50 protein-coding genes, 1 tRNA gene and 1 pseudogene (1 of these 52 running past the window's edge) are annotated in these 57,671 nt (G+C 62.0%); 36 read left to right on the forward strand and 16 right to left on the reverse strand.

Features of this window, described 5'->3' with window-relative positions:
• Positions 1-169 (reverse strand): annotated as a pseudogene (locus KP701_RS07440) (IS5/IS1182 family transposase); the annotation flags it as partial.
• Between the two features lie 231 nt (positions 170-400).
• Between KP701_RS07440 and KP701_RS07445 the strand changes: the two are divergent.
• On the forward strand, positions 401-1,705 hold the full coding sequence (locus KP701_RS07445) for an XRE family transcriptional regulator (RefSeq protein ID WP_215746575.1): 1,305 nt from the start codon (positions 401-403) through the stop codon (positions 1,703-1,705).
• Positions 1,706-1,870: 165 nt separating this feature from the next.
• Here the strand turns inward: KP701_RS07445 and KP701_RS07450 are convergent.
• Both KP701_RS07450 and KP701_RS07455 read right to left on the reverse strand, forming a co-directional pair.
• Positions 1,871-1,947: transfer RNA gene (locus KP701_RS07450), tRNA-Arg, on the reverse strand.
• 87 nt (positions 1,948-2,034) lie between these two features.
• The gene (locus KP701_RS07455; RefSeq protein ID WP_252345477.1) at positions 2,035-3,003 is read right to left on the reverse strand and encodes an alpha/beta hydrolase; all 969 of its coding nucleotides are present in this window, start codon (positions 3,001-3,003) and stop codon (positions 2,035-2,037) included.
• Between the two features lie 117 nt (positions 3,004-3,120).
• Between KP701_RS07455 and polA the strand changes: the two genes are divergently transcribed.
• The 5 genes from polA to KP701_RS07480 are packed head-to-tail and all read left to right on the forward strand — an operon-like array spanning position 3,121 to position 9,285.
• Positions 3,121-5,955 carry a DNA polymerase I gene (polA, locus tag KP701_RS07460; protein WP_371818912.1) on the forward strand — a complete coding sequence of 945 codons (2,835 nt, stop codon included), beginning with the start codon at positions 3,121-3,123 and terminating at the stop codon, positions 5,953-5,955.
• Positions 5,956-5,968: 13 nt separating this feature from the next.
• A complete protein-coding gene (locus KP701_RS07465; RefSeq protein WP_215746576.1) occupies positions 5,969-6,577 on the forward strand; it encodes an SCO family protein in 609 nt (202 codons plus the stop codon).
• Positions 6,578-8,233, forward strand: a complete 1,656-nt coding sequence (locus KP701_RS07470) for an ABC transporter substrate-binding protein (protein WP_215746577.1) — start codon at positions 6,578-6,580, stop codon at positions 8,231-8,233.
• 58 nt (positions 8,234-8,291) lie between these two features.
• Positions 8,292-8,507 carry a hypothetical protein gene (locus KP701_RS07475; protein WP_215746578.1) on the forward strand — a complete coding sequence of 72 codons (216 nt, stop codon included), beginning with the start codon at positions 8,292-8,294 and terminating at the stop codon, positions 8,505-8,507.
• A 43-nt stretch (positions 8,508-8,550) separates the two neighbouring features.
• Positions 8,551-9,285 (forward strand): hypothetical protein, encoded by a 735-nt coding sequence (locus KP701_RS07480; RefSeq protein ID WP_215746579.1) that lies wholly within the window; start codon positions 8,551-8,553, stop codon positions 9,283-9,285.
• A gap of 15 nt (positions 9,286-9,300) precedes the next feature.
• Here KP701_RS07480 and purD read toward each other — a convergent pair whose 3' ends face one another.
• Positions 9,301-10,530, reverse strand: coding sequence for a phosphoribosylamine--glycine ligase (gene purD / locus KP701_RS07485; protein WP_215746581.1), 1,230 nt, complete (start codon positions 10,528-10,530; stop codon positions 9,301-9,303).
• 66 nt (positions 10,531-10,596) lie between these two features.
• On the opposite strand from purD, the gene xseA reads away from it, so the two are divergent.
• Positions 10,597-12,150 carry an exodeoxyribonuclease VII large subunit gene (xseA, locus tag KP701_RS07490; RefSeq protein ID WP_215746582.1) on the forward strand — a complete coding sequence of 518 codons (1,554 nt, stop codon included), beginning with the start codon at positions 10,597-10,599 and terminating at the stop codon, positions 12,148-12,150.
• A 36-nt stretch (positions 12,151-12,186) separates the two neighbouring features.
• Entirely contained in the window at positions 12,187-12,549 is a 363-nt protein-coding gene (locus KP701_RS07495) for a hypothetical protein (protein WP_215746583.1), read from the forward strand.
• 93 nt (positions 12,550-12,642) lie between these two features.
• On the opposite strand, the gene KP701_RS07500 is transcribed toward KP701_RS07495, so the two are convergent.
• Entirely contained in the window at positions 12,643-15,444 is a 2,802-nt protein-coding gene (locus tag KP701_RS07500) for an Rne/Rng family ribonuclease (protein ID WP_215746584.1), read from the reverse strand.
• Between the two features lie 556 nt (positions 15,445-16,000).
• Between KP701_RS07500 and KP701_RS07505 the strand changes: the two genes are divergently transcribed.
• The 3 genes from KP701_RS07505 to KP701_RS07515 all read left to right on the forward strand — a co-directional run bounded on the left by KP701_RS07505 (position 16,001) and on the right by KP701_RS07515 (position 19,536).
• The gene (locus KP701_RS07505) at positions 16,001-16,825 is read left to right on the forward strand and encodes an N-acetylmuramoyl-L-alanine amidase (RefSeq protein ID WP_215746586.1); all 825 of its coding nucleotides are present in this window, start codon (positions 16,001-16,003) and stop codon (positions 16,823-16,825) included.
• A gap of 208 nt (positions 16,826-17,033) precedes the next feature.
• The gene (locus KP701_RS07510; protein WP_215746588.1) at positions 17,034-18,605 is read left to right on the forward strand and encodes a 2-isopropylmalate synthase; all 1,572 of its coding nucleotides are present in this window, start codon (positions 17,034-17,036) and stop codon (positions 18,603-18,605) included.
• Positions 18,606-18,768: 163 nt separating this feature from the next.
• Positions 18,769-19,536 (forward strand): sulfite exporter TauE/SafE family protein, encoded by a 768-nt coding sequence (locus KP701_RS07515; protein WP_215746589.1) that lies wholly within the window; start codon positions 18,769-18,771, stop codon positions 19,534-19,536.
• A 25-nt stretch (positions 19,537-19,561) separates the two neighbouring features.
• Here KP701_RS07515 and KP701_RS07520 read toward each other — a convergent pair whose 3' ends face one another.
• Both KP701_RS07520 and KP701_RS07525 read right to left on the reverse strand, forming a co-directional pair.
• Complete coding sequence (locus KP701_RS07520; protein WP_041112021.1) at positions 19,562-20,068, reverse strand: hypothetical protein; 507 nt, start codon at positions 20,066-20,068, stop codon at positions 19,562-19,564.
• Positions 20,069-20,116: 48 nt separating this feature from the next.
• Positions 20,117-20,371 (reverse strand): hypothetical protein, encoded by a 255-nt coding sequence (locus KP701_RS07525; protein ID WP_041112022.1) that lies wholly within the window; start codon positions 20,369-20,371, stop codon positions 20,117-20,119.
• Between the two features lie 295 nt (positions 20,372-20,666).
• Here KP701_RS07525 and KP701_RS07530 point away from each other — a divergent pair, with 295 nt between their 5' ends.
• The 5 genes from KP701_RS07530 (at position 20,667) to rodA (ending at position 26,516) form a co-directional block, all read left to right on the forward strand.
• Entirely contained in the window at positions 20,667-21,716 is a 1,050-nt protein-coding gene (locus KP701_RS07530) for a rod shape-determining protein (RefSeq protein ID WP_011253257.1), read from the forward strand.
• Positions 21,717-21,734: 18 nt separating this feature from the next.
• Positions 21,735-22,664, forward strand: a complete 930-nt coding sequence (gene mreC / locus KP701_RS07535) for a rod shape-determining protein MreC (RefSeq protein ID WP_041112023.1) — start codon at positions 21,735-21,737, stop codon at positions 22,662-22,664.
• A 5-nt stretch (positions 22,665-22,669) separates the two neighbouring features.
• Positions 22,670-23,236, forward strand: a complete 567-nt coding sequence (locus tag KP701_RS07540; protein WP_011253259.1) for a hypothetical protein — start codon at positions 22,670-22,672, stop codon at positions 23,234-23,236.
• Positions 23,237-23,313: 77 nt separating this feature from the next.
• The gene (gene mrdA, locus KP701_RS07545; RefSeq protein ID WP_215746590.1) at positions 23,314-25,329 is read left to right on the forward strand and encodes a penicillin-binding protein 2; all 2,016 of its coding nucleotides are present in this window, start codon (positions 23,314-23,316) and stop codon (positions 25,327-25,329) included.
• Between the two features lie 11 nt (positions 25,330-25,340).
• Positions 25,341-26,516, forward strand: a complete 1,176-nt coding sequence (gene rodA, locus KP701_RS07550) for a rod shape-determining protein RodA (RefSeq protein WP_371818920.1) — start codon at positions 25,341-25,343, stop codon at positions 26,514-26,516.
• A 4-nt stretch (positions 26,517-26,520) separates the two neighbouring features.
• On the opposite strand, the gene KP701_RS07555 is transcribed toward rodA, so the two are convergent.
• The 3 genes from KP701_RS07555 to KP701_RS07565 all read right to left on the reverse strand — a co-directional run bounded on the left by KP701_RS07555 (position 26,521) and on the right by KP701_RS07565 (position 30,685).
• The gene (locus KP701_RS07555) at positions 26,521-27,561 is read right to left on the reverse strand and encodes an L-idonate 5-dehydrogenase (protein WP_215746592.1); all 1,041 of its coding nucleotides are present in this window, start codon (positions 27,559-27,561) and stop codon (positions 26,521-26,523) included.
• A gap of 198 nt (positions 27,562-27,759) precedes the next feature.
• Entirely contained in the window at positions 27,760-29,814 is a 2,055-nt protein-coding gene (gene glyS / locus KP701_RS07560) for a glycine--tRNA ligase subunit beta (RefSeq protein ID WP_215746593.1), read from the reverse strand.
• Positions 29,807-30,685 carry a glycine--tRNA ligase subunit alpha gene (locus tag KP701_RS07565; RefSeq protein ID WP_215746595.1) on the reverse strand — a complete coding sequence of 293 codons (879 nt, stop codon included), beginning with the start codon at positions 30,683-30,685 and terminating at the stop codon, positions 29,807-29,809. The genes glyS and KP701_RS07565 overlap by 8 nt, the downstream gene beginning before the upstream one ends.
• A 154-nt stretch (positions 30,686-30,839) precedes the next feature.
• On the opposite strand from KP701_RS07565, the gene KP701_RS07570 reads away from it, so the two are divergent.
• The 4 genes from KP701_RS07570 to KP701_RS07585 all read left to right on the forward strand — a co-directional run bounded on the left by KP701_RS07570 (position 30,840) and on the right by KP701_RS07585 (position 35,912).
• Positions 30,840-31,607, forward strand: a complete 768-nt coding sequence (locus KP701_RS07570; protein ID WP_215746596.1) for a DUF2076 domain-containing protein — start codon at positions 30,840-30,842, stop codon at positions 31,605-31,607.
• 143 nt (positions 31,608-31,750) lie between these two features.
• On the forward strand, positions 31,751-33,322 hold the full coding sequence (locus KP701_RS07575) for an FAD-dependent oxidoreductase (RefSeq protein WP_215746597.1): 1,572 nt from the start codon (positions 31,751-31,753) through the stop codon (positions 33,320-33,322).
• A 93-nt stretch (positions 33,323-33,415) separates the two neighbouring features.
• The gene (gene aspS / locus KP701_RS07580; protein ID WP_215746598.1) at positions 33,416-35,212 is read left to right on the forward strand and encodes an aspartate--tRNA ligase; all 1,797 of its coding nucleotides are present in this window, start codon (positions 33,416-33,418) and stop codon (positions 35,210-35,212) included.
• 136 nt (positions 35,213-35,348) lie between these two features.
• The gene (locus KP701_RS07585; RefSeq protein ID WP_215746599.1) at positions 35,349-35,912 is read left to right on the forward strand and encodes a bacterioferritin; all 564 of its coding nucleotides are present in this window, start codon (positions 35,349-35,351) and stop codon (positions 35,910-35,912) included.
• Between the two features lie 69 nt (positions 35,913-35,981).
• Here the strand turns inward: KP701_RS07585 and KP701_RS16255 are convergent, their stop codons facing one another.
• The gene (locus KP701_RS16255) at positions 35,982-36,455 is read right to left on the reverse strand and encodes a hypothetical protein (protein ID WP_252345478.1); all 474 of its coding nucleotides are present in this window, start codon (positions 36,453-36,455) and stop codon (positions 35,982-35,984) included.
• A 391-nt stretch (positions 36,456-36,846) separates the two neighbouring features.
• Here KP701_RS16255 and KP701_RS07595 point away from each other — a divergent pair, with 391 nt between their 5' ends.
• Positions 36,847-37,119, forward strand: a complete 273-nt coding sequence (locus KP701_RS07595) for a YXWGXW repeat-containing protein (RefSeq protein ID WP_024716818.1) — start codon at positions 36,847-36,849, stop codon at positions 37,117-37,119.
• 43 nt (positions 37,120-37,162) lie between these two features.
• On the opposite strand, the gene xth is transcribed toward KP701_RS07595, so the two are convergent.
• Both xth and KP701_RS07605 read right to left on the reverse strand, forming a co-directional pair.
• Positions 37,163-37,939 (reverse strand): exodeoxyribonuclease III, encoded by a 777-nt coding sequence (gene xth / locus KP701_RS07600; RefSeq protein ID WP_215746600.1) that lies wholly within the window; start codon positions 37,937-37,939, stop codon positions 37,163-37,165.
• 4 nt (positions 37,940-37,943) lie between these two features.
• Positions 37,944-38,288, reverse strand: a complete 345-nt coding sequence (locus KP701_RS07605; protein WP_215746601.1) for an iron-sulfur cluster assembly accessory protein — start codon at positions 38,286-38,288, stop codon at positions 37,944-37,946.
• A gap of 233 nt (positions 38,289-38,521) precedes the next feature.
• On the opposite strand from KP701_RS07605, the gene KP701_RS07610 reads away from it, so the two are divergent.
• The 10 genes from KP701_RS07610 to KP701_RS07655 all read left to right on the forward strand — a co-directional run bounded on the left by KP701_RS07610 (position 38,522) and on the right by KP701_RS07655 (position 48,309).
• The gene (locus KP701_RS07610) at positions 38,522-39,685 is read left to right on the forward strand and encodes a deoxyguanosinetriphosphate triphosphohydrolase (protein ID WP_215746602.1); all 1,164 of its coding nucleotides are present in this window, start codon (positions 38,522-38,524) and stop codon (positions 39,683-39,685) included.
• A gap of 43 nt (positions 39,686-39,728) precedes the next feature.
• Complete coding sequence (gene argS, locus KP701_RS07615) at positions 39,729-41,537, forward strand: arginine--tRNA ligase (RefSeq protein ID WP_215746603.1); 1,809 nt, start codon at positions 39,729-39,731, stop codon at positions 41,535-41,537.
• Positions 41,534-42,646, forward strand: a complete 1,113-nt coding sequence (locus KP701_RS07620) for an SPOR domain-containing protein (protein WP_215746604.1) — start codon at positions 41,534-41,536, stop codon at positions 42,644-42,646. The genes argS and KP701_RS07620 overlap by 4 nt, the downstream gene beginning before the upstream one ends.
• A 10-nt stretch (positions 42,647-42,656) precedes the next feature.
• Entirely contained in the window at positions 42,657-43,421 is a 765-nt protein-coding gene (locus KP701_RS07625; protein WP_215746605.1) for a ScpA family protein, read from the forward strand.
• Entirely contained in the window at positions 43,397-44,008 is a 612-nt protein-coding gene (gene scpB / locus KP701_RS07630) for an SMC-Scp complex subunit ScpB (protein ID WP_215746606.1), read from the forward strand. Before KP701_RS07625 ends, scpB begins: the two co-directional genes overlap by 25 nt.
• A gap of 9 nt (positions 44,009-44,017) precedes the next feature.
• Positions 44,018-44,620, forward strand: a complete 603-nt coding sequence (locus KP701_RS07635; protein WP_215746607.1) for a twin-arginine translocase subunit TatB — start codon at positions 44,018-44,020, stop codon at positions 44,618-44,620.
• Positions 44,617-45,402, forward strand: a complete 786-nt coding sequence (tatC, locus tag KP701_RS07640) for a twin-arginine translocase subunit TatC (protein WP_215746608.1) — start codon at positions 44,617-44,619, stop codon at positions 45,400-45,402. The genes KP701_RS07635 and tatC overlap by 4 nt, the downstream gene beginning before the upstream one ends.
• A 27-nt stretch (positions 45,403-45,429) precedes the next feature.
• Entirely contained in the window at positions 45,430-46,692 is a 1,263-nt protein-coding gene (serS, locus tag KP701_RS07645; RefSeq protein WP_215746609.1) for a serine--tRNA ligase, read from the forward strand.
• A 12-nt stretch (positions 46,693-46,704) separates the two neighbouring features.
• On the forward strand, positions 46,705-47,445 hold the full coding sequence (locus KP701_RS07650; RefSeq protein WP_215746611.1) for an META domain-containing protein: 741 nt from the start codon (positions 46,705-46,707) through the stop codon (positions 47,443-47,445).
• A 252-nt stretch (positions 47,446-47,697) separates the two neighbouring features.
• Positions 47,698-48,309, forward strand: a complete 612-nt coding sequence (locus KP701_RS07655; protein WP_215746612.1) for a helix-turn-helix domain-containing protein — start codon at positions 47,698-47,700, stop codon at positions 48,307-48,309.
• Between the two features lie 36 nt (positions 48,310-48,345).
• Here KP701_RS07655 and KP701_RS07660 read toward each other — a convergent pair whose 3' ends face one another.
• Positions 48,346-50,847, reverse strand: a complete 2,502-nt coding sequence (locus tag KP701_RS07660; protein WP_215746712.1) for a helicase-related protein — start codon at positions 50,845-50,847, stop codon at positions 48,346-48,348.
• A 135-nt stretch (positions 50,848-50,982) separates the two neighbouring features.
• Here KP701_RS07660 and KP701_RS07665 point away from each other — a divergent pair, with 135 nt between their 5' ends.
• The 3 genes from KP701_RS07665 (at position 50,983) to KP701_RS07675 (ending at position 55,411) form a co-directional block, all read left to right on the forward strand.
• Complete coding sequence (locus tag KP701_RS07665) at positions 50,983-51,870, forward strand: ferredoxin--NADP reductase (protein ID WP_062456300.1); 888 nt, start codon at positions 50,983-50,985, stop codon at positions 51,868-51,870.
• A 26-nt stretch (positions 51,871-51,896) separates the two neighbouring features.
• Positions 51,897-53,291 (forward strand): glutathione-disulfide reductase, encoded by a 1,395-nt coding sequence (gene gorA, locus KP701_RS07670; protein WP_215746613.1) that lies wholly within the window; start codon positions 51,897-51,899, stop codon positions 53,289-53,291.
• Positions 53,292-53,371: 80 nt separating this feature from the next.
• Entirely contained in the window at positions 53,372-55,411 is a 2,040-nt protein-coding gene (locus tag KP701_RS07675) for an FUSC family protein (RefSeq protein WP_215746614.1), read from the forward strand.
• Between the two features lie 6 nt (positions 55,412-55,417).
• Here the strand turns inward: KP701_RS07675 and KP701_RS07680 are convergent, their stop codons facing one another.
• Positions 55,418-56,242, reverse strand: coding sequence for an alpha/beta fold hydrolase (locus tag KP701_RS07680; RefSeq protein ID WP_215746615.1), 825 nt, complete (start codon positions 56,240-56,242; stop codon positions 55,418-55,420).
• 64 nt (positions 56,243-56,306) lie between these two features.
• The gene (locus KP701_RS07685) at positions 56,307-56,714 is read right to left on the reverse strand and encodes a hypothetical protein (protein ID WP_215746616.1); all 408 of its coding nucleotides are present in this window, start codon (positions 56,712-56,714) and stop codon (positions 56,307-56,309) included.
• A gap of 219 nt (positions 56,715-56,933) precedes the next feature.
• Between KP701_RS07685 and alkB the strand changes: the two genes are divergently transcribed.
• Positions 56,934-57,587: a DNA oxidative demethylase AlkB gene (alkB, locus tag KP701_RS07690; protein WP_215746618.1), complete on the forward strand. Its 654-nt coding sequence runs from the start codon at positions 56,934-56,936 to the stop codon at positions 57,585-57,587.
• Between the two features lie 47 nt (positions 57,588-57,634).
• Positions 57,635-57,671: the 5' portion of a class II 3-deoxy-7-phosphoheptulonate synthase gene (locus KP701_RS07695; protein WP_215746714.1), read on the forward strand. It continues 1,355 nt past the right edge of the window; 37 of the gene's 1,392 nt are visible here — the first part of the coding sequence; the start codon lies at positions 57,635-57,637; its stop codon lies beyond the right edge, outside the window.

The raw sequence follows: 57,671 nt of genomic DNA on the forward strand, positions 1-57,671 counted from the left end.
CAAACGGCGGTCGTCCACCTTTGCTCCCATCTGAATAGGCCAGAGCCTTCTCCAGATCGGGGCGGAACACCTCAAAATCCACAGTCCGGGAAAATGCCTCAAGCTGATCGCCAAGCCCGCTTAACCGGGCCAGCCGCTCTTCAACATCAAAGAAACTCGGCTGCTTCATCTGCCATCATCCCCAATCAACGCAGGAGAGATGGAATCACAGAGGAACCCTCAAATCCAGAAGGTTTTTCGAACCCTCCACCTGCCCATGCTCATGTCCTAGCTTTTTTTGTCGCTGAGTTTTCGAAGGACCAATCAGAAGCTCCAATTGCTATAAAAATAGCTGTGCCTGACCGGCACATGGCCGGGTGGCTTTTTCGTGAGGAAATTGAAAGCTTCCTCAGCAGATATAATGAAGTCCCAGCAACCCAAGAAGATCTGGCTCTGCCTCGCCTCAAGGCAGCTCTCAGAAAAAAGAATGACAACGGGGAATAATATGAGTCGCGGAGGTGTGCATGGATTTCAGGCAGAGCGTCTTAGTCAAATTTTGGCTGTTCGTCGCCTTACCCAAGCACAATTAGCATCGCTGGTGGGTGTTTCGCCTGGAACAATCAGCAAGTGGAAAGGAGGCATCCAAGCCCCCGAACGTGAGGCATTAGAACGATTGGCATTGGTGGTTAATGTCGCTGCTGATTGGTTTCTAAGGCCTTATCTTCCGACCTTGTCGATGCCGCTTTTCCGAAGCAATGCTGCTGCGCATGCTGCAGCTCGGACAATGCTTGGTGCTCGGCTGGAGTGGGCCGAGGAGGTTGCTTGGGGCTTCGCAGATTTTGTGGATTTCCCAGAGCTTAATCTTCCAATGTACCCATTTCGCGATCCTGAAGAGATTACTGCTGAGGACATCGAAGGCGCGGCCGATGAATGTCGCAAGTTGTGGCGTCTTGGTCGCGGCCCGGTGCAAGATTTAGCTCTGGCTGTCGAAAGTGCGGGGATCGTGCTTATCCGGGAAGAGACTGGAATTCCGCAAATTGAAGGGCTCTCAGGGTGGAGTTCAAAACTGTCTAGGCCATGTATTTTGTTATCAGCAGACAAAAACAATGGTTTTCGCAGTCGTTTCGATTTGGCTCACGAGGTGGGGCATTGTGTCTTACATAAAGGCATCGAAAGAACGAATAATCCAGGTCGTCATAATTTAATGGAAAAGCAAGCTCATGCTTTTGCTGGAGCATTTCTATTGCCTTCCGAAAGTATCAGCGGAGAAGCTCATCTACACCCAACTTTGGATGATTTGCTAATTTTGAAACGTAGATGGGGAGTTTCTGCTGCTGCAATTTTGATGCGCCTTAAAGCGCTTGGAATAGTTAGTGAGGATGAAGCTACCAATCTGTTTAAGAGACGTTCTGCCAGATGGGGAGCAAAGGCTGAGCCGGGAGATGATGAGCGGTCACCCGAAATTCCACGTTTGTTGCGTAGAACAGTGGAGCTTCTTGTAGATGAAAAGGTTATGCCACTAGAGAGCATACCTAATCATTTTGGGATGTCGCCACATGATTTGGAGACATTGGTTTCTTTGCCATCAGGTTATTTTTCCGCCCCAGAAAGAGTGATTGAATTGGCGCGTTTACGGAGGCCGTCTCTTAGTCCAGCTAAAAGAACTGATAGTAAGGATAATTTCAAAGAGTCTGAAATTATCCCCTTTCACGCTCGCACCTCTTGAGATTTTGTCTGCAGACCACCGGGAGTGGTCGCTTACGGCTCTCCTCTCGAGGGCCTGAGTGACTGCACCCAGGAGCAGTCAAGACTGAAGCCGAATGTCAAACCTGTCCCGGAAGGTGTCAAACCTGCCGAAAAACTGGCGGAAGATAACGATTTTTGAAATTGATGGTGGACCTGACGCGATTCGAACGCGTGACCTTTGCCTTCGGAGGGCAACGCTCTATCCAGCTGAGCTACAGGTCCATGCGCCCTCAGATAACTGCTTCGGCGACAGATTGCCAGCCCTCTTTTTTGAAAGTTCTGCCGTCCGGGCATACGGCCGGCAGAAGGTCATGGAAAAGTCTGTGTCTGGGCGGTGGCCTGCCATGCGGCGGCGGCGATATCGCCGCCTGAGGGAAGCAGGCGGTCCGGCTGTGTCAGCCACGAGACGGCATCCTGTGCCGCGCCCCGATGGTCCCGGCTGAGAAGATGATGGGCGCCGGGCAGTTCGTCGATCCGTGTGTCGGGGGGCAGCTGGCGGAGCAGGCGTGCAGTGAAAGGGGGCAGGACGAACTGGTCACGGCCCCCAAAAATAATGAGCAGCGGGGTCCGGGCGTGGGGGGCGGCCTTGTAGGCAGCCTGCATCAGCAGGGTCAGACCATAGAGCGGATGGATCGTCGAACTGTGCAGGGTAAGGGGATCGAAATACATCCGCCGCAGGGCCTTGAGGTTGTCGCTTGCAACCCGGTGACCGGGAACCGCCGATCCGTCGAGCTCCCAGTGTGGGGTCAGGAAATCAAGGCCGCCCAGAATGCTCTCCCAGGGCTGACCGATATCGAGCGCCGCTGGGGCAAGCAGGATCGTGCTGCTGATATGGGGCGTGTCTGTCGCGGCCAGAAGCAGGGCTATGGCGCCCCCCATGCTTTCTCCCATGACGTGAATGGGTGTGCCGGGATAGCGGGTGTGCAGCCAGAGCACCTGTTCACGGGCGTCCTGCACCAGTCTTGCCGTGCTGCTCCATCCACCCCGGTCGGCAGTTCCGCCAAAGCCCCGGATGTCCGGCGCGACGAGCGTAAAGCCTTGGGCCGTGAAGACCGGTGCGGCGAACTCCCAGGCATCCCGGCTGTCGCCGTAACCGTGCAGGGCCAGGATGATACCGCGGGGATCGGGCGCGCGGGCCGGATACACGCGCAGGGGAATATGTGTGCCATCCGACATGTCGAGTGTGAGCGTCGGAGGGATGAAGGCCGTTTCCTGTGCTGTCGGATGCAGGTCCGGAATATGGGGTGCCATGCAGCCCTGTAGCGCCAGTAGGGTCATCAGGCAGAGCAGTCCGAAGGAAAGACGTCCGGGGCGGTTTGAAACGGAAGGGAATGAGCCTATCATCACGGATGATTTTAGAACGTCCGCTCCTTCGGGGCGAGAAGGGAGACATTCGTGCCGCCAGAAAAACCTGATCTGGGAAAAGCCGATCTGGAAAAGCCTCATCTGGTACTGATCGACGGGTCCGGTTTCATCTTCCGCGCGTTCCACGCCCTGCCGCCGATGAGCAGTCCCCAGGGCGTGCCGGTCAATGCGGTCTATGGCTTTACGAATATGCTGGCGCGTCTGCTGCGGGACCATGTGGGAACGCATCTCGCCGTGATTTTCGATGCAGGCCGTACGACGTTCCGCAACGAGATCTATCCGCAGTACAAGGCACACCGGCCGGAAGCTCCGGAAGACCTGCGCCCGCAGTTCGGCCTGATCCGCGATGCCACGGCGGCTTTTAACGTGCCGTCAATCGAGCTTGCCGGATGGGAAGCGGATGACCTTCTCGCGGCCTATGCAAAAGCGGCCGTGGAAGCGGGTGGCTGCTGCACCATCATTTCGTCCGACAAGGATCTGATGCAGCTCGTGCGTCCCGGCGTGGAGCTGATGGACCCGATGAAGCAGAAGCCGATCCGCGAGGCGGAGGTCGAGGCCAAGTTCGGTGTTCGGCCCGATCAGGTCGTGGATGTGCAGGCGCTGATGGGGGATTCGACGGATAATGTTCCCGGCGTTCCCGGCATCGGTCCAAAAGGTGCGGCGCAGCTCGTGAACGAGTACGGCACGCTGGAGCAGATCCTTGAAGCCGCACCGGGCATGAAGGCGTCCAAGCGGCGGGACAACCTGATCGAGCATGCCGATGCCGCGCGCATGTCGCGCAGACTGGTGCTGCTGGACGACAACGCGCCGATGCCGCAGCCGATCAGCGAACTCGGCTGCCGCAAGCCTGTCCGCGAAACCCTGCGGGACTGGCTGGAAGAAATGGGATTCCATTCCACCATCCAGCGCATGGGGCTGGGGCTGGCTGCAAAGCCGCGCCCGTTCACACGCCAGATTGTCCGGCCCGAGGACAAGGCAGCCGCACGGGATGAGGTCGCGGCCGTCACGATCCCCGATGCGCCTTATGGTCCCTACGAGACCGTGACGGACATGGACGCGCTGGACCGCTGGATTGCGGATGCCCGGACCGCAGGCGTGGTGGCCGTCGATACCGAAACGGACAGCCTCAATGCACGGCAGGCTAACATGGTCGGGCTGTCGCTGTCGGTTGCGCCGGGGAAGGCCTGCTATGTGCCATTCCTGCACGAAACCATACGCGACCTTCTGGAAGAAGACTCGACCGGGGAAGCTTTCGTTCGTCAGCTGGATCGTACCGAGGCGCTGGAGCGTCTGAAGCCCCTGTTGCAGGATGCGTCCGTCCTGAAGGTCTTCCAGAACGCGAAATATGACCTGACCGTCTTTCGTGGCGCAGGCATTCCCGAGATCTCGCCCATCGACGATACGATGCTGATTTCCTACGCCCAGTCCGCCGGTGAGCACGGGCAGGGCATGGATGAGCTGTCGGAGCTGCATCTGGGGCACACGCCTGTCACCTATGATTCGGTGACGGGAACGGGGCGCAAGCGCATCCCGTTCGCGCAGGTGGCGATTGATACTGCGACCGCCTATGCCGCCGAGGACGCGGATGTCACGCTGCGTCTGTGGCAGGTGTTGCGTCCGCAGTTGCGGACCCGTCATGCGCTCGCCCTGTATGAGGAAATCGAACGTCCGTTGATCCAGATCCTGACGGATATGGAAGAAGTCGGCATCAAGGTGGATGCCACTGAACTGCGCCGCATGTCCGCCGATTTTGCCGAACGCATGGCAACGATCGAGCAGGAAATCCACGAGCAGGTGGGGCGGAGCTTCAATGTCGGTTCGCCCAAGCAGCTTGGCGAGATCCTGTTTGATGAAATGGGTCTGCCCGGCGGCAAGCGGACGAAAAGCGGAAGCTGGGGCACGGATTCCGGCGTTCTGGAATCGCTGGCCGAGCAGGGGCATGAACTTCCGCAGAAGATCCTGTCCTGGCGCCAGCTTGCCAAGCTGAAATCCACCTATGCTGATGCATTGGTCCAGCAGATGGATCAGGATACGCAGCGGGTTCACACGTCCTTTCAGATGGCCATCACCACGACGGGACGGCTGTCTTCGAACGAGCCGAACCTTCAGAACATCCCCATCCGGACGGAAGAAGGCGCGCGCATCCGCAAGGCCTTCGTCGCCGCTCCGGGCTGCGTTCTGCTGTCCGCGGATTACAGCCAGATCGAGCTGCGTCTTCTGGCGCATGTCGCGAAGATCGAGCCGCTGCTTGAGGCGTTCCGTCTGGGGCAGGACATTCATGCCCGCACGGCATCCGAAGTGTTCGGTATTCCGCTTGAGGGCATGGACCCGCTGACCCGCCGTCGGGCCAAGGCCATCAATTTCGGCATCATCTACGGCATCTCGGCCTTCGGTCTGGCGCAGCAGCTCCAGATTCCACCGGGCGAAGCGCGGTCTTATATTGACGCCTATTTTGCCCGCTATCCCGGCATCCGCGCCTATATGGAGCGGACCAAAGAAGAGGCGAAGAAGCACGGCTATGTCACGACGCCGTTCGGTCGCCGCTGCTATGTGCCGGGCATCACCGAAAAGAACGGTGCCCGTCGTGCCTATGCGGAACGTCAGGCCATCAACGCACCGCTTCAGGGGGGGGCGGCCGACATCATCAAGCGCGCCATGGTCCACCTGGCACGGCGTCTGCCAGCAACGGGTCTGAAAGCGCGGATGGTATTGCAGGTGCATGACGAACTGCTCTTCGAAGTCGAGGAGCAGGACGCAAAGGCGCTGGCAGAGTTCGTTCGCACGGAAATGGAAGGGGCGGCGACACTCGATGTGGCCCTTGAAGTAGAAACCGGTATCGGCCCAAGCTGGGCTGACGCACATTAAAGACAGGAAGGTCATGCAGACCAATCACGAACGCCGCAAGCGGGTCGGCAATCGCATCATCTGGGGCGTTCTCGCCGTGGCGGCCGTTCTGGGATATGTTGGCTTCCATCTGGCGTCCAATGGTGGTCCGGGCCTTCTGGTCCAGTCCAACGGCAATGAGGTCGGCGGCAGCTTCCGTCTGGACTCGCTGGGCGAAAGCACCGTCACCGAAGGCGATTTCCACAATACCTGGATGCTCGTCTGGTTCTTCGATGCCAACTGCCCCGAGGAAAAGTGCAAGCCCGTGCTGAAGAGCATGGAACAGGCGTTGGTCACACTCCGGGCCGAGGGTATCCGCGTCTCGCCGCTCGCCGTGTCTCTCAATCCGTTCGACGAGGCTGACCCGCTCAAGGAATATGTTCTTCCCGTCGCGCCGCATGTCATGCCGTTCACGGCCACGCCGAACATGATCAAGGCCATGACGGCCGAATATCATGCGCCGCTTCAGAAGGAAGGGGACCATTTCGTTCCCGCGCCGCAGATCGTCATCATGGACCCGAATGCGCGTTATGCCGGCACCATTCCGGCTGACGGTAATGCCGATGCGCTGATCGCGCGTCTGCGTGAACTGGCGAAGCGCTGAATGAAGCGGGGGTCTGCGCTTCTTGCGATGGGAATGGTTCTGGGGCTGGGGATTTCTCAGGCCCGCGCCGGGGAGCAGACCCCGCCTGACTGGAACGGCATTACGCTCGGCAGTCCCCATCGTGGCGGCACGCTGCACCTGACGGCGGATGGTCCTGGTGGAACACTGGACCCGCAGATCAACTACGGAACACAGTACATTCAGGTGTTCCTCAATATGTACGATCCGCTGCTGACGTTCCGCATGGTTACGGGAACGACGGGGCTGGAGGTCGTGCCGGACCTCGCCGATGCCATGCCGCAGATCAGTCCGGATGGTCTGACATGGCGCATGCATCTGCGCCCGGGCCTGCGGTTTTCAGACGGTTCTCCCGTGCGGATTGAGGATGTGGTGGCATCTTTCCGCCGCATCTATCGCGCGGGAAGCCCGACAGCAGCTTCCTTCTATGGCGGGATTGAAGGCGCGAAAGAATGTCTGGAAAAGCCTGACCTCTGTACGCTCCCAGGTGTCGAAGGGCATCCTGACACCGGCGAAATCGTTTTTCATCTGACAAAACCGGATGGCGAGTTTCTGTACAAACTCGCATTCCCCCATGCCGTGATCCTGCCGGCAGGCACTCCGCCGCATGATCTGGGTGGGACAACCGCTCCGGGGACCGGGCCGTACCGCATCACGGAATACGATCCGGGCCACGGCATGGTGCTGGAGCGCAATCCGCATTTCCATGTCTGGAACCCGCAGGCCCAGACGGATGGCTTCGTGGACCGGATCGAATATGATTTCGGCCTTTCGGATGAAGCGCAGGTCACGGCCGTCGAACAGGGACGCTATGACTGGATGCTGGACGCCAAGCCAGCGGACCGTCTGGGTGAACTGGGCGCGCAATATCCGTCCCAGGTGCACATCAATACGCTTCTGGGTCTGTATTATCTGGCAATGAACATCCATGAAAAGCCTTTCACGGATGTCCGCGTGCGCCGGGCCGTCAGTATGGCCGTCAACCGCCATGCCATGACGATCCTGTTTGGTGGTGACGCGATTTCCGAGCCACTGTGCCAGATGGTGCCGCACGGTATTCCCGGTGCTGATCTGGGGATGAGCTGCCCGCAGGATGTGGAGGGGGCACGCCGCCTGATCCATGAAGCCGGTGCGGAGGGGGCCTCCGTCACGCTGGTGGTCCCCAACCGAGCCATGGAACTCGGAATGGGCACCTATCTGCGCAATGCCCTTCAGTCCATAGGCCTGAATGCGCAGCTGCGTCCGATCACGGCCGGCCTTGCGGAGTCCTACGAGCAGAACACCGCCAACCACGTCCAGATCGCACTGGCCTACTGGTTCGCGGATTATCCGTCGGCCTCAACCTTCCTCGATGACCTGTTCGGCTGCGACAATTACCACCCGAACTCGGCGGTCTCCCCGAACTTTACCGGCTTCTGCGACCAGCACGTCCAGTCCCTGTTCGGTCAGGCCATGGCACAGACCGATCCAGAAAAAGCGGCCCCGATCTGGCAGGAGGCCGGGCGCGCCGTCATGGAACAGATGCCCGGCGCTCCCATGATCCAGATGAAGACGGTCGATTTCGTCTCCAAACGGCTTGGGAATTATTATTCGACACTTCTCAACCACATGGTGTTTTCCCATGTGTGGGTGCAATAAACTCTAAGAGAACAACGGTATTGTGTGCTCTCCTGTCTTCTGAAAGGGACGTGGAGACATGAAAACCATTTTGCGGATAGTGATTCTGGCTCTTCTGTCTTGGCCTGTTCAGGTTCTGGCTCAGGACGAGGATGTCTCAGACTGCATACTGGCGTCTATCGTGCTGCCGCTTCTTGGCGGGCAGGGTGATTCCCCAATCGTTGGCGTCCGCGTTAACGGCGAAAAAGCCGCTTTCTATATCAAGCCCGGCCTTTTCCCGCATTCTCGTGCATGACACGGCGGACCTCTGGTTCCCACGAGGCGGGGATGCGCCCCTGATGGCGCAGAATGGTGAGCTGACCATAACATCCCGAACCGGACTGGAAGAGCTTCAGCTCGGAGCACTCGATCTTCACGGCGTGCCGGCCAATCTTCTGGAAGGGCCCGCCCGACACCAGATCAACGGCCTGCCGATCATCGGAATGCTGGGGCTGGGTGGAGACGTGTTTGAAAAAACATCAGTTCTGCTGGACGTCCCGCACCGGAAAATCGCGTTACTGCGCTTCAGACGCACGGCAGCCTGTCGCACGGCTCCGGCTAGTCTCATGGGCCCGGATGCCTATGGAAGCGATCTGTCTGCGGCTGGTCGGCTGGCGGTGACGATCGGCCATCGCAGCCGGGAGATGACTCTGGACCCGGATCTTTCGGAAACTGTCATGCCGGAATCCTGGGTCAGTGACGCTGGTGTGACGTCCGCTGATCTGCGTCATGATCCCATCGTGACGACGCGTTATGTCGGCATCTCAGTGGGGCATCGACATTCTGTAACGGATGTGAACGTTGGCAGCCACGTTCTGCCCACCTTGAATGTTCTGTTTCAGTCGTCTCTTGAAAACGGAGCTTTCGGCCTGCCTTTTTTCGAGCATTCCGCCGTTCTGATCGACCGGCAGAATGCTCAGGTTTTTGTCCTGCCTGAAGATGCCAAACCTCTGGAAGCAGGACACCATTTGCATTTTGATGAAAGTCATCAGGGGCAAACGGCCATCACCCAGAAATCCGGGACGATAAACTGACGGCCCGCGCGTTCCTTACAGCCCGATATCGCTGCGGAAGATCTTGTCCTCCCACTGGATCGCAGAGGCACCTTCATAGGCCAGCTTGCGGGCCTCTTCCGGTGTCGCAGCTTTCGCGCAGACGGTCAGAACGCGGCCGCCATCTGCTACCAGAACGCCATCGACCAGCTTCGTTCCGGCATGGAAGACCGAGACGCCCGGAACGGCTTCGGCGCGTTCGATTCCGCTGATCCGGCCGCCCTTTTTCGGCGCGTCGGGATAGCCGTTTGCCGCCAGAACCAGCGAGATTGAGTGCTCGTCGGAAAACTCTGCCGCCGCATGTTCGAGATTGCCCTGTGCCAGTGCGGCGAGGATCGGGAGCAGGTCCGATTTCAGACGGATCAGCAGGGCCTGTGCTTCCGGGTCGCCAAAGCGGACATTGTATTCGATCAGCTTCGGCCCCTCGGTCGTCAGCATCAGCCCGGCGAAGATCACGCCCCGGAACGGCGTGCCACGACGGACCATTTCGGCCAGCATCGGGCGGACCATGATGTCGAGCGCCTTTTCCTGCATCTCGCGACCGAAAGCGGGGGGCGGGGAAATCGCCCCCATGCCGCCAGTGTTCGGACCGGTATCGCCGTCGCCGAGACGCTTGTGATCGCGTGCCGCACCGATGAGCACGGCCTTGTCGTCCGAGCAGAACGCGAAGAGCGAGACTTCCTCGCCCACCAGACATTCCTCGATCACGAGCGGCATGCCGAGCCTGCGGATGGCGTCTTCGGCTTCTTCCACGCTCTGAGCAACGACGACGCCCTTGCCGCCCGCCAGACCGTCCGCCTTGATGACGATCGGAGCACCACGACGACGGACGAACTCGATGGCCGGCGCTTCCTCTTCAAAGCGTTCCCAGCGTGCCGTCGGAATGCCAGCGGCGTCCGCCACGTCCTTCGTGAACGCCTTGCTGCCTTCCAGCAGGGCCGCGGCCTTCGTCGGACCAGCGCACGGAATACCCGCTTCGGCGCAGGCATCCGCCAGACCGGCCACCAGCGGCGCTTCCGGGCCGGGGACGATCAGGTCGATCTTCTGCTCCTGTGCGAAACGCACCAGTCCTGCGACGTCATCGGCCTTGAGCGGAACGAGCGTTGCGACAGGCGCCATGCCGGGATTGCCCGGCGCCGCATACAGGGCGGTCAGGCCCGGTGAGCGCGCAAGACATGTAGCCAGGGCATGTTCACGCCCTCCGGACCCGACCAGCAAAACGCGCATTCCGCTTATCCTTTATTATGCAATCGTGGGCTTCGTTTGACGGCGTGCGTAGCATAGACTGGCGGTATGATGGAGAGTGATGGCGCATCGATCCGCGGGAATGTTCCGCAATATTCGGTTTCCGAGATTTCCGGGGCGATCAAACGCACGCTGGAGAGCGGATTCGGCCGCGTGCGCGTGCGCGGTGAGGTCACGGAACTCAAGCGCTATCCGTCCGGGCATGTCTATCTGTCGCTCAAGGATGAAGGCGGCAAGATCGCCGGTGTGATCTGGCGCGGGAGTGTCTCGCGTCTCGGCATGGCGCCGGAGAACGGCAACGAGGTCATCGCGACCGGCCGTGTCTCGGCCTATGGCGAGCGCTCCAGCTATCAACTCGTCATCGATCGCATGGAGTTCGCGGGAGAGGGGGCTCTGCTCGCCAATATCGAGCGCCTGCGCCGCAAACTGCTCGAAGAGGGCCTGTTCGAGCCTGAGCGCAAGAAAGCCATTCCGTTTCTGCCGTCTCTGGTCGGTGTCATCACGTCGCGCTCGGGCGCGGTGCTGCACGACATCATCACGACGATCAGCCGACGCTTCCCGCGTGACGTGCTGCTCTGGCCGGTTCCGGTTCAGGGAGAAGGGGCGGCCGCCCAGATTGCCGCAGCCATCGAAGGCATGTCCGTTCGCCGTCCCCGTACGCCGGATGTGCTGATTGTCGCGCGTGGCGGTGGCTCGCTTGAAGACCTGATGGCCTTCAATGACGAGCGCGTCCTGCGTGCCGTGGCGAACTGCCCGGTGCCGATCATTTCCGCTGTCGGGCATGAGACCGACACCACGCTGATCGATCTCGTGTCGGACCGTCGCGCGCCGACACCGACCGCCGCTGCCGAAATGGCCGTGCCCCTGCGCTCGGAAATGGTCGCGGATATGGCGCATCGCAATGCACGTCTGACCGGTGCGCTCACCCGCATCATCCAGACGGCCCGCGCGCGACTGGATCAGGCCGCAGCCCGTCTGCCCGATCTACCCGGTCTGCTGGATTCCGCACGGATGCGTCTGGACGATCGTGGCCAGCGCCTCGATCTGGCGCTTCCGTCTTTCGTCATGCGCGTGCGCAACCGGCTGGATGCGCCGGGGATGCACCTGCCATCGCCGGAACTGCTCATGGGGCGCAGTCGCGCGCGGTTGCAGGCCCTGCGACTGCCCGCGCCAGAGCTTCTCGTCAGCCGCGCCCGTGCCCGCCTGACGGCACCGACGACCCATCTTCCCAGCCCGGAACTGCTGATCGAACGTCGCCGGGCCGCCCTGCGTCTGGTCTCTGGCGAACTGGATACGGCCTGGCAGCGCTCGCTCCAGACTTTCCAGCTTCGGACGGAGCGCCAGCGCCTGTCGCCCGATATCCTCAGAAGCGCCATCCGTCTCCAGCAGGCCCGGCTTCAGGGACTGGGTAGTCATCTTGAGGCCGTCTCTCCCCGTGCCATTCTCAGCCGCGGCTATGTCCTCGTTCAGGATGTGAACGGCCAGCCCGTCACGAGTGCGGAGGCCCATCCTGTCGCGGATCGCGTCGTTCTGTCTTTTGCTGACGGTGATCGTGGGGCAAGACTGGACAGCCTGTCGCCGCAGGGCGATCTTGGACTGTAAATCTTTCATCCACCCGATCTGTGATCCGGAGTCTGCATGCGTTCGTTCTGGTTGAGTCTCGTTGCCCTGCCGCTGCTTGCAGCCTGTGCCCAGCAGCCGACGGCGCCGGCGCGTCCTGCGGGCTCGCCTCCGACGCAGGCCAGAATCCCGCCACAGGATTTTGCGCCGGGTCTGGCCGAGGAGACGTCTGAGGATGGCAAGAAGAAGCTGTTCAATGATCCGTCTGCCCCGCTGAACACACCGCTTTGCGGCACGGCGCTTCAGGAGCAGGCCCAGACTGGCGCTGCGCTGTATCCGCAGAGCGTAGCGAGCACCAGTTCCTGCCCGCGTAATGCCTGTTTCCAGCCGCTGACCGGGACCTATATTGCGGCAACTGGCGCACAGAGCGTCTGCCGCTAAAGCAGACTTCAGGGGTTACCCGTTACAACCAAAAAAGGCCGGTCGGGAAATCCCGACCGGCCTTTTTCGTGGTTCGCGGAACGCGCTGACGGATCAGCGCTTCCACCAGCCGGCACGACGCTTCGTCGGCGCGACTTCATCGACGTTCACCGGCTGAAGGATATTCCCTTCCTCGGTGGTCTGGGCTTCGACGGGCTTGGCCTTCGGTGTACGACGGGCGCGGGTGCGCTTCGGCTTGACGGCTTCTTCGGAGACAGTCTCCGCGGGAGAGGCTGCGACTTCGGCGGTGGACTCAGCCGGAGCTTCAGCCTCGACGGCCTGAGCCTTCGGCGTCCGGCGCGTCCGGGTGCGACGCGGCTTGGGAGCCTCTTCGGCCACAGGCTCTTCCGGAGCCGGAGCGGCTTCTGCCGCCGAGGCTTCTTCCGCAACCGTCTCGGCCGGAGCTGCTTCCACCGCCTTGGCGCGGGCCGGACGACGTCCGCGAGCACGACGGGGCTTGGGGGCCTCCTCGGCCACCGGTTCTTCCACCACGATGGTCGTTTCAGCAGCCGGAACATGCTCGATCACGATTTCCGTGGGCGTGCTGATCCCGGTCTGAAGGGCTTCGGTCGTCCCTTCAAGTTCGGCCTGCTCGATCACATCGAAGATGTCGAAGCTGCCACCGAACGGATCGGCAGGCGTCGGACCCGTATAGCGACGCGGTGCCGGCCGCTCCTCGCGGTCTTCACGACGACGCGGGGTACGGGTCGGTGCAGGCGCGCTCGAACGGGTGGTTGCCGCAGGGCGCGTCGGAGCGACGTCACGGAGCTCGGACACGGGCTGTGCAGCCGTATCTTCAGACCCTTCGGTATCCTTGACGACGCGCTTGAAGCGGGTGCGGCGACGGCCCGGGATGATGCCGTTTTCGTCAGCAGCTTCGGGAGCAGCGATCTCGCGCGTTTCAGCCTTCGGGGCATCCTGCTCCTGGCTGTTTTCCGCTGCCGGAACGTCTCCGTTCTGTTCGCGACGGCCCCCACGACGGCGGCGACGACGACGACGGCGACCGCCGTTGCTTTCCTCTTCGCTCTCGGATGTGGCCACGTCCTCGATGATCTCGGCATCAACGACAGGCGTTTCCGTCCGCACGACGACAGGTGCTTCTTCCTCGATGATCTCGATCGTACGGACATGCTCCGGTGCGCGTTCCGGAGCACGGACCTGGGCGGGAGCCGGGGTCTGGGCCTGAAGGCGCTCGATGCGCATGTCAGCCGCAGCCAGGTTCTCTTCCGTACGGAAAATCACCTGCATGCGGTGATGGCGTTCGATATCCGCCAGCCAGGAGCGCTTGTGATTGAGGATGTAGAGCGCGATGTCCGAGCCCACATGGACCTCGATTTCGGATGAACGCTGGCGTGCGCCTTCCTCGTCAATGGCGCGCAGGACGTGCAGGGCCGAGCTTTCCGTTCCACGGATGAAGCCGGTACCCTGACAGTGCGGGCAAGGCGTCAGCACGGATTCCGCGATGGACGGACGAAGGCGCTGGCGGGACATTTCCAGCAGACCGAAATGGGAGATATGCCCGACCTGGATGCGTGCGCGATCGGAGCGCAGGGCTTCCTTGAGGCGTTTTTCCACCTGTCCGTTGTGGCGGCGGCTTTCCATGTCGATGAAATCGATCACGACCAGACCGGCCAGATCGCGCAGGCGCAGCTGACGGGCGACTTCCTCGGCGGCTTCGAGGTTCGTGCGCAGGGCCGTTTCCTCGATGTTGCGCTGCGAGGTGGACTTGCCGGAGTTCACGTCAATGGCGACGAGGGCTTCGGTCTGGTTGATGACCAGATAGCCACCCGACGGCAGACGGGCCGTCGGCGAGAACATCGCATCCAGATGGCCTTCGACATTGTAGCGCGCGAACAGGCTCTGGCCACGGTTCTGCCAGAGCTTCACCTTGTTGGCGTTGCTCGGCATCAGCAGGCGCATGAACTCACGTGCGCTCTTCCAGGCGGCTTCGCCATCCACGAGGATATCTTCGATGTCCTTGGAATACAGGTCACGGATGACGCGCTTGATGAGGCTTGCTTCCTCATAGACCAGCGTCGGCGCGACCGAGGAGAGGGCGTGGGAGCGGATGTCGTCCCAGAGCTGGAGCAGATATTCGCAGTCGCGCGTGACTTCCTGCGCCGGACGGCCGGCACCGGCGGTGCGGACGATCATTGCCATGGATTTCGGCAGGTCCAGTTCCGCGATAACGTCGCGCAGGCGGCGGCGGTCGGAATCGGACGTGATCTTGCGCGAGACGCCACCGCCACGCAGCGCGTTGGGCATCAGGACACAGTAGCGGCCGGCGAGGGAGATATAGGTGGTCAGGGCCGCGCCCTTGTTGCCACGCTCTTCCTTGACGACCTGCACCAGCAGCACCTGTCGGCGGCGGATAACTTCCTGGATCTTGTAGTTGCGCAGGAAACGGGCTGTGCGGCGCGACGATGCGCTTTCCTCGCCGGTATCGTGCTCGCCACCAACGGTTTCGGGCGCGCGGCGGTCCTGATTTTCGCCGTCCTCGCTATCCGTAGCCTCTTCGGAAACCGTTTCGGTCTCGCCATCATCGGCGGCGTCGCCGCGCTCGGCAATTTCCTCTTCCTGAAGCGCGATGAGCTTCTCGCGGTCTGCGACAGGGATCTGGAAATAGTCGGGGTGGATTTCGCTGAAGGCGAGGAAGCCGTGGCGATTGCCGCCATATTCGACGAAAGCGGCCTGAAGGCTCGGCTCTACACGAATGACCTTGGCAAGATAGATATTGCCCTTGAGCTGCTTCTTGGTCGATGTCTCGACGTCGTAATCTTCGACGCGGTCACCATCCATGACCACAACACGCGTTTCTTCCGCGTGTGTGGTGTCGATGAGCATACGCTTGGTCATGGAAAACTGAACTCCACGACGCTCCACAATGGCTGCCTTGGCCAGACGGAACGTCAGATTGTGTGGGGTGGAGGGAACGGCGCAGTCCGAACGCACAGCGGCGGGACACGTGGGGTCCCGTTCCGGTGAGGTTGCTGGCTGCGAGCACGTTGAGTGACATTCGTCCCCTGAACAGACGGCCGGTCCAGAGTCTGGAGCCGGATGAAAAACCTGATCCGGACGGGCGGCTGGCCTGTACCGGAATCCATAAGATCGCCAGTTCGATCCGGTCAGGACAGAATGCGGAGGGCTAGTCGCGCATCTGTCAAACGACGGGACGTCGTGGCGGGGACAGGAAAAGGCGGGAGCGGCACGGGAAAGGCGTGAGCCCGTGGCCGGTCGGACCGCACTTTACAGGTCCCTGTCACGCAGGATGACCGAAACAGCCTTCCGTGGCAAGCGCGGCGTTTTTCATTTGTCCGTGCGCTGTTTTCCGGACACTTCGTGCCATGTTCCTGACAGGGTTTTGTGCTGTATGATTGCCCCGTCATTCACCGCCGGACACTGGGAACAAGGGATGCTGACGCGACGCACACTGGTAAGTGGTCTTTCGGGGCTGCCGTTGCTGTCTCCCGTTGCAGCATTCGGACGCCATCCGCTGCATAAGAAACTGCCGGCCCCCGCCGTGCATCGAGGTGCCGCACCTCCGAAGCCGCTCGTCATGCTGGACCCGGGACATGGCGGAAAGGATCCCGGAGCGATCGGGATTTCCGGCACCTATGAAAAGCATATCGCGGAAGCCGCCGCCTCCGAACTGAGCCGTCAGCTTCTCTCGTCGGGGCAGTATCGTGTCGCCATGACGCGCTCCGAAGACCGGTTCATCCCGCTGGAAGGGCGCGTTGAACTGGCCCAGCGGCATCAGGCGCATCTTTTCATTTCCATGCATGCAGACGCCCTGCATGACAGGGATGTGCGCGGGGCGAGTGTCTATACGCTGTCCAGCGGAGCCTCGGATGCACAGACCGCCTCTCTTGCGCGGACGGAAAACAGTGCAGACCGCTTTGCCGGACCGGCCTTCCACGGCATGTCGCCCGACGTGCAGCAGATCCTGGCCAGTCTGGTCTCGGAAGAAACGCGTCGGGGTTCAGCGCATATGGCGGCAAGCGTTGTCAATTCGTTCCGCAACAGGATCGGCCTGCTGACCCATCCGTCACGCCATGCCGCGTTCGTGGTTCTGAAATCGTCCGAAATTCCGTCTGTTCTGGTGGAGATGGGATTCATGTCCAACCGGCTGGATGAAGCGGCACTGCGGCAGGCTGTGCATCGCACCCAGGTCGCTAGTGCGATGAAAACCGCCATAGACCGCTATTTTGCCACTCATGCCGGTGTCATGACGGGTTGATCCGCTCTGGGTGCAATGAAGACTTCATGGTCATGCGGGTTGCGCATGACGAAAGAATCGGTCATTTAAGGCAGCCATGACGTTTCTTTCGATCCTCTCGCTTCGACTTATCGGCCCCTGAACGCCTTTCCAAGGCGGACAGCGCTCCGTTGCGTTCAGGGGATAACAGACCGAAAACCATCCTGAACCAGACGAGACGATCACAATCATGAGCTTCCATCATCCGTCCTTCGGCACGATCGCCGACGACCGCGTCATCATTTTCGACACCACGCTGCGCGACGGCGAACAGTCCCCCGGCTTTTCGATGAACCTCGAAGAGAAGCTCCGTATGGCCCATGCGTTGAGCAACCTGGGTGTGGACGTGATCGAGGCCGGCTTTCCTGTGGCGTCCGAAGGCGATTTCGAGAGCGTGCGTCGCATTGCAGATGAAGTGCGCGGGTCGGTCATCTGTGGTCTGGCGCGCAGCGGTGGCAAGCGTGACATCGAATCCTGCGGTGAGGCGCTGAAGAAGGCTGAGCGTCCGCGTATTCACAACTTCATTTCCACATCGCCGCTGCACATGAAGTACAAGCTGCGGATGGAGCCGGAGACGGTTCTGGAAATCATCGCGTCGGGCAATCAGAAGGCACGTCAGTTCACGGATGACGTCGAATGGTCGGCCGAGGACGGCTCCCGCACCGATCCGGATTTCCTGTGCCGTTGCGTGGAAGTGGCGATCCGTAATGGCGCCAATACGATCAACATTCCCGATACGGTCGGCTTTGCCACGCCCGAAGAAATGCGCGCCATCTTCACCATGCTGCGTGAGCGCGTGCCGGGTGCGGATCAGGTGATCTTCTCGACGCATAACCACAACGATCTGGGTCTCGGCGTCGCCAATACGCTGGCCGCTGTCGAAGGCGGTGCACGTCAGATCGAATGCACCATCAACGGCATTGGCGAGCGCGCAGGCAATGCGGCGCTTGAAGAAATCGTCATGGCGCTGCGCACCCGTCATGACCAGTACGGCAAGACGACCGGTATCGAGACGACGAAGCTGCTGGGCATGTCCCGCATGCTGGCGACGATCACAGGCTTCGACGTCCAGCCGAACAAGGCCATCGTCGGCCGCAATGCGTTCGCGCATGAAAGTGGCATCCATCAGGACGGTATCCTGAAGAACGCTGCGACCTACGAGATCATGACGCCGGAAAGCGTGGGCTGGAACAAGACCTCGCTGGTCATGGGCAAGCATTCCGGCCGTGCGGCGTTCCGCGACAAGCTGGCGCAGCTCGGCTACCCGCCGCTGGAAGATGAGGCCCTGAACGCCGCGTTCGCGCGCTTCAAGGATCTGGCCGACAGCAAGAAGGTCGTGTTCGACGACGATATCCGTGCGCTTGTTGATGACGAGAGCCGCGACCATGAGCGCGTGCATCTGATCGCGCTGGAACTGGCTTCCGGGACGAAGCAGAAGGCCCGTGCCAAGCTCGAAATCAGCGTCGATGGTGCCATTCAGTACGCCGAAGTCAGCGGCAACGGTCCGGTCGATGCAGCCTTCCGTGCCATTGGTGAGGCATTCCCGCATACGGCTGAACTGGCTCTGTTCTCTGTGGCCAATGTCACCGAAGGCACGGATGCCCAGGCCCGCACGACGGTCCGTCTGCAGGAAAACGGCAAGCTCGTGGACGGGCAGGGCGCCGATGCTGATACGGTGGTGTCCGCCGTCCGCGCTTATATCCATGCGCTGAACAAGCTGCTGACCAAGCGTGAGCGGACGGAGCCGGAAGCGCTGTCCTGATCCACAGGGACAGGGTGCTTTCACGAAACAGGCATGCGGGGAGACCTGCATGCCTGTTTTTTTTGACATGCACATAAAAAACTATATAAAATAGTTTATCTAAGAAGTAGACAAACATAACACGATCGGTATGGTTCCGTTATCTGTGGAATAAGGGACCGTCATGCCGCATTCATGGCTTTATACGCTTTCAGGACTGCTGGTTGGTTTTCTGGTGGGAATGACCGGTGTGGGCGGCGGCTCCCTGATGACACCGCTGCTGATCCTGCTTTTTGGTGTCAAACCGCAGTCGGCTGTAGGGACGGATCTTCTCTATGCCGCCATCACCAAGATCTTCGGCACTGCCCTGAACCGCCATCATGGTGTTGTACGCTGGAGAATTGTTATTCTTCAGATGGCCGGCAGCCTTCCCGCAGGCCTCCTGTGCCTGATTTTCCTGCGCCACTTCGGCCCGAGTCCGTTTGTCTCGAAGCTGATTACCGAAGTCCTGGGCGTGGCGCTCCTGCTGACGGTTCCCGCCATCCTGTTCAAGCCCTGGCTGCAGAAATGGTCCATCGGTGCGGGAACGCTGCGCCCGCAGACCGTTGATGCGCTGACGGTTTTTCTGGGTGTCGTGCTGGGCACGCTGGTGACGCTGTCATCGGTGGGAGCAGGGGCCATCGGAATGGCGGCTCTGACGGTGCTTTATCCACGGGTCAGTACCCGGGAGCTCGTGGCGACAGATATCGCCCATGCTGTTCCGCTGGCGCTTCTGGCCGGTGGTGGCCACTGGCTTCAGGGCGCGGTTGATACCGTTGTGCTGGTGGAACTGCTCATGGGGTCCATTCCAGGCATCCTGCTCGGGACACTGCTGGCTGGGCGCCTGCCGGAGGATGCGCAGAGATGGTTTCTGGGCATCCTCCTGGCGATCATCGGTCTGAGAATGATCTGAGACCGATGATTTCGGACGTCAGGTTTCAGTAACCGTAACCGCCCTGATAGTTCTGGGCCGGCTGCTGCTGATAGCCACCCTGCTGTGAGTATCCGCTGTTGGCCGGATACTGGCAGTTCGTGTTGGGCGGGCACTGATACTGGGGCTGCTGGCAGGTGGTGCCTGGAGGGCACTGGTACTGCGGTTGCATGTACTGGCCCTGCTGCTGTGGATAGGCACCCTGCTGGCCGTTGTAATAACCCTGCTGCTGGCCATTGGCATAGCCGCTCTGATAGCCGGGGCGGTTGGGCGTGGTGATCGCACCTGCGCCGGCACCCAGAACGCCGCCAGCCAGCGCGCCGATCGCAGCACCCCGGCCACCGCCTGCGAGAGCGCCGATCGCAGCGCCTGTTCCGCCGCCCAGAAGGCCGCCTCCCAGTGCGCGCGAGCCAGGATCATAGTTCCCCTGACATCCACCCAGAGCCATGACTGTGGCGAATGCTCCGACCAGCGCCGTACCGCGCAGGGCAGAGTGGGAAAAAGCGGTCCTCATAGTCCGAATCCTTGATCGTCTTTAACGGAAGCGAGCGCTGCTTATAGCTCAATATCCGTTGCGTGGGCGGTTGGGCGTTGTCGCTGCACCAACTGCCGCACCTGTGCCTGCTCCGGCAAGGGCTCCGATGGCCGCGCCCGTTCCGCCGCCGGCCAGCGCGCCGATGGCTGCGCCGCCGCCGCCGCCGATCAGGGCGCCTGATCCGGCGCGTGCGCCACTGTCATAGGGGCTGCCGCAACCCGTGAGCGCGACGCCGCAAAGAGCCAGAGCTGCAAGAAAGCGGGGTGTTGTGAAGGTCTTCATGGCAAAACATCCTGTTTGGCGTTCCGCTCCGTAGCCCGATGGCCGGCGCGGCGGAACGGTTTCGCGGATCTAGACACACAGAACGTGACAGAAGGGTGGCAGGATCGGGGCGCACGATTATTTTTTTCGATGTCCCCGGATGGGATCTGTACGATCCATTAAGATCGGGCGCATTATATTGCGTCCTCGGGCCTTGCTGAACCTGCGTCGTCTGGTTAAGTCCACCCGCGGGGAACCGCCCCGCAATCACGATCCGCCATCTGTCCCCCGCACAGAGCCGCGCCAGGAGTTTTGGATGTTTTCTCGTCTGCTGGGTCTCATGTCTGCCGACATGGCCATCGACCTCGGCACTGCCAACACGCTCGTTTATGTCAAGGGTCGCGGTATTGTTCTCGACGAACCCTCCGTTGTGGCGATTGCCGAGGTGCGGGGCAAGAAACAGGTTCTTGCAGTTGGTAACGAAGCCAAACAGATGGTGGGCCGCACACCGGGAAACATCACGGCCATCCGTCCGCTGCGCGATGGTGTGATCGCAGACTTCGAAGTCGCGGAAGAAATGATCAAGCATTTCATCCGCAAGGTTCACAACCGTCGCGCCTTCGCCAGCCCGCAGATCATCATCTGCGTACCCTCCGGCGCCACGGCCGTCGAACGCCGTGCGATCCAGGAAAGTGCCGAGAGCGCGGGCGCGCGCAAGGTCATGCTGATCGAGGAGCCCATGGCGGCAGCCATCGGCGCGGGTCTTCCGGTCACGGAACCTTCGGGCAGCATGATCGTGGATATCGGCGGCGGCACGACGGAAGTGGCCGTCATTTCGCTTGGCGGCATCGTCTATGCGCGCTCGGCCCGCGTGGGCGGGGACAAGATGGACGAAGCCATCATCTCCTATATCCGCAAGACCTATAACCTTCTGGTCGGCGAAAGCTCGGCAGAGCGTATCAAGATCGAACTCGGCTCGGCCATGATGCCGGATGATCCCGCCAACCCCGACGGTCCGCTGACGGAAATCAAGGGCCGTGACCTCATCAACGGCGTGCCGCGTGAAGTGATCGTCAGCCAGGCCCAGATCGCCGAGAGCCTCGCCGAGCCTGTCATGCAGATCGTCGATGCCGTGACGACCGCGCTTGAGAACACGCCACCCGAACTGGCTGCCGACATCGTGGACAAGGGCATCGTTCTGTCCGGTGGCGGTGCGCTGCTGTATCGTCTGGACGAGGTGCTGCGTCTGTATACGGGTCTGCCCGTGACGGTCGCGGAAAACGCCCTGTCCTGTGTGGCGCTCGGAACGGGACGGGCGCTTGAGGAAATGCGTCGTCTGCGCAGTGTTCTGAGCAGCATGTACTGAGGACTTGGCTAACGCCGGATGCTGTCCATCCATGCCCGGCAGGTGCTTGCAAAGGCCGTCCTGCCTATCCTGATCCTGCTGGCGGTCGGGCTTGTCCTTCTCGGACTGGTCCGTCGTCCGGCCGTTGACGGGGTGCGTCTGATGGCGACGGATTTCATGGCGCCAGCCTATCATGGTCTGGTCTGGCCGCAGGAGCGGGTAAAGGTCTGGCTGACGGATCTGCGCGGTGCGACGGATCTGGCAAAGGAAAATGCCCGTCTGCGGGACGAAAACCGTGCGCTCCGCCACTGGTATGATGTTGCCGTGGCGCTCGCGGCGGAAAATGGCCGCCTCAAGAAAAGCCTGCACTGGATCCCCGAGACGGTGCCCCAGTATGTGACCGGCCGGGTAACGCGCGACGATGGCGGCCCCTATTCCCGTGCCGTTCTGCTGGACGTGGGCAGCGGGCATGATGTCCGGATCGGGGATGTCGCGCTGGATGCCGCCGGGTTGCTGGGGCGTGTCACGGAAGTCGGGCCCCATACGGTCCGCGTCCTGATGATCAATGACGATGCGAGCCGTATTCCCGTTACGCTCGGAAGCTCGCATGGCGATGCGATCATGGCCGGAGATGATACGGCATCGCCCCGCCTGATTTTCTATCCGCAGGACCATCATCCCGTTGAAGGCGAGCGCGTGGAAACCCGCGGCCAGAGCACGATGCCGGCTGGCCTGCCGGTGGGTACGGTGCATTACAGTGCGCCCAACCGGCCGGTTGTGGTGCCGGATGCGGATCTGGACCGGCTGGATATCGTCCGCGTGTTCGATTACGGCGATGACGACTCGCAGGCCCCCGACGCGCCCGGACGCGTGCGCGTGAAAAAGCTGCCCCAGAACCCGCTGACCGGCCCGCTGCCGTTCTCATGGCTGCCCAACCTGCCGGACATGCCGGGCCGGGGAGGGCAGTAAGCGTCATGGTTGCCGAGAACTCCACGCCGCATCTGCATTCCGCCGTCGAGCCCAAACAGACCTTCCGCCGCGCGCTCGACATGGCGGCGCGGGCGGCCATGCCGTCCCTGTTCATCGTGTTTTCCGCGATCCTGCTGTCCGCGCCATTCGGTATTCCCGGACAGGCGCAGCTTCAGTTCGGGATTGCGATGTGTACGGTCTGGTTCTGGGCCTACAGCCGTCCGCGCTCCATGCCGGCGCTGGCGGTTTTCCTGTGCGGGCTGGTGGTCGAGATCTTCAGCTTCGGACCGCCGGGAACCGTGCTGCTGTCCCTTCTGGTGATCTACGGTGTGGCGCATCACTGGCGCTATGGCCTGTCCCGTCTGGGCTTCATCGCGGGCTGGCTGATCTTCAGCGTTTTTGCCGCTCTCGCTTCCTTTTTTCAGTGGGCGCTCGTGTGCCTGCATGCCGTGGCACTTCTTTCTCCTGCACCCGGCCTCTTTCAGGCAGCGCTGACAATCGGTATCTATCCCAGCCTGACCGCGCTGTTTGTCTGGGGACGCCGCACATTTGCCAATCCCGATCAGGCCTGACAGCGTCTTTCGTGTTCCGCAGGCCCTGTGCCGCGCGGATAGCCGCTTTCTTTTCCGGATCCTGAATTCCCACCCTGATGTTTTCCCGAAACAACCCTTTCCGGTCACGGATACGCCAGAAGCGCCAGGCTGAGCCTGTGCGGTCGGGGCGTGGCGTCTTTACGCGCCGGGCGCTGCTGGTCATGGCCGTGCAGGCCGGGGTTCTGGGAGTGCTGGGGCGACGGCTCTACACTTTGCAGGTCGTGGATGGTGGCCATCTGCGCCAGCTTGCCGAGCGTAACCGGACGAGCAAACGCCTGCTCGCTCCGGTGCGGGGCACGATCCATGACCGTTTCGGTGTGGCGCTGGCAGACAACAAGGTGAGCTGGCGCGCGCTTCTGATGCCCGAAGAGACGACGGATATTCCGGCCGTGATCGAGCGCTTTTCCCAGATCGTTCCACTGGACGAGCATGACCGTGCCCGGATCGAGCGCGACCTGCGCCATGTCCATAAATACGTTCCCGTCACGCTGCATGAGTTCCTGTCCTGGGACGACATGGCGCGCATCGAACTCAATGCGCCGTCCCTGCCGGGCGTTCTGGTCGATGTCGGATCGACGCGGCTTTATCCGTTCAGGGATCTAACAGCCCATATCGTGGGCTATGTCGCGCCTCCCAATGAAGAGGACGTAGCGAAGGACACGACGCTTTCGCTGCCGGGCATGCGCGTCGGGCGTGCCGGGATTGAGCAGACGCAGGAAGCCGTTCTGCGCGGTGAGCCGGGCTCTGTGGAGATGGAAGTCAACGCGGTCGGGCGTGTCATTGGCGAGATCGATCGGGTGGAAGGCCAGCAGGGCGAGGATGTCCGTCTGACGCTGGATTCCGTGCTTCAGCAGCAGGTTCTCAGCCGCCTTGAGGATCGTGTCGCCAGTGCGGTGGTCATGGACTGCCGCAATGGCGAGGTGATGGCGATGGTCAGCACGCCGTCCTTTGATCCGTCGCTGTTTGACTCCGGTGTCAGCCACGCGCAGTGGAACGAGTGGGCGAATGACCCGCGTACGCCGCTGGTGGACAAGGCGGTGTCCGGTCTCTATCCGCCCGGTTCGACCTTCAAGCCCGCCGTGGCCCTTGCCGCCCTGAAATCCGGTTCCGTTACGGCGCAGGACCGTTTCAACTGTCCGGGATATTATGACCTCGGTGGGGTGCGCTTTCACTGCTGGAACCGCTGGGGGCATGGCCTCATCAACATGCGCGAAGGTCTGAAATATTCCTGCGACGTCTATTTCTATGAAGTGGCGCGCCGGTGCGGCATGGACCCGATCCAGGCGGTGGGCAATGCGATGGGGCTTGGTGTCAAGCTGGGGATCGAGCTGCCGCATGTCCGCTCCGGGGTCATTCCCACGCCGGAATGGCGGCAGAAGCATGGTTTCCACTGGAACGGTGGTGACACGGTCAATGCCGGCATCGGGCAGGGCTTCGTGCAGGTAACGCCTTTGGCGCTGGCCACGTATGTCTCGCGCATTGCCTCGGGCCGGGATGTGCAGCCGCATCTGTTGCGGGCGACCAATGACCAGATGTCCGCGATGGCTTCCGTGGACGATGTGGCAAAGGTCGATCTGCCGCCAGAGTATCTGGACGTGGTGCGCGGCGGGATGTTCGCGGTCGTCAATGACCCGCACGGCACGGCACCCAAGGCACGGCTGGATCTCCCGGGTATCCAGATGGCGGGCAAGACAGGCTCCGCACAGGTGCGGCGCGTGTCGCGGGCCCTGCGTGAATCCGGGCATTTCAACTCGATGAATCTGCCATGGGAATACCGTCCCCACGCGCTGTTCATCTGTTTTGCGCCTTACGATAATCCGAAATACGCGGTTTCGGTCGTGGTGGAGCACGGTAACGCGGGTGCGGATGAGGCTGCCCCTCTGGCCAAACTCATCATGACCGACACCCTGCTGCGCGATCCCGCCAGTGACGTGCGTCCGCTGGCGCCGAGCGTTGCGCAAACACCGTCACCGGTCGCAGACGGAACGGCGCCTGCACCGACAGCTCCTGTACTGTCAGCTCCTGCTCCGGCCGCCCCTCCGGAACAGACGGATCCGGGAGCAGCGCAATGAGACGGAACGGCATGAATACGTTCGGCTTTCTCAAATCCGACCGGCGGCTCCTGCGGGCCGAACCCGATTTTCGCCCGATGGCACGCCTGCTTCAGGTCAACTGGTTTTATGTGCTGCTGGTCTGTGTGCTGGCCGGCGTGGGTTATATCGCGCTTTATTCGGCCGGTGGCGGGTCTGCCAAGCCGTTTGCCGGGCCGCAGATGGTGCGGTTCGGCTTCGGGCTGGTGATGATGATCGCTGTCTCGCTCGTCAGTCCGCGCATTCTGCGCATGGCGTCCGTGCCAATCTACCTGCTTTCCGTCACGTTGCTCGCGCTTGTGCTGCGGATGGGACATGTGGGGAAGGGGGCGGAACGCTGGATCAATCTGGCGGGCATGCAGTTCCAGCCGTCCGAATTCGCCAAGATCGGCCTCGTCCTGATGCTGGCAACCTGGTTCCACCGCATCGGCAATGAGCGGATGGGCAATCCGCTGCGTCTGATCCCGCCAGCACTGCTGACGCTGCTGCCTGTCCTGCTGGTGCTCAAGGAGCCTAATCTCGGAACTGCCACCATCATCGGCGTCATCGGTGCGACGATGTTCTTCGCAGCCGGAATGCGGCTGTGGCAGATCCTGCTGCTCGTGGCGCCGCTGCCGTTCATGGGCAAGCTGATCTACAGCCATCTGCACGACTACCAGAAGGCCCGGATCGACACCTTCCTGCATCCCGAACACGACCCGCTAGGTGCAGGTTACAACATCATCCAGTCCAAGATCGCGCTCGGATCAGGCGGCATGTGGGGCGAGGGATACCTGCATGGCAGTCAGGGCCAGCTGAACTTCCTGCCGGAAAAGCAGACAGACTTCATCTTCACCATGATCGGTGAGGAATGGGGTTTTGTCGGCGGGATCGCCGTCATCACCCTGCTCGGAACGCTCGTCATGGGCGGCATGCTCATTGCGATCCGCAGCCGCAACCAGTTCGGGCGGCTGCTGGGTCTGGGCATTGCGATGGATTTCTTTCTGTACTGCGCCGTGAACCTGTCTATGGTCATGGGCGCCATCCCGGTCGGTGGCGTGCCATTGCCGCTGATTTCCTACGGTGGTTCGGCCATGCTGACGATGATGTTCGGCTTCGGCCTGCTCATGTCTGCCTGGGTCCATCGCAACGAGCGTGACCCTGGTGAGGATGAAGACGAAGACGACTGATCTTTCAGAGTTCCAGAAGAACCTTGGACGAGCTTTTCCGGTCCAGAGAGGCGTCAAAAGCGGCTTTATACTGAGTTAGCGGAAAGCTGTGGGTGACGAGACCATCCGCAATCCACGGATTGTCCGCCAGGATCTTGAGCGCCTCCGCGAACTCTTCATCGAAGCGGAATGTTCCCCGATAGTCGATTTCCCGTGCAATAATCTGTCCCAGGGGGGTGGGCACATCCCCCGGTGGAAAAATCCCCACCTGTACAAGGATTCCGCCTTTCTGCGTGCGCGCGATGGCTATGGGAAGGGCAGGAATGACACCCGTCGCTTCAAAGACGATGTCATATTCCGTGTCATGAGTGGCACGAGCCGTGTTGATGGTCGTGGTCGCACCCAGCTTGCGCGCAACATCCAGCGCAAAGTCCTGAAGATCGGTCGCGACGATTTCTGAAGCGCCAGCCACTTTCAGTCCGGCGACGATCAGGGCACCAATTGGGCCCGCGCCCTGGACCAGGATGCGTTTGTCTTTGACGTCGCCCGCGCGGGTAATGGCATGCAGCGCCACGGAGAAAGGTTCGGCGAGGCTGGCGCGCTTCACGTCCAGCCCAGATGGCAGCGGATAAAGCTGGGATGCTTCGACGACCATGTCCCGCCGGAAACCGCCATTCGTATGAGGAAGAAACGCTGCGCTGCCAAAAAAGCGCATGTTCCGGCAGAGATGTTTCGCACCGCGCTCGCATTCCGGGCAGTGTCCACAGGGTCGGGCGGGATGAATGGCGACAGCATCCCCAATCCGGAAGCGCGTTTCGTCCGGGCCAACAGCTTCCACGATTCCGGAAACCTCGTGGCCCAGAATCATCGGCTCACGCAAAACGGAAGCCCCCACGCCGCCATGCAGGAAATAATGCATGTCTGATCCGCAGATGCCGCCCCAGGCGGGGCGCACCAGAACCTGCCCCGCTTTGAGTGGCGGAACGGAAACGGTCTCCAACCGCAGATCGCCCTTTTCATGAATCACCAGAGCTTCAGTCGTCTGAGGAGTGGAAATGCCGACCATGGCTGTGCCTCTTTCATCTGCGCAACGTAGGAAGAGATGTTCAGATATGAACCATCTTGTGCGCTAAAGGCAGTCACGTTTGGGAGACATGGAGGGCTTTCTGGAGAGTGTCCGCATCCAGTTTGCTGGGGGGAGGACGCTCTCTATTCCATCGTGGGAAGCGTGGTGCCGGATCCGGCCCACCACGCTCCCATGGCTTCAGCCCTCGATCTGGCCGAAATCGGCGATCAGGGCTGTTGTCTCGCGGAAGCGGGACAGAAGCTTGAGGCGGTTGGCCCGCACTTCCGGTTCCGGTGCATTGACCGTTACGGCCTCGAAGAAGCGGTCGAGCGTTGGGCGCAGGGCGGCAATGGCCTGCATCGCATCGGTGAAGCGCTCTTCCTTCAGGGCCGTCTCGATCGCAGGGACGGCCTGATCCAGACCGGCAGCCAGAGCGCGCTCTTCGTCCTGCGTATAGAGAGCCGGATCGGGCGCGCCGGTATGCGGGCCGTCCTTTTTGTCCTCGATGCGCAGGATGTTGGCGGCGCGCTTGGCGGCGGCGAGCAGGTTGCGCCCGTCTTCCGTCTGGATCATCTCCGACAGCGCCGAGGTCCGGGCCAGAAGCCGGACCAGATCGCCATCAAGCCCCCCAGCCAGCGTTGCGGCCAGCACGTCATGCCGCTCGCCTTCGCTGCGAAGCTGCACGCGCAGACGTTCGGCAATGAAGTCCGGCAGCTTGGCCAGCTCGCCACCTGTCCGGCCATTGGTAGCCTGTGCGAACAGTGCCGTCAGGTCCAGACGCAGCCCGTTGTCACGGATCGTGCGGATGATGCCGAGGGCTGCACGACGCAGCGCATACGGATCGCCCGAACCGCTCGGCAGTTCACCAATGGCAAAGAATCCGGCCAGCAGATCCAGCCGGTCCGCAAGCGCTACAGCGACCGAAACCGGTGCTTTCGCGGTGTCGTCGGACTGACCGCGCGGCAGGTAATGCTCTGCCACAGCGCGGGATACAGCTTCGTCCTCGCCATCATGCGCCGCATAATAGCCGCCCATGATGCCCTGAAGTTCAGGGAACTCGCCGACCATTCCGGTCGTCAGATCCGCCTTGGCCAGCAGACCTGCGCGCTCGGCCTGGGCGATCTGCGCGCCGTCAAGCCCCATGGCCTGCGCCACGGTGCCCGCAAGCTTTGAGATCCGCTCGGCGCGTTCGGCCTGCGTTCCCAGCTTGGCGTGGAACGTCACGGCTGCCAGCGTGGGAACGCGGTCCGCCAGTTTGGTCTTTCGGTCCAGATCCCAGAAATGCCGCGCATCGGCAAAACGGGCGCGCAGCACGCGCTCATTGCCCGCAGTCGTCAGTTTGCCGCCATCCTTGAACGGCAGATTGCCGACAAACGCGAAATAGGGCGCGGCCTTGCCGTCCGGATTGCGCAGGGCAAAATAGCGCTGGTTGATCCGCATGGAGACCTGCATCACTTCGGCAGGCAGATCCATGAATGCTGCGTCGATCTTACCCAGAAGCGGTACCGGATATTCGACCAGTCCGCAGACTTCATTGACCAGCCCGTCATCCTGCACGACCGTAATACCATGCTGGCCCGCCAGACGCGCCACACCGGTGCGCACCATGTCGCGGCGGCTGTCCATGTCCACGATAACCGAGCGCGTCTCAAGCTCTTCCTGCCACTGCTGGCCGGACAGGATCTCGAACGGTCCCGGCGCCAGAAAGCGATGGCCTTCGGAGAGGTTGGATGCCTTCAGACCATGTGCGTCGTCCCCTTCGCGGGCGAGGGCGAACGGCACGACATGCCCGTCCAGCAAACAGGCGATCCGGCGCAGCGGGCGGACCCAGGTGAAGTTCGAGCCCGCACCCCAGCGCATGGATTTCGGCCAGGGGAATTTCCACAGAAGCTCGGGCACAGCTTCGGTCACGCGGCTTTCCGCGCTTACCGGATCGAGCGATTTGTTCAGAACCCAGAAGCCGTTTTCCAGCGTCAGCTCATCCGGTGTGACGCCATGCTTTCGGGTGAATCCGGCCAGAGCCTTCTCTGGCGCACCCTCACGCGGGCCGCGTTCTGACACGCTGCGGGCCGGGATTTCGGCATCGACGGTCAGGATTGCCGCAATGCGACGGGCGCCGAAGAACGTGCGCAGATCGCGCGGGTTCAGGCCATCCAGTGCCTTCGTGAGCAGCGAACCGAGATCATCGGCCGCGCGGGCCTGCATGCCGGAGGGGATTTCCTCGCTGAACAGTTCGATAAAGAGTTCAGCCATGGGACGTCTCCTCCTCACCGGCGAGCCAGGCTTCGCAGGCGGCTTTGGCAAGCGCTCGGACGCGCCCGATATAGGATGCGCGCTCGGAGACGGAGATCACGCCTCGCGCATCGAGCAGATTGAACAGATGGGAGGCCTTGAGGCACTGGTCATAGGCGGGCTGGGCCACACCGGCCTCGGAGAGGCGCATGGACTCACGCTCGGCATCGTTGAAATGGGTCAGCAGCATCTGCGTGTCGGCGAGCTCGAAATTGTGGCGCGAATAGTCCTGTTCGGCGCGCAGGAACACGTCGCCATAGGTCAGGCCCTTGCCGTTGAAATCGAGGTCATAGACGTTCTCGACGCCCTGCACATACATTGCCAGCCGCTCGAGCCCGTAGGTCAGCTCCGTGGACGGCAGGACGGTCGGAATGCCACCGACCTGCTGGAAATAGGTGAACTGCGAGACTTCCATCCCGTCACACCAGACTTCCCAGCCCAGTCCCCAGGCGCCGATGGTCGGGTTTTCCCAGTCATCCTCGACGAATCGGATATCGTGCAGTTCGGGGTCGATCCCGATGGCGCGATAGCTGTCGAGCAGAAGCTGCTGGCTGTCTTCCGGTGTCGGCTTGAGCAGCACCTGATACTGGTAATAGTGCTGAAGACGGTTCGGGTTCTCGCCATAGCGGCCATCCGACGGACGGCGGCAGGGCTGCACATAGGCGGCGGCCCAAGGCTTGGGGCCGAGTGCGCGGAGCGTGGTGTGAGGGGAGAGCGTGCCTGCTCCGAGTTCGGTATCGTAAGGCTGCAGAATGGCGCAGCCCTTCTCGGACCAGAATTGATGAAGGCGCAGGATCAGGTCCTGAAAGCAGAGCGGCCGGGTCGCAGACAATTCGATAGGCTCCGGTTGGCAGAAATCGGGCGCCACCTTACAGGCACAGGCCCTCAACCGGAAGGGAGCGTCATTTCGCCGATCTTGTAGACTGGGCGCGAGTGCATCATATGATTGAGGCTCTGCAATTTCTTCATCTGGAAGGATGATGACGATGAACAACGAAGAACGCGATCTGATCGCCCGTTTCGTCGCCCGTGTCGGGGGAGGGCCGCAGGTCACGGGGCCTGGACAGCCACCGGCCGCGCCTCTGCCGCCGATCGACCCTGAAGCGGACCGCTTCATCGCTGAAAACTTCCAGAAATATCCGGAAGCCCGCTATCGCGTCACGCAGATGGCCGTGGTGCAGGAAGCCGCGCTGGCGCAGGCCCAGAACCGCATCCGCCAGCTCGAGTTCCAGCTCCAGCAGGCCCAGCAGCAGCTCGCGCAGGTCCAGCAGTCGGGCGGGTCCAAGCCGGGACTGTTCGGTGGTCTGTTCGGCGGCGGTAACCGTCCGCAGCAGTCGGCACCGCCGCCGGGCTGGGGTTCGCAGGCCGCTCCTCCGCCAAACTTTATGCCGCAGCAGCAGTATGCCTATCCGCCGGGTTATCAGCCGGGCATGTTCCAGCGCGGTGGTTCGGGCTTCCTTGGCTCGGCCCTGACGACGGCCGCAGGTGTGGCTGGCGGCATGATGGCTGCCAATGCGCTTGAAGGCCTGTTCTCCGACCATCACGGTGGTGGCGATGCTGCCGGTGGCTGGGGTGCGGGTGGCGACACCATCATCAACAACTATGGCGGTGACGCCTCGGCCTCCGATCCCTTTGGCGGGGCCGGAACCGATGCCGGCAGCTTCTCCGATTCCGACTTTGGCGGCGGCGGCGATGCTGGTGGTGGCGGAGATTTCGGCGGCGGTGACGGCGGCGGCTTCGACGACATGTTCTGATCCTGTCTTTATCAGACAGCCATTATTCAAAACCCGTCCGGACGTGATGTCCGGGCGGGTTTTTTGATGTTTGCCAACCGGGCGGCCTATGCTGCGTTCGCTTTCATGACTGTCCCCATTTCCCAGCCGGGAGGCCATACTTGATGTCCCAATCCGCCCCGACCGCCGATTTCCGCGATCTCTGCGCTTTTGATACGCTCGAAGACGGGAAGATCACGCCGTTTTCCCTGGACGGCACGCCGGTGGTTCTCATCCGGGAAGGAGAGAATGTGCATGGTTTCGCCGGAAAATGCCCCCATAAGGAGGCACCGCTGGAGCAGGGGGCTTTCTGCCAGACGGAAAAAGGCAGCATGCTGGTCTGTCCCTGGCACAAGGCGGTTTTTGATGCGACGGATGGCAGCCTCGTCGAACCACTGGCGCTCGATCCCCTGCCGCAGTACCCGGTCCAGATCGTTGATGGCCGTGTTCTGGTCGGGCTGAAGCCGAAGCAGCGTCAGGCTCCGGAAAAACGGCAGGAAAACGAGAGCGTCCTGCTTCTCGGAGCCGGAGCTGCGGCCGTCAGTGCGGCGGTGACGCTCCGGGCGGAAGGGTTCGCGGGCACCATCACGATGGTCAGCGAGGAAAAGGATCTTCCTTACGACCGCACCGCCCTGAGCAAGACCGTCCTCGTCAGCGAATCCGAAAAGGCCCATGCGCCCCCCGTTCGGGAAGAAGAATTCTACACCCAGCGCGGCATCACCCGCGTCCGGGGCCATGTGGCGCAGTTCGATCCTCAGACCCGCAGGGCCAGACTACAGGACGGAACGGAACTGACGGCCGATCATGTTCTGATCGCGACGGGGGCCGTGACCAGAAAGCCGGATATTCCGGGCGTGGACATGAAGGGCGTCTATACGCTGCATCGTGAGGCGGATGCGGAGCGGATCGCCGCCATTCTGGATCCCGATCTGGCGGTGACGATCGTGGGGGCGGGATTCATCGGGCTTGAGGCGGCTTCGTCCCTGCGGCAACGCGGCGTGGGTGTGACGATCATCTCCGACAGCGAAATCCCGATGGAAAAGCAGTTTGGCCGCGAAATCGGTATCCGCCTGCGCCAGTTGCATGAAGAAAACGGCGTGGCGTTTGTCTCGGATGCGCGGGTCACGAAGATCTATGCCGAGGAAGGCGGGGACGGAACGGCTTCGGGTGTGGAGCTCGATGACGGCACCCGTCTGCCCGCCGCGTTTGTGCTGCTGGGCGTGGGTGTGACACCCGCCACGGATTATGTGTCGGGTCTGGAGCGCGATGAGAGCGGCGCGATTGTCGTGAACGGACAGATGCGCGTGACCAGAGGCGGCGAGGGCGGGGTCTATTCCAACGTGTATGCAGCCGGAGATGCATCCGCCGTTTTCCATGACGGCGCACCACGGCGAATCGAGCATTGGCGCCATGCTGAAGTGCAGGGGCGGATCGCCGCGCTCGCGATGATGGGACATGACACCCCCAACGTGCCAATGCCCTGGTTCTGGACGCAGCAGTTCGGCAAGAAGATCGAGCTTCTGGGCTGGGGGGAGAGCTTCGATAACGTGGCGCTGGAAGGCGATATCCGCGGATTCAAGTTCCTTGCGACCTATCTCAGAGACGGCAGGCCCATCGCCCTGGCCGGGGCCGGACATGCCGCCGACATGGCGCGGGCTGCGGTCGATTTCGATGGTTTCATGCAGGAAAAGGCCTGAACGCGCCCTCAAGGTCGCAGAAAACTTGACATGAGAGGGCCGTCCCGGCTTCCTGCGCCCACTTATCCGCACAGGACGTTGAAGAGGCCCGACATGCATCCATACCGCACCCATGACTGTAGCGCCCTGCGTGAGGAGAATGCCGGGCAGATTGTCCGCCTTTCCGGCTGGGTGCACAGCAAGCGCGATCATGGCGGCCTGCTGTTCATCGACCTGCGCGACCATTATGGCGTAACGCAGATCGTCATCCCCGCTGGCACGGACCTGCTGGAAAAGGCCGAGCGCCTGCGCGTCGAGAGCGTCATCACCGTGACCGGCAAGGTCGTGGTCCGTCACGGCTCCCAGCGTAACCCGAACCTGCCGACCGGTGACGTCGAAGTTCTGGCCGATGCCCTTGAGGTCCGCTCCAGCGCCGAAGTCCTGCCGTTCCAGGTGGCGGGCAACGAGAACTACCCCGAAGACCTGCGCCTGAAGTATCGCTACATCGACCTGCGCCGCGACAAGATGCACCAGAACATCATGCTCCGCAGCAAGGTCATCACGAGCCTGCGTCAGCGCATGATCGAGCAGGGCTTCACCGAGTTCCAGACCCCCATCCTGACGGCTTCGTCCCCCGAAGGTGCGCGCGACTTCCTCGTTCCGGCGCGTCTGCATCCAGGCAAGTTCTACGCCCTGCCGCAGGCTCCGCAGCAGTTCAAGCAGCTTGCGATGGTCGCCGGTTTCGACCGCTACTTCCAGATCGCACCCTGCTTCCGCGATGAAGCCTCGCGCGCTGACCGGAGCCCGGGCGAGTTCTACCAGCTCGATTTCGAGATGTCCTTTGTCACGCAGGAGGATGTCTTCACCGTGCTCGAACCCGTCCTCGCCGGTGTGTTCAACGAGTTCACGCCCGAAGGCTGGAAGATCACGGAGGGCGCATTCCCGCGCATTCCCTATGCCGACGCCATGCGTGACTACGGCTCCGACAAACCGGACCTGCGCAACCCGCTGATTATCAAGGACGTCACGGATGCTTTCCGCGATTCCGGTTTTGGCCTGTTCGCCAAGATTGCAGCGTCGGGCGGTCAGATCCGCGCCATCCCGGCTCCGGGTGCGGGTGATCGTCCGCGCGGCTTCTTCGACAAGCTGAACAGCTGGGCCCGTGAAAACGGTGCCGGTGGTCTGGGCTACATCATCTTCGAGGAAGAGGGCGGCAAGGGCCCGATCGCCAAGAACCTCGAAGCCGATCGCGTCGAGAGCATCCGCGAAATTTGCGGTCTCAAGGCCGGGGATGCCGTGTTCTTCGCTGCAGGCAAGGGCGATGAAGTCGCCAAGTTCTCTGGCGTGGTGCGCACCAAGGTCGCAACCGAGCTGGACCTGATCGAGAAGAACGCGTTTCGTTTCTGCTGGGTCGTGGACTTCCCGATGTATGAGCTGAACGAGGAAACCGGGAAGGTCGACTTCTCGCACAACCCGTTCTCCATGCCGCAGGGTGGCCTCGAGGCCCTGAACACGCAGGACCCGCTGACGATCAACGCCTATCAGTACGACATCGTCTGCAACGGCGTGGAATTGTCCTCGGGCGCAATCCGGAACCATCTGCCGGAAGTCATGCTCCGCGCGTTTGAAATCGCAGGCTATGGCCCCGAAGTCGTGGAAGAGCGCTTCGGTGGCATGCTGAACGCCTTCCGTTACGGTGCCCCGCCGCATGGTGGTGCCGCACCGGGCGTGGATCGTATCGTGATGCTGCTGGCCGATGAGCCGAACATCCGCGAAGTCATTCTCTTCCCGCTCAACCAGAGCGGCGAGGACCTGATGATGGAAGCTCCGGCCCCGGTCGAACCGGCCCGTCTGAAGGAACTGCATCTGGCGCTCGACCTGCCGAAGCCCAAGCCGACCGCCAGCAAGTAAGCCTTACGCAGCGTCGTTCGCTGTTGAAAACCGGCATCTTTCATTCGGGAGATGCCGGTTTTTTCATATCGTCTGCAACACTTCGTCATTTCTATCGTTGGAGAAACAGATCCCAACCTTCAAGGCAGACACTCCAATGGTCGACGGCAAGAAAAACGCCTTCCTGACAGACGTGCAGACGCTGCGCGCAAACGCAAAGAAATCCCTCGACGACGGTGCGGTGACCGCTACCTACAAGGGGGACGTCAAGACCACGATCGATATCCTTCAGGCTGTTGTGGCGACCGAACTTGTCTGCGTTCTGCGCTACACGATGCACGCCATTTCCGTTGAAGGCCTGACCAGCGAGAGTGTCGGCGCCGAGTTCAACGAACACGCAGCCTCCGAGCGCAAGCACATGCTGGCCGCTGCAAACCGCATCGACCAGCTTGGCGGCCTGCCGAACTTCAACCCCGAGGGGCTCGCCACACGCTCCGCCACCGAATACGGCGATGGCGGCAACCTCGTGGAAATGGTGAAGCAGGACCTGATCGCCGAGCGTGTCGTGATCGAACATTATCAGGAACTGATCCGTTATTTCGGCGACAATGATCCCACGACCCGCATCATGCTCGAAGGCTTCCTGGCCGATGAGGAAGATCACGCCACAGATCTGCATGACCTGCTCGTCGCCCATGAAGGCAAGCCGTTCCTGTCGTAGATCTAAAATATCCGGGCATATTGTCAGGGCGTCTTTCCGGATGGAGAGGCGCCTTTGTGCATTTATAAGCTACCAATGAATCCGTATGCCACCCGTAATGGCTGCGCTTCCCCCTGCTGCGCCCTGAATGGTGTCCCGATGTCCTCCAAAGAAACTGGCTGTGAGGTCAACGCCCGGAAGTGATTTCAGCGGATAGGAGAAGGTCGTCGTGACCCCCTTTTCCTCCATCAGCGGAGACTGGGCAGCCCGCTCCACGTCAAACGGACCGACCTTCGAGAGGTGCGACAGATCCAGAGGTGCCCATTCCGGTCTGACCGGGAAGGCTTCTCTCTTCTGGGTAAAAGAAAAGCCGCGAGCCGGCGCCAGAATTTCCGCGCCTTTCATGGAGTTGACGGTCGGGCGCCCTCCGGGCACCCGGGGCGGAACATTCCGGTGAGGTGGCATGAAGTAGGATGGTGCTTCAGCACGAAGCGGAGATGTCCATAAACCACTCAGGACGACCGCAGCGAGCCGCCAGTCAGGACGGGTCAGGGGACGGGCCACGGCAGCAGGCTCTCGGCGTGGCCGGAGCCCGAAAAATGGTGCGGCAATCACTGCTGACCCTCCCAACGAAAACAAAGACTGGGAACGTCGGTAATCGCGGGGTCTCTCGCTACGCAAGATGCGGAGAAGCCTCTATAGATGTGTTAAAAATACAACTGTCAATAAAATAACAAGATTAAGAACGACACTTTTGGACTATTTATAGACAATAGTTGCAAATATAACGCACATAAACTTCTGTATCTTTATGTTTCAGGTGACGAGACGTTTCTGAAATCCGCAATACAAAATCATGCGCTGCCCCGATTTCGCCATAGCTGCGCCGCATCGGCGTCAACAGCGCAATGGCATCATCTTTCCGTGACAAGGCGTCATGGAAAGGAGAGCATTGATGCTGAAACATCTGTCAGGGATCTTGGCTGTTTCCGCCCTGTTTGCAGGTACGATGGCGATTGCGCCAATGACGGGAACAGCCCATGCACAGTTCGTGCCCTATAGCGGCCCTTACCGCCAGCCGCCTCCGCCGCCGCATGTTCTGCCCGAACCTGTCCCGCCCCACCATGGCGACATGCGCTGGATTCCGGGACACTGGCGCTGGAGTGGGAACGGCTATCAATGGCAGCCAGGCCATCTGACGCGACGATTCAATCTCCGTCATGCCTGATACGGGCCGGGGCCGGAGCCGTGTCTCCGGCCCCCTTGTGCTGTCAGACTGTGACCAGGACCGGAACGTGATCGGAGGCCTTTTCCTTCGCGCGCTCGTCCTTGTCGATCACGAAAGCTTTCAGCCGTTCCGTCAGGCGTGGAGAGAGCAGCGCATGATCGATCCGCAGTCCTGAGTTCCGCTGGAACGCTGCCGCCTGATAGTCCCAGAACGTATAATGCCGACCGGTGGGATGCAGAGCGCGCAGGGCATCCGTCAGCCCCATCCATTCCAGCCTGCGGAAAGCCGCCCGCGTCTCGGGGCGCACTAGCGCGTCAGCCGGCGAGAGGGCGCCGGGGGCCAGATCTTCGTCCGTCGGGCAGACATTGAAATCCCCGATGAACGCAAACGGCTTTTCCGCATCAAGCAGAACCTGCGCCCGGGCTGCCAGCGCGTCGAAAAAGGCGAGCTTGGTCGCGTAACCGTCTTCACCACCGGAATTGCCGTTGGGCAGATAGAGATTGCCGATCGTTATCCCGTCGAGTTCCGCCTCGATATAGCGGGCGGACGGATGGTTGAAACCGGGAAGCGTATGATGCGTGACCGTGAACGGCCGCCGCCCGATCAGCGCCACGCCATTATAGGCTTTCTGCCCCGACGTCGCGACGTGCAGTCCGGCTTCGGCGAACACGGCCGGAAACTGGCTGTCTTCGCATTTGATTTCCTGAAGGCACAGCAGGTCACATTCCGGATGACGCTCCAGCCAGTCCTGAACATGATGGGCACGGGCGCGGATGGAATTGATGTTCCAGCTTGCGAAGGTAAAGGGCGTGGCGGTCATCGGATCAGGCCAGCGAGAAGCTGGTGCCGCAGCCACAGGACGACGCCGCATTGGGATTCGTGACCGTGAAATGCGCCCCCATCAGCTTGTCCACGAATTCCAGTTCCGCATTCTCCAGCAAATCGAGGCTGGTCGTATCAACGAACACCTTCGCGCCGTCACGCTCAATGACGACATCGTCCGGAGCCTGATCCCGCTCCAGCCGGAACTGGTACTGGAACCCGTTGCAGCCGCCAGCCAGAACCGCAACACGCAGCGCAAGCCCGTCAGGCTCGGGCTGGGCTGCGATAATGTCCTTGATGCGGGCGGCGGCGCTGGCGGAAATGCTGAAAGGCACGGTGTCGGACATGGGCGTGTGTTCCCGGAATCTGAAAAGGCGGCTGGACCCTGCTGGCCCCAGCAAGACGGCTGCGGTCCTGATTATATGGTCAGAGCGGCGTCGAGGGCAAAGGGCGCGTGGTTGCACGCGCGCCGGGCTGGCGTAGAATAAAACCGTGATCCGGCCGGAAACGGCGCTCTACCGGCCATAAGGCTTCGGGGCAGGGGTTACAGCCAGACGGCTCACACACAGGATATGTCTTGATGGTAGCGATCTACGCGGTACAGGACTCCGGCTCCCGGGGACGGCTCTATCCCGAAGTGGAAAGCCCCGTCCGTTCCCCTTGGCAAAGGGACCGCGACCGCGTGCTGCACTCGGCCGGGTTTCGTACCCTGCAATACAAGACGCAGGTCTTCATCAACCATGAAGGCGATTTCTTCCGCACCCGCCTGACGCATTCGCTCGAAGTCGCGCAGATCGCGCGCTCGATCGCCCGCAGTCTGGACCTGAACGAAGACCTGACGGAAACTGTTTCGCTCGCCCATGATCTCGGCCACACACCGTTCGGTCATGCCGGTGAGGACGCACTTGCGCTCGCGATGAAGGACTGGGGCGGCTTCGATCACAATACCCAGTCCCTGCGTCTCGTGACGGCTCTTGAAGCGCGCTACCATGCCTTCGATGGCCTGAACCTGACCTGGGAAGCACTGGAGGGCCTCGCTAAACATAATGGCCCGGTCAAACGCCCCACGCCCTATTTCGTGGAATACGACGCAAAGCATCATCTGGACCTGCAAAGCCATGCCTCGGCCGAAGCACAGGTCGCAGCCATGTCGGACGATATCGCCTATCACGGCCATGACCTCGATGACGGTCTGCGCGCCGGGCTACTGTCCTTTGAAGATATCGAGGATCTGCCGCTGGTCGGAGACGCCCTGCGTCGCTCCCGCGAAATGGAGCGGCAGATTGGGCGGGAGGCGTCCGATCAGGCCCAGCGCGTGCGTCATGAAACCATCCGCGTCGTTATTAACCAACTCGCTACTGACCTGACCAACCAGACGCGCCGGAACCTTGAGGCGCTCAACCCGCAATCGGCTGACGACATCCGCCATGCCGGCTACCCCGTGGTGGCGTTCAGCCCGGAAATGCGCGAGGCCAACAAGGCCATCCGCAAGTTCCTCTATGCCCGCATGTACCGGCACTGGCGCGTCAACCGCATGGCGCGGAAGGCCAAGATCGCGGTCCGGGAAATCTTCGACATCCTCTCCGAAGATCCCGGCCTTCTGCCCGATCCGCTGCGGGGGCATGCAAAAGCCGCTGATGACGTGCAGCGCAGGCGTCTGGTGGCCGATTATATTGCCGGAATGACCGATCGTTTCGCGATGGAAGAACATCGACGGTTGACGGACCTCTCCGTGCTGGGCTGATAGAGCCTCTGATCTGAAGACGCGTTACAGGAATCGAGCTGAAATGGCCGCTGACACCACGACCCTTACGACTGACTGTCTCTTTGCCCGCACCCGGGTTCAGGTGTGCGACGCTCTGCGATCGGTCGTCCCCGGCCTGCCGGAAGAGGTGGTGCAGCGCGTCGATCTGACTCCTACCCGTGACCCGTCCCACGGCGACATGGCGACGAACGCTGCCATGCTTGCCGCCAAGCCCGCGCGCCGTAAGCCCGCCGAAATCGCCGCCGAACTGGTCGAGAAGCTCGCCGCCCTGCCGGAAGTCGCCAAGGCCGAAGCCGCAGGCCCGGGCTTCGTGAACCTGACGCTCAAGCCCGAAGTCCTGCAGGGCGTCGCCGTCTCGATCCTCAAGGCTGGTGACCGCTATGGTCGCTCCACGATGGGGCAGGGGACGCGCGTGAACGTGGAATACGTCTCCGCCAACCCGACCGGCCCGATGCATGTCGGTCACTGCCGCGGTGCGGTGGTTGGCGATGCGCTGGCCAACCTGCTCGAAGCGGCTGGTAACACCGTCACGCGCGAATACTATATCAACGATGCCGGAACGCAGGTCGTCGCCCTGACCTGGGCCACGTACTGGCGCTATCTTCAGGTCATCGGCACGGAGATTTCCGCGGATGATTTCAGTCCGCTGACCCCGAACGGCCTGCAATATCAGGGCGAGTATCTGATCCCTGTTGCCCGGAGCATCGCTGACAAGCATGGGCGCACGCTTGCCAACGCCGAAGGCGGCCCGGCCGATCCGTCCGTCTGGTTCGAGACCGTGCGGCGCGATGCCCTGACGCAGATGATGGCTGCCATCCGCGAGGATCTGGAAGCGCTGGGCATTTCGCATGAAGTCTTCGCCAGCGAAGCCGAAACGCTGGCCAGTGGCCGCGTGGATGCCGCGATCGCGAAGCTCGACAGCAAGGGCCTGCTCTATGAAGGCGTGCTGGAGCCGCCCAAGGGCAAGATGCCGGAAGATTGGGAGGCCCGCCCGCAGACGCTCTTCCGCTCCACCGAGTTCGGCGACGATCAGGACCGCGCGCTCCGCAAGTCCGACGGCACCAACACCTATTTCGCAAACGACATCGGCTATCACGCCCAGAAGGCCGAGAATGCTGACGTCTTGATCGACGTCCTTGGCGCCGATCACGGCGGGTACGTTTCCCGCATGCGCGCCGCGATTTCGGCCCTGACGGATGGCAAGACCGGCTTTGAAGTCGTGATGTGCCAGATCGTGCGCGTCGTGAAAAACGGCGAGCCTGTCCGCATGTCCAAGCGTGCCGGCACGTTCGTCACCCTGCGCGACCTGCTGGACGAAGTGGGCCGCGACGCCGTGCGCTTCACGATGCTGACCCGCAAGGCCGATGCACAGATGGAGTTCGATCTGGACGCCGTTGTCGCCCAGACGCGCGATAACCCCGTGTTCTACGTTCAGTACGCTCATGCCCGCTGCCGCTCGGTCCTGCGTTCGGCTGAGACGATGTTCGGCGCGGACGCCGTGACGTCGGAGGCTCTGTGCAGCGCCGATCTGTCCAACCTGTCTTCGGACGTTGAACTGGCCGTCCTGCGCCGTTTGGCTGCATTCCCGCGCAGTGTCGAAGCCGCCGCCACGGCGCGTGAGCCGCACCGGATCGCGACCTATTGCATTGATCTGGCCTCCGATTTCCATGCCCTGTGGAACCGGGGCCGCGAAGATACCACCCTGCGCTTCCTGCATGAGAACGACCGTGCAACCAGCCTCGCCAAGCTGGCGCTGGTTTCGGCCATCGCGGGAACGCTGCGCTGTGCCCTCACCATTCTCGGCGTCGTGCCGGTAGAGGAAATGCGATGAGCCCGGAAAACGATCAGGATCGCAACCGCCCCGATCCGGGCGATTACGCCCGCGCCCCGAAGCAGCCTGCGGGTCCGGCTTCGGGAGCGCGCCCGCAGGCGCGTTTCGACCGCGAACGGCTGAGCAACGACTATGACGATGAACCCCCGCCGCGCCGTCGTCCGGCAGCCGCTGGCGGAGCCTCCGGGGCAGGACGTCTGACGTCCGTGCTGGGCAACGATCCCGCCACGCGCAAGCTGGTTGGTGGTGCGGTCGGTATCGGCGTCGTGCTTCTGCTGGCGGTCGGCGGCTGGTCGCTCATGGGCAGCCATCATGGTGGCATTCCCATCATTGGTCCGCCGCCGGGCCCTGTGAAAGACCGGCCGGCCGATCCGGGCGGGATGCAGATCATGGGTGGTGACGATGGCGACACGGACATGACCGGCAATGGCGAGGCGCATCTCGCTCCCGGTCCGGAACAGCCGGATACGAAAGCGCTGGCCCGTCAGTATGGCGTCCCGCCGGGAACGCCTGCGCCGGAAACACCAAAAGCCGATGCCCCCAAGGCAGATGGTGCGGCTCCGGACAATGCGCCCGCAGCCCAGCCGCCTGCCATTCTGCCTGAAGCCGCCGCGCCTGCCGATACGGGGCAGATGTCTCCGGGTACCGCGCTGCCTGCCACCGTTCCGGAGAAACCGCAGGATCAGGCAGCGGCACCGGCCGAGACGCCGAAGGCTGCACCGCCCAAGGAAGCGCCGAAGAAGGAAGAGGCGCCTGTCCATCACGCCGTACGGCCAGCCGAGAAGCCGCTTCCCGCGCCGGTTCCGGAGCCTGAGAATGTCGGACCGCCGAAAGCCGCCGCTCCGGCTGCGGAAACATCCGGCGGGACGCATGAAGTCCAGCTCGGTGCGCTCGACAGCGAAGCCGCAGCCCGGAAGGAATGGGATAGCCTGCGCCATCAGGCCCCGGCCCTGTTCGCAGGCCATACGCCACTGTTCGAGAAGACCACACGTGGGGATCATACCTTCGTGCGGCTGCGGATCGGCGGCTTTGCGGATCTCAAATCTGCGCGCGCTTACTGTGTGAAGCTGCACGCGCAGTCCGTCGCCTGTACGCCGGCCCAGTTCTGAGAGCTGGCGTTTGAGCGAGACACTTCATCTGACGCTTGACGGGTTTGAGGGGCCGCTGGACCTGCTCCTCGATCTGGCCCGCAGGCAGAAGGTGGATCTGGCGAAAATCTCCATCCTGCAACTGGTGGAGCAGTATCTGGCCGTCGTGGACAAGGCTCGTGCGGAAGCGCGGAGCCTGCGGCTGGAACTGGCGGCAGACTGGCTGGTCATGGCCGCGTGGCTCGCCTGGCTGAAATCCAAGCTGCTCCTGCCCGCCGAAAACGAGGATCCGGACGCCGAAGACGCGATCGAACTGCTTCAGGAACGCCTGATCGAACTGGAGCGGATGCGCGCCGCTGCCCGGTGGCTGGCCGAACAGCCCCGTCTGGGGGTGAACGTGTTCCGGCGCGGGCTGGGCGAGGATCATACAGAAATCGATCGCTCCGGTCTGCGTGTGGACATGCCCGCGCTGATCACGGCCTATCTTTCTGCCCGTCGCAGAACAGGGCGCCGACGCGTCTATGCGCCACGGGCCCGTCGTTACTGGAGCGTGCAGGATGCGCTGTCCCGCCTCAAGCGCCTTCTGGGGACTGACACTGTGGTCGGCTGGCAGACCCTGACTTCCCTTCTGCCGGACCCGAACGAACTGGACGGTGAAGAGGGCCCTTATGGGCGCAATGCCGCTCTCGCAGGTACGCTGCTGGCAGGGCTCGAAATGGCGAAGGGCGGTGCGCTTGAGCTGCGTCAGCCGGAGGCATTCGGGGAAATCGAATGGCGGGCGGCCACGCCCTCATGACGGATCCCGCAATGCTCGACCGGGCCTGCCTTCTCGTGGAGGCACTCATTTTCGCCAGCCCTGAACCCGTAAAGTCTGCGGCGATTACCGAGCTTCTGACTGCACAATCCATTTCCGTGCCGGTCGAAGAGGCGCTTGAGGCTGTGCGGAGCCGCTACGCCGACCATGCCGTGGAAATGGTGCTGGTCGCGGGTGGCTGGCAGTTCCGCACCCGGCCGGAATTTGCGTCTGCCCTGACGAAAGTTGTGGAAAAGCCCCGGCGCCTGAGTCGCGGCGCGATGGAGACGCTGGCCATCATCGCCTATCACCAGCCCTGCACCCGCGCGGAAATCGAAGCCATCCGTGGCGTCTCGCTCGGGCAGGCGGTTCTTGACGCCCTTCTGGAAGACAGTCTGATTGCCCCCAAAGGTCGCAAGGACGTTCCCGGGCGTCCGGTTCTGTGGGGCACCACGGCGAATTTTCTGGAAAGTTTCGGTCTGCCGGATCTGCGGGGGCTGCCCCGCCGGGAGGACTTCCTGCTGGACCGTGCGCCCACGGAAGCAGAAGACGATGCTTCTGCCGTAGGCGGAACGGAGCAGACAGGCTAGGAATGATGCATGTTTGACTTCAGTTTCTCGGAAATCGCGCTGTTCGTGATGGTGGCGATGGTCTTCATCCGCCCGAAGGACCTGCCGGTTGCCATCCGCACCCTGTCGAACGGGTTAAAGGCGATGCGGCGCATGGCGGCTGAATTCCAGTCCCATGTCGACGAGATGGTTCGTGAAGCCGACCTCTCCGAAGCGCGCGACCAGTTCCGGGACCTGAAGAACTTCAACCTGCGCGACCGTGTCACGAAGGCCATCGACGGCGACAATTCCATCCGGCGCAGTCTGGAACTCGACACGCCCGCAAAAGCGTCCGCTGCCGATCTGCCGAAAGTTCCGCCTGCGCCACCGCTTCCGCCGCCGCCCCTGACCGATCTGGAAACGGTGCCCTACAATGCCCGTCCGCAGTTCGAGCCAGCCGTGGATCTGCCTGTCGAACCGGAACCCGAGCCCAACGACGATGTCGTGGATGCTCCGTCCATTCTGCCCCCCTGCACGGCAAGACGGCTTCTGCATGAGCGCTCCCGCTGGCGGGCACCTGACATCCTGCCGCCCGTCCGCGCCATCCATGCCGGCCGGCGCGTTCCCATTGCGAGCGGAAAGGACGGCGAATGACCGATACCGACAGCATCAACGACACGCCGATGCCGCTCCTCGAGCACCTCGTGGAGCTGCGCAAGCGGCTGATCTGGTCCATCGTGACCTTCGTGATCGCGTTTGCCATCTGCTATCATTATTCGGGCGAGATCTACCGGTTTCTGGCGGCCCCGCTCGGCAACATCATGCGCAAGAACGGGGAGCAGCCGCACCTGATCTATACGGCGCTGTATGAGGCTTTCTTCACCTATATCCGCGTGGCCGTTTTCGGGGCGACCTGCCTGTCTTTTCCGATGATCGCCATACAGGCCTGGATCTTCATCGCCCCCGGCCTGTATCGCAGTGAAAAACGTGCCTTTGCGCCATTCCTGATCGCCACCCCGATCATGTTCCTGATCGGTGCGGCACTCGCCTATTACGTGGTGTTCCCGTACGCATGGCAGTTCTTCCTGTCGTTCCAGACACCGCAGAACACCGCTGGTGGCATGCAGATCGAGCTTCAGGCCAAGGTCTCGGAATATCTGACGCTGGTCACGAAAATGATCCTGGCCTTCGGAGTCTGTTTCGAACTGCCTGTCGTCCTGACCCTGCTGGTGCGTGTCGGTCTGCTGAGTGTGGCGCAGCTCAAGCGCTTCCGCCGCTACGCCGTCGTCGCGTCCTTTGCTGTTGCCGCCGTGATCGCCCCGCCTGATGCGATTACGATGCTGAGCCTCGCCATTCCCCTCGTCGCCCTGTACGAGGTATCCATCCTCACGGCCCGGTTCGTCGAACCGAAACCCATGGCCGCTGATGAAGACTGATGACCAGACCTGTCGGAGCCCTGAACCATGCATGACCTGAAAGCCCTGCGCGCCGATCCGGCCGCTTTTGACGCTGCTCTCGCACGTCGGGGCCTGTCACCCGTGGGACAGCAGCTTGTCAGTGACGATGAGGAACGTCGCGCCGCACTCGCTGCGCTTCAGGAAGCACAGGGTGCCCGCAAGGCGCTGGCCAAGGAAATCGGCCTGCTCAAGCGCCAGAAGCTCGATACCGCCGAGATCGAAGCGAAAGCCGTCGCCCTGCGTGACCAGATTGCCGGTCTGGAAGAGCGTGCCAACACGATCCAGACCCGCATCGACGACGTGCTGAAATCCCTGCCGAACCGCCTCGATGCCTCCGTGCCGGATGGAAAGAGCGAGGACGAGAACGTCGTCGTCCATGTCCGTGGCGAGAAGCGCGAATTTGCTTTTGAGGCGAAACAGCATTTCGAACTTGGCGAAGCTCTGGGTCTGATGGACTTTCCGACCGCCGCCAAGCTGTCGGGCACACGCTTCGTCGTTTTGCGTGGCGAACTCGCCCGTCTGGAACGCGCGCTTGGCCAGTTCATGCTCGACACCCACACGACTGAGTTCGGCTACAGCGAAACCAGCGTGCCGCTTCTGGTAAACGATGATGCGATGTACGGCACCGACAAGCTGCCCAAATTCGCCGAGGACTCGTTCCGGACCGATGACGGCCGCTGGCTGATCCCGACCGCCGAGGTCCCGCTGACGGCCTCGGTCATGGGGGACATTCTCCCGGCTGACGCCCTGCCGATCCGTATGACCGCGCTGTCCCAGTGCTTCCGCTCCGAAGCCGGTTCGGCCGGGCGCGACGTGCGCGGCATGCTGCGCCAGCACCAGTTCACCAAATGCGAACTGGTTTCCGTCGTGAAGCCCGAAGACAGCGACGCCGAGCATGAGCGCATGACGCAGGCCGCCGAGACGGTTCTGGAGCGTCTGGGCATCACCTTTCGCCGGATGCTGCTCTGCGCGGGCGATACGGGTTTCGGTGCGGCCAAGACGTTCGATCTGGAGGCCTGGCTTCCGGGGCAGAAGGCCTGGCGCGAAATTTCTTCGTGCTCGAATACGCGCGATTTTCAGGCACGTCGCATGAATGCGCGCTATCGTGCCGAGAATGGACCGGCCTTCGTCAATACGCTGAACGGATCCGGTCTCGCTGTCGGTCGAACGATGATCGCTGTTATGGAGACATATCAGAACGAAGATGGCAGCATCGATATTCCAGAGGTTCTGCGTCCTTACATGGGCGGGCTGAACCGCATCGGCTGAGGACTTTCAGGTATGATCACGATCCGTCGTTTCGCGTTGGCTCTTCTGGCCGCAGGCTCCATTCTCGCCTCATGCCCCGCCGAGGCGGACAGCATGCGCACCCTGCACGGTGAGGCGCTGTACCGTGAACGCATGGCCCTGCCGCCGGGCGCTGTCCTGAGCGTCTGGATCGAAGATACGGGTGCCACGCATGGCGCGCCTCTGGTCATGGCCGAGCAGCGCGAAGAGATCCATCGTGGCGTGCCTATCCCCTATACATTGACCTACCCGGCTCTGCCCCCGGGAGGACATTACGTTCTGAATGCCGAAATCACGGTCGAGGGACGCAGACTCTTTGCCACGCCGGACGGCGGCACGCCTCTGGATCATCCCCGGCTCCTGCTGCGGCATGTGGCGGGAACGGCCATCCGCGCGCCTTACGGGGCATGGCGGATTCAGAGCGTAGGCAGCCTTCATTTTGACAATACCGCCGAAGCGCCTGGCCTGACGCTGCAACAGGACGGCACGGTTTACGGGACGGATGGCTGCAACCGCCTGATGGGGCATTTTACCCTCTCGGGACAGACGCTTCATTTCCTGCCGCTTGCCATGACCCGGAAGGCCTGCTCGCCGGCCCTGATGGCCCAGGAGCAGCAGATCGGAGCTTTCCTGCCGAGCGTGACCTCATGGTCGCGTGACAGCGACAGTCATCTTGTGTTGCATGGAAGCGGTTCCGTTGGCACGATGGTCCTTGTCCCGCAGGATGCCCAGTAGGTCTGCCCACAGCCAGTCCAGGTCTGATTTCAAAAAAACTTTTGATACTTCACGATTTTTTGGAGGGGCAGGGGGGTATTGCACCTCTTCCCCTGAAAACGGAAACGGGACTAGTGTCATCCGGCTTTCTCCATATTCCAGATGGGGGAGCAGAAAGATCTTCTTCCGTGTCATTGCGGGAGTCCTCTGACCGGCAGAGGTTTTTTGTCGCATGGCGTGGCGCGCTATTGCTATCAGGCCGGAGGCTTGGGAATGAAAACAACGATCCAGCTTGGGCTGGGACAGAAATGGACGGCATCGGCCACTGCAAAGCAGGGTGCAGGTGAGGTCAGGGAGATCATGACTCTTGGGGCCGGCCGGGTGGGTTTCCGGGTGGAAAACCAGTCGCTGGCTCTGACGCAGGTCTCCGAGGCGGCCTACAGGGCATGGATCAGAGAGACGGAGGCCGTATTGACCAGAGACGCCATCCCAGCGGCGCAGCTTTCCCCGGGGCTGGAACTCGGGCGTCGCATCCGGCTTCTTCGGGAGATGGCGGGACTGAGCCAGCAGCAGCTTGCGGACAAAGTCGGGATCTCGCGCTCGGCCGTGGCATTCTGGGAAACGGGCCGTTCGGGGCATGTCGGCAAGCATCTGGGCAGTCTCGCGCAGGTGCTGGGTGTTGAACCGGAAGTGCTGCTGACAGGAATGGCCTACAAGGCCATTCAGGCGACGCTCACCCCTGACGAAAATACGATGCTCACGCTCTACCGGCAGCTTGATCCTCTTATCAAGCTTCAGGCCCAGAAATGGATCGAGCGCCGCGTGCGCAACAAAACAGGCGAAGAACAGGGCACAAAGCCTGCCATTCAGCCTAAAAGAGCCTGATCTCCCGGCCTGACAGATGTCAGGCCGGTCTGCGTTTTATGACAGTCGCTTGCGCGGCCCCCCCGGCCGCCGGTTTCCTTTCGCCGGGAAACTGCGGCCCCCCGGCTTTTTGGGGCCGGAAAAACCCGCCCTGTTGCCCGGTCTGTCGTTATGGCCGCCGCGGCCAGGGCGGCTACCGATGCGCTGCTGCTTCTGGCTCTCGCGCATCCGGCTCTGGGTCCGCAGGACCTGTTCAATCCAGTCATTGAGAATGGACGTGTTGATTTCCGCGTCCTGACGGGCCGGATAGGCGTCCGGGAAGCGCAATGCCAGCCACCGCCAGGCCACCAGCCGCTTGTGACGCTTCTCAGCCCGCTCCAGCTCTTCGCGCCCCGCCTGTTCCGGATGCGGCAGACGCCCCGTACCCGGCGGTGGCACCGAACGCCCGGCCGCATGATCGGCCGCCCACTGGACAAGGCGCTGGATTCCGTTGTCCCGCTCGTCGATCGGGCACATGGCGTAGGTCCAGCGGGTCGAAAGATCGAGGTTTTCAACGCCTTCCAGGGCGGCCGCGATTTCCAGCGCCTGTTCCATATCGGCCAGACGGTAATTCGGATCATCCGCCCGTAGAACGGCGTGTTTGATGCGGGTCAGGACACCGTAAAGACTGTCACTGCCGATCTCTTCGGCGACGGCCCGGACGATGTCCGAATCCGGCTGCACGAGAGGACGCAGTTCCTTGATCTCTTCAGGCGGAGCGCTCAGCATTTTCCGCACAAAGGTCGGGCTGCCAGCACCAGCGAGAACGCAGACCAGTCCGCTTTCATGCTTGCCGTAACGTCCCGCGCGGCCGCCGATCTGCTTGACTTCCTGCGAGACCAGATCGCGCGTCTGTCGCCCGTCGAACTTGCGCAGTGCACTGAACACGACGCGGCGGATGGAGAGGTTCAGCCCCATGCCGATGGCGTCCGTTGCGATCAGGATATCGGCCTCGCCACTGTTAAAGCGGGCGGCTTCGGCACGACGGACTTCCGGGCTCAGGGCTCCGTAAACCACGGCCACGCGACGCCCACGCGCCATAAGCTCGGCACGCAGATCCAGCACTTCGCGGCGGGAGAAGGCGATGACGGCATCGCTGGGCTTGAGTTCATCAAGATGCAGCGTCTCACCCGCCTTGAGCGGGCTTTTGCGTTCGAGATGGATCTCGTCCACCGGATCGTCGCAGAGTTCGGCAATGCGCTTGACCAGCGGAATACAGTCCGGCGCGCCGAGAATGAACACATGCCGGGCCGGGACACCCATGATGGCAGCCGTCCAGGCAGCGCCCCGGTCCGGATCGGCGAGCATCTGGGCTTCGTCGATGATCGCCACATCCACCGGATTATGGAACGGACACATCTCCACCGTCGCCGCCAGATGGCGCGCACCCGGCATCTCGATCCGCTCTTCACCCGTGGACAGCGACGCGGGCACACCGCGTGAGAGCAGGGACTCGCGGAATTCATGCGCCAGAAGACGCAGGGGCGCCAGCGCCAGACCGCTCTCGGCATTCGCCAGCGCATTGAGCGCCGTATAGGATTTGCCGGAGTTCGTCGGACCCGTCACCAGCGTGATGCGGCGCTTCAGCGCACGCGCCGTGCGGAAATGCCCGGCAAACCGGTCCAGCGCGGCCACGCGGGCAATGGCGGCGTTGCCGGCCTTGTTGCCCAGATCCAGAACTTCCGGCCGGTCCCTGGTTCCGCTGCGCCACTGCGGCAGGAAGGTCCGGAGGCGCTTGAGTTCCGAAGGATCAAAGAAGAACAGTTCGATCCCGTCCGGCCGTGTCTCGCGACGGGCGACAGGAATCCGGTTTTCGGCAATCCAGCGCAGGGCTTCGCGGCGCGAACAGTGCAGGACATTCGGCAGCTCATCGAAGCTGACCAGCCCTTCCTCCCACTGACGCAGCCGCTCAAGCTCACGGGCCCTGCGTTCTTCCGCACGGGCCTGAATGTCGGCCTGTTCACGGGCACGGCGTTCTTCGGCAATCCGCAGATCGTCCTCGAAGCCGAGATCAACGCTGCCGAATGCAGCCGCGATGCTCTGGGACAGTTTTTCAAGCTGGCCGCTCGACAGGATCACACCCGTATCGGCCAGATCGGCGCGGACGTCTTCCAGCACGGCACGCGGGGAGTCGCCCATTTCCTGCCAGCGCGTCATCAGGACATCGTCGAGCGTCCGGCGCAGGGCTGGCATGTCGGCACGCGGATCGTGGATGCGGGCCGCGGCTTCCTGCGTATCCGGCTTGCCGACCCAGACCTCGCCGGCCCTGCGGCACACATTCATGAGCTGGGACGCCCAGGTCTTGCGGCGCACGATGCACAGCGCCTCGATCAGTCCGTCATGGGAAAGGGTCGCCTCCGGCCCTTCAAGCCTGCGCGCAACCTGCCGCAGCAGGGCAGGGCGCTCGCGCGGCGTAATGTCGAGCGGGGCCCCGAATTCGGCCTCGGCCCGTTGAAGGGCGCGTTCGGCCGGGGAAAAAGAGTCGGAAAGAGTGGCGTCCGGCATGGAGTCGTCTGTCATAAGAGTCTTGTGCGTCATTCCGGCATGCGCTTCAACGCGCATGGGTTTCCCGAGCGGCAACGATTGGGCTAAAAGACCCGACCATTATCAGGTCCGTGACCTGTTATCCGTTCCGAACCGGAGACAGAACCAGACATGTCCACCCCGACTTTTGCCGCCCCGACTCCGACCATCGACGAGCCCCTGACCGGCCTGGTGCCGTTCGAAGGCCATCCGAAGCAGTACCGCCTTGCTGAGCCCAGCAAGGAATATGCGCATCTGTATCCCGCGAAGGTCCTGACGGTCCATCACTGGACGGACCGCCTGTTCAGCTTCACCACGACGCGCGATCCCGGCCTGCGTTTCGAAAACGGCCAGTTCGCGATGATCGGCATTGAGGTCGAGGGCAAGCCGCTCCTGCGCGCCTATTCGATCGCGTCCGCCAATTATGAAGACCACATGGAGTTCCTCTCCATCGCTGTTCCCGATGGCCCGCTGACCTCGCGTCTGCGTCATGTGAAGGTGGGCGATACGGTCCTGATCGGCCGCAAGCCGGTTGGCACGCTGCTGCTCGACAACCTCAAGCCGGGCCGTAACCTGTACTTCCTGTCCACGGGTACGGGTCTGGCGCCGTTCATGAGCCTCATCAAGGATCCCGAGGCTTACGAGCGCTATGAGAACGTGATCCTCAGCCACACCGTCCGTATTTCGGGCGAGCTGGCCTATGAGAACCACATCCGCCACGAGCTGCCGGAGCACGAGTTCCTGGGTGAGTTCGTCAAGGACAAGCTGCGCTACTACCCGGCCGTGACGCGCGAAGACTATGCCGTGACCGATCGCATCACCAAGCTGATCGAGACAGGCAAGATCTTTGAGGATCTGGGCATCGACAAGCTCGATCCCGAGCATGACCGCGTCATGATCTGCGGTTCGCCGGAAATGCTGGCCGACACCGAAGCCCTTCTCGAACGTATGGGTTTCGTGGAAGGCAATATGAGCCATCAGGGTTCGTATGTCGTTGAAAAGGCCTTTGCCGAGCGCTGAGGTCTCAAGAGGCACGAAAGGCCGGGATGATGCAGGATTTTGATCTGTTCATTATTGGTGCCGGTTCGGGCGGGGTGCGCTGCGCGCGCATTGCCGCCCAGAACGGAGCGCGCGTCGCGATTGCGGAGCGCCGTCACTGGGGCGGAACCTGCGTCAATCTCGGCTGCGTACCCAAGAAACTGATGGTCTATGCGGCCGAGTATGGCCGCGAGATCGCCGATGCCCCGTCCTATGGCTGGGACGTCAAACCAGTCGCGCATGACTGGTCCACGCTGATCAGCGCCAAGGATCGCGAAATCGAGCGCCTGAACCGCATCTATGTTTCGATGCTGGAAAAGGCCGGGGTGACGCTGTTTACGGGTGATGCCAGCTTCGTGGACGCCCATACGGTCGAAATCGGCCCGTCTGAGCTGGCGCCGGATGCATCCGTCCAGCGTGTCCGGGCGAAGAACATCGTCATCGCCACGGGCTCCACGCCCACGCGCCTGAACATTCCCGGCGCCGAACATGCCATCGTCTCGGACGATGCCTTCCATCTGGCTGAGCGCCCCGAGCGCGTCGCCGTGATCGGCAGCGGCTATATCGGTATCGAATTTGCCGGTATTTTTGCCGGGCTTGGTTCGAAGGTCGATCTGGTTTTCCGCCAGCAGCTTCCCCTGCGCGGCTTTGACCATGAAATGCGCGCCCATCTGTCCGAACTGCTGCCGCTGAACGGCATCAAGGCGCATCCCGGCCGTTCCCCGGAGCGGATTGAGAAGGTTGTGGACGGTTATCGCCTGTATCTTGAGGGCGGCGACATCATCGAGACGGACTGCGTGTTCCTGGCGACGGGCCGTCATCCCAATCTGGCGCCGCTGAAGCTCGGCAATGCAGGCGTTGCCACATGGGACGGACGTATTCCGGCCAAGCCTGAGGATGCGACCACCAACGTGCCCGGCATCTATGCCATTGGGGACGTGACGGACACCTACAACCTCACGCCTACCGCCATTGCCGAAGGTCATATCCTGGCCGAGCGCCTGTTTGGCGAGCCGGGCCGCGAATGGTCCTTCGCCACGACGCCCAAGGCCGTGTTCTTTTCCCAGCCGCTCGCTACCGTCGGCCTGAGCGAAGAAGAGGCCGTGCAGAGCCACGACGTGGACATCTACACGTCCAGCTTCACGCCGATGCGCCAGACGCTCTCGGGCCGCAAGGGCAAGACCCTGATGAAGCTGGTCGTGGATGCGCAGAGCAAAATCGTGCTCGGTGCGCACATGATCGGTCCTGATGCTCCCGAGATCATTCAGGGCCTCGCCATTGCAATCACGGCAAAGCTGACCAAGCGGGATTTCGATCGCACGATCGGCCTGCACCCCACCAGTGCCGAGGAATTCGTGACCATGCGGAGCCTCACACGTCACGTCCCCCGAAAAGCAGGCTGAACCATCATGGCGGCGCGTAACGGTCTCACGGAGGCCCCGCAGTCGGGCCGTCACACATTTTCTGAAGGGCAGCACCGGACATGAAGTTTGGCTGGCTGTTTGCCCCGTCCATTACCTCCGTCATGTTCGCTCTCCGCACCACGATCGCAGCACTTCTGGCGCTGGCGATCGCGTTGTGGATGGAGCTCGGTGAGCCGCAATGGGCCGCCATGACCGTCTGGATCGTCGCCCAGAACTCCCGGGGCGAAAGTATTTCCAAAGGCCGCTGGCGTCTCGTTGGCACGGTGATCGGGATGGTGATGGCCATCGTGCTCATGGCAGCCTTTCCGCAGTATCCCTGGCTGTTCCTTCCGGCACTCGCGCTCTGGGTCGGGCTGTGCGCTGGCCTTGCGACCCTGACGCACAACTTCCGCGGCTATGCCCTCGTGCTGGCCGGATATACCTGCACCATCATTGCGCTGGGTGCGGTCAAGGAGCCCGATCACGTCTTCAACGTCGCGATGGCGCGCGGCACCTATATTTTTCTTGGCGTGATCTGCGAAACGGCGATGGGCATGATTGCCCTGCCCAATGTCGCAGGCCGCGCACGCGAGGAACTTCGCAAGCGTCTTCAGGGTATTCTGACCCGGGCCATTCCTGCCCTGACGGCCGTGCTCCGCCAGCAGCCGGGCGCTACGGACGACCTGTCCACCCTGCTGGGTTCGCTTCAGGCTTCCAGCGACCAGATCGAGTTCAGCCGCATCGAGATCCGCAGCGAGGGCAACGAGGTCGAGCATGCCTATGTCACGCTCGGACTTGTGGCGCGCGTCCTGTCGCGCGGGCTGGGTCTGCGGACCCGCATGACGTCCGTCACGCATCAGCCCGAAGCCCTGCGGCCTTTCCTTGAAGATATGGCCACGGCTCTGGACGGCCTGCCGGAGCGCCTTCTCACGGATCGTCGTGGCATCGCGGCCCTCGTCCAGACCGAAGCTCTTCTTGCCGAATGCCGGGGCCGCATGCAGACGATCCTGCCCCGTGACGATGAGGACTCCCTGAACGAAGGGATCATTCTCACCGGCGTGGAAGTCATGCTTTCGGATCTGTGCGAGACGCTGCGTTCCTATCGTGCCAGCGTGGATGGTGCTCCGGTGTCCGAACGCCATCGCCTGACCCGTAATCCGGACTGGCGCGCCTCGATGCGCAATGGCGTGCGGACGACTGTGGCCCTGCTGTTCGGCGCTTATGTCTGGGAAGTCACGGCCTGGCCACAGGGTGGCGTGTTCCTGACCTTCATCGCCGTGGTCTGCGCGCGTTTTGCCACCTTCGAGAATACCGTCCTGCTGAGTGCGGCTTTCTTCTACGGTGCGGTCTTCGCTGCTCTGGCGAGCGTTATTCCGGTGTTCATCGTCATGCCGGTGACAGCCAATTATCCGTTCTTCTGCCTTGTGGCAGGCTTCTTCATGATGCTGGGCGGGCTGGCGTCCCGCAATCCGTCCACTGCCGTCATGGCAGCGTCCTACGGTACGTTCTTTCCGTTCCTGCTGGGTATGGACAACCAGGGACGCATCAACGAACTCGGCTGGTTCAACACCACCATTGCGCTCCTGCTGGGACTCGGTGCAGGTGTGGTGATTTTCCGTGCCGTGCTGCCCTTCACTCCGGCCCGTGCGGGCGAGGTCCTGCGCTATCAGCTCAAGCGCAGCCTGCGACGGCTGGCGCTGCCCGGTGTGGTCATGGACGAATATGTCTGGATCAACGAGGGCACACAGAGCATGGAGCGCGCCGTGCGATTTGCTGGCTCCCTGTCCAGTGACCGGGCGGAAGCCATGCTGCGCGGGACACTGTCCGTTCTGACCGTCGGACGAAACGTGCTGATGCTGCGAAAGCTCGCCCAGCATGGAAGCCTGCCGGATACGGCGGTGACGGCGGTGGATGGGCTGGTCCGAAACCTGCTGCGTCGCAAGCTGCCTCTGACCCATACGACCGCCACGATCGACCCGACCCTGGACGAACTCTATGCGCTTGAGCGTCAGTCACAGGACCCTTCGATCCGGCATGATCTGGTTCTGGCCATCGGCTCCCTGCTGATTGTACGCACCGAGATGCCGGTCAGCAGGGCCTTTCTCAAGGGTGCGTTCTGACGGCCGTCAGGGTGTGGCGAGGAACCGCAGCAGGTCTTCGTTCACCCGTTCGGCGTGCGTCATGAACAGCCCATGCGGGGCGCCGTCATAGGAAATCCAGGTTGATCCCGGGATGGCGGCCGCAGCCTTTTCGCCCGCGATCCCTGCCGGGACGGCAGAGTCGGCCGTGCCATGGATCACCAGTGTCGGGATGGTAAAGGCCTGAAGATCAGGACGGAAATCCGTTGTCCCCCACGCATCCACGCAGTCCAGCGTCGCCATCGGACTCGCCATGGAGGCCAGCAGGAACGACCAGTCCAGCACACCCTGGCTGACCGGATGATGCATCAGGCTGACACCGTAGAAATCGGGAATGAAATCCTTCAGGAAGCCGAAGCGGTCCTGACGAATCTTCTGCTTGATCCCGTCGAAGACGGAAATGTCCACGCCCTTGGGATTGTCGGAGGTTTTGAGCAGGAAGGGCACGACGGAGGCCAGCAGCACCGTCTTGGAAATGCGTGAGCGGCCATGGCGGCTCAGATAGCGTGCGACTTCGCCGCCGCCCATGGAGAACCCGACCAGTGTTGCATCCCACAGATCAAGCTGTTCAAGGATGACGGCCAGATCGTCGGCCAGCGTGTCGTAGTCATAGCAGTTGATCGGATGGCCGGACTGGCCAAATCCGCGACGGTCATAGGTAATGACGCGGTAGCCCGCTTCGACGAGGGCAAGCGTCTGCTTTTCCCACATGTCCCCGGTGAGAGGCCATCCGTGGATCAGGACGACAGGCTTGCCAGCCCCCATGTCCTTGACGTGAAGGCTCGTTCCATCAGTAGCGGTGATATACGGCATGGTTCTGATCCTCGAAGGCATTCATACGAGGACCAGAACTTGCTGCCGGGAATTTGGTTGCGTCTTACCAGCCGTTTCCGCGCGGGGCTGTCCAGCCATTGCCGGATGCATCACCAAGCTGTCCGGACTGCGTGTTGTTGCTGCCCTGATAGGACGAACCGAACTTGGACAGGTTCGCACCCGTCACGGAATCGCGCTCCACACCGGCTTCATGGTCCGGATCGGGACCATGCTCGAAATCGGTGGAGGGTGTGTCGGAATAACCCGGCGGCGGCTTGCGATGACCGCGGGCACGGAAATGCTCACCGCCAGTCGTGGCCTGGGACTGGGCATCGCTCTGACCTGGCTGCGTCGGAAGCGTCGTGCCGGCCGCGTAGGGCTGACCGAAGGATGCGGTCTGGGCCTGTGCCGCCCCTCCCAGCAGAGCGGTCGCCAGCAGGGCGTGGCAGAAGAAACGGGAAGAGGACAACATGTGATCCGGTCCTTGGCCGATCATGACAACAAGGCTGCCTTCCGGAGGAAACGCGACGTCAGGCTCTGACATCCCCGGCAAGGCGGCATATCAGTCTATAATCGGCCCGCTTTCCCCCGTGTTCAAGACTTCTTTTCCTCTGGAACCGTTTCAGAGCCGCCCCATATCAGAAGACATGACGATAGTAGTGCGGGTTTTTCCGGTTCGGGGCGGTGACTGATGGATGATCTTCTGACGTCCGTCCGTCCGCGAACCCTTCTGGCCGAGGGGGCCGTGTGGCTGCCCGGCTTTGCCCTGTCCGAAGCGCACGCGCTCCATCAGGCCATTGCGCAGGTCTCGGCACAGGCGGCTTTCCGCCATTTCCGCACCCGTATGGGCCAGATGTCGGCTGCAATGACATCGTGTGGCGCCTGTGGCTGGGTCGCCGATCCGTCCGGCTACCGCTATTCCCGAACCGATCCGCAGACCGGGCAGCCCTGGCCTGCCATGCCAGACGCACTTCGTCACCTTGCGGTCCGCGCAGCGACTGAATCGGGATATGAGGGCTTCGACCCGTCCTCCTGCCTCATCAACCGCTATGGACCGGGTGCGAAAATGGGTCTGCATCAGGACAGGGATGAGGGGATGCCAGAGGCTCCGGTTGTGTCGGTTTCTCTTGGCGTACCTGCCCGTTTTTCGTTCGGTGGCTCACGCCGGAGCGACCCGAAACGCGTCGTCGAGCTGCTCGACGGCGATGTGGTGGTGTGGGGTGGGGTATCGCGTTTTGCGTGGCATGGGGTTTCGTCCATCCGCGAAACATTCCATCAGCAGACAGGTGCCATGCGATACAATCTGACGTTTCGCGCTATCAACGCCGCGCTTTTTCGGCCATAACCAGCGCCCCGCAACTTCTGCATTCACACTCATCCGGAGGGCATTTGATGCACCCCTCGAGCCAGACCCCGACGTCCACCAACA

It is taken from the genome of Gluconobacter sp. P1C6_b (assembly GCF_018811945.1).
Classification (GTDB): Bacteria; Pseudomonadota; Alphaproteobacteria; order Acetobacterales; family Acetobacteraceae; genus Gluconobacter.

Coding starts and splice junctions, on each gene's coding strand:
- KP701_RS07445 (WP_215746575.1), top strand. CDS start 401: ATGAAGTCCCAGCAACCCAAGAAGATCTGGCTCTGCCTCGCCTCAAGG.
- KP701_RS07455 (WP_252345477.1), bottom strand. CDS start 3,003: ATGACCCTACTGGCGCTACAGGGCTGCATGGCACCCCATATTCCGGAC.
- KP701_RS07465 (WP_215746576.1), top strand. CDS start 5,969: ATGCAGACCAATCACGAACGCCGCAAGCGGGTCGGCAATCGCATCATC.
- KP701_RS07470 (WP_215746577.1), top strand. CDS start 6,578: ATGAAGCGGGGGTCTGCGCTTCTTGCGATGGGAATGGTTCTGGGGCTG.
- KP701_RS07475 (WP_215746578.1), top strand. CDS start 8,292: ATGAAAACCATTTTGCGGATAGTGATTCTGGCTCTTCTGTCTTGGCCT.
- KP701_RS07480 (WP_215746579.1), top strand. CDS start 8,551: ATGGCGCAGAATGGTGAGCTGACCATAACATCCCGAACCGGACTGGAA.
- purD (WP_215746581.1), bottom strand. CDS start 10,530: ATGCGCGTTTTGCTGGTCGGGTCCGGAGGGCGTGAACATGCCCTGGCT.
- xseA (WP_215746582.1), top strand. CDS start 10,597: ATGATGGAGAGTGATGGCGCATCGATCCGCGGGAATGTTCCGCAATAT.
- KP701_RS07495 (WP_215746583.1), top strand. CDS start 12,187: ATGCGTTCGTTCTGGTTGAGTCTCGTTGCCCTGCCGCTGCTTGCAGCC.
- KP701_RS07500 (WP_215746584.1), bottom strand. CDS start 15,444: ATGACCAAGCGTATGCTCATCGACACCACACACGCGGAAGAAACGCGT.
- KP701_RS07505 (WP_215746586.1), top strand. CDS start 16,001: ATGCTGACGCGACGCACACTGGTAAGTGGTCTTTCGGGGCTGCCGTTG.
- KP701_RS07510 (WP_215746588.1), top strand. CDS start 17,034: ATGAGCTTCCATCATCCGTCCTTCGGCACGATCGCCGACGACCGCGTC.
- KP701_RS07515 (WP_215746589.1), top strand. CDS start 18,769: ATGCCGCATTCATGGCTTTATACGCTTTCAGGACTGCTGGTTGGTTTT.
- KP701_RS07520 (WP_041112021.1), bottom strand. CDS start 20,068: ATGAGGACCGCTTTTTCCCACTCTGCCCTGCGCGGTACGGCGCTGGTC.
- KP701_RS07525 (WP_041112022.1), bottom strand. CDS start 20,371: ATGAAGACCTTCACAACACCCCGCTTTCTTGCAGCTCTGGCTCTTTGC.
- KP701_RS07530 (WP_011253257.1), top strand. CDS start 20,667: ATGTTTTCTCGTCTGCTGGGTCTCATGTCTGCCGACATGGCCATCGAC.
- mreC (WP_041112023.1), top strand. CDS start 21,735: ATGCTGTCCATCCATGCCCGGCAGGTGCTTGCAAAGGCCGTCCTGCCT.
- KP701_RS07540 (WP_011253259.1), top strand. CDS start 22,670: ATGGTTGCCGAGAACTCCACGCCGCATCTGCATTCCGCCGTCGAGCCC.
- mrdA (WP_215746590.1), top strand. CDS start 23,314: ATGTTTTCCCGAAACAACCCTTTCCGGTCACGGATACGCCAGAAGCGC.
- rodA (WP_371818920.1), top strand. CDS start 25,341: ATGAATACGTTCGGCTTTCTCAAATCCGACCGGCGGCTCCTGCGGGCC.
- KP701_RS07555 (WP_215746592.1), bottom strand. CDS start 27,561: ATGGTCGGCATTTCCACTCCTCAGACGACTGAAGCTCTGGTGATTCAT.
- glyS (WP_215746593.1), bottom strand. CDS start 29,814: ATGGCTGAACTCTTTATCGAACTGTTCAGCGAGGAAATCCCCTCCGGC.
- KP701_RS07570 (WP_215746596.1), top strand. CDS start 30,840: ATGAACAACGAAGAACGCGATCTGATCGCCCGTTTCGTCGCCCGTGTC.
- KP701_RS07575 (WP_215746597.1), top strand. CDS start 31,751: ATGTCCCAATCCGCCCCGACCGCCGATTTCCGCGATCTCTGCGCTTTT.
- aspS (WP_215746598.1), top strand. CDS start 33,416: ATGCATCCATACCGCACCCATGACTGTAGCGCCCTGCGTGAGGAGAAT.
- KP701_RS07585 (WP_215746599.1), top strand. CDS start 35,349: ATGGTCGACGGCAAGAAAAACGCCTTCCTGACAGACGTGCAGACGCTG.
- KP701_RS07595 (WP_024716818.1), top strand. CDS start 36,847: ATGCTGAAACATCTGTCAGGGATCTTGGCTGTTTCCGCCCTGTTTGCA.
- xth (WP_215746600.1), bottom strand. CDS start 37,939: ATGACCGCCACGCCCTTTACCTTCGCAAGCTGGAACATCAATTCCATC.
- KP701_RS07605 (WP_215746601.1), bottom strand. CDS start 38,288: ATGTCCGACACCGTGCCTTTCAGCATTTCCGCCAGCGCCGCCGCCCGC.
- KP701_RS07610 (WP_215746602.1), top strand. CDS start 38,522: ATGGTAGCGATCTACGCGGTACAGGACTCCGGCTCCCGGGGACGGCTC.
- argS (WP_215746603.1), top strand. CDS start 39,729: ATGGCCGCTGACACCACGACCCTTACGACTGACTGTCTCTTTGCCCGC.
- KP701_RS07620 (WP_215746604.1), top strand. CDS start 41,534: ATGAGCCCGGAAAACGATCAGGATCGCAACCGCCCCGATCCGGGCGAT.
- scpB (WP_215746606.1), top strand. CDS start 43,397: ATGGCGGGCGGCCACGCCCTCATGACGGATCCCGCAATGCTCGACCGG.
- KP701_RS07635 (WP_215746607.1), top strand. CDS start 44,018: ATGTTTGACTTCAGTTTCTCGGAAATCGCGCTGTTCGTGATGGTGGCG.
- tatC (WP_215746608.1), top strand. CDS start 44,617: ATGACCGATACCGACAGCATCAACGACACGCCGATGCCGCTCCTCGAG.
- serS (WP_215746609.1), top strand. CDS start 45,430: ATGCATGACCTGAAAGCCCTGCGCGCCGATCCGGCCGCTTTTGACGCT.
- KP701_RS07650 (WP_215746611.1), top strand. CDS start 46,705: ATGATCACGATCCGTCGTTTCGCGTTGGCTCTTCTGGCCGCAGGCTCC.
- KP701_RS07655 (WP_215746612.1), top strand. CDS start 47,698: ATGAAAACAACGATCCAGCTTGGGCTGGGACAGAAATGGACGGCATCG.
- KP701_RS07660 (WP_215746712.1), bottom strand. CDS start 50,847: ATGACAGACGACTCCATGCCGGACGCCACTCTTTCCGACTCTTTTTCC.
- KP701_RS07665 (WP_062456300.1), top strand. CDS start 50,983: ATGTCCACCCCGACTTTTGCCGCCCCGACTCCGACCATCGACGAGCCC.
- gorA (WP_215746613.1), top strand. CDS start 51,897: ATGATGCAGGATTTTGATCTGTTCATTATTGGTGCCGGTTCGGGCGGG.
- KP701_RS07675 (WP_215746614.1), top strand. CDS start 53,372: ATGAAGTTTGGCTGGCTGTTTGCCCCGTCCATTACCTCCGTCATGTTC.
- KP701_RS07680 (WP_215746615.1), bottom strand. CDS start 56,242: ATGCCGTATATCACCGCTACTGATGGAACGAGCCTTCACGTCAAGGAC.
- KP701_RS07685 (WP_215746616.1), bottom strand. CDS start 56,714: ATGTTGTCCTCTTCCCGTTTCTTCTGCCACGCCCTGCTGGCGACCGCT.
- alkB (WP_215746618.1), top strand. CDS start 56,934: ATGGATGATCTTCTGACGTCCGTCCGTCCGCGAACCCTTCTGGCCGAG.